The 47,190-nt window shown below is 60.2% G+C and carries 37 protein-coding genes and 2 pseudogenes; 24 read left to right on the top strand and 15 right to left on the bottom strand.

Features of this window, described 5'->3' with window-relative positions:
• Window positions 1–37 precede the first annotated feature (37 nt).
• On the bottom strand, window positions 38–721 hold the full coding sequence (locus FH08_RS0143785) for an HAD family hydrolase (RefSeq protein WP_031364430.1): 684 nt from the start codon (window positions 719–721) through the stop codon (window positions 38–40).
• Window positions 722–951: 230 nt separating this feature from the next.
• Here FH08_RS0143785 and FH08_RS0143790 point away from each other — a divergent pair, with 230 nt between their 5' ends.
• Window positions 952–2,625 carry a Na/Pi cotransporter family protein gene (locus tag FH08_RS0143790; RefSeq protein WP_031364431.1) on the top strand — a complete coding sequence of 558 codons (1,674 nt, stop codon included), beginning with the start codon at window positions 952–954 and terminating at the stop codon, window positions 2,623–2,625.
• 3 nt (window positions 2,626–2,628) lie between these two features.
• Here the strand turns inward: FH08_RS0143790 and FH08_RS0143795 are convergent, their stop codons facing one another.
• Window positions 2,629–3,399 (bottom strand): DeoR/GlpR family DNA-binding transcription regulator, encoded by a 771-nt coding sequence (locus FH08_RS0143795; RefSeq protein WP_031364432.1) that lies wholly within the window; start codon window positions 3,397–3,399, stop codon window positions 2,629–2,631.
• 524 nt (window positions 3,400–3,923) lie between these two features.
• On the opposite strand from FH08_RS0143795, the gene FH08_RS0143800 reads away from it, so the two are divergent.
• The 5 genes from FH08_RS0143800 (at window position 3,924) to FH08_RS0143820 (ending at window position 8,836) form a co-directional block, all read left to right on the top strand.
• On the top strand, window positions 3,924–5,063 hold the full coding sequence (locus FH08_RS0143800; protein ID WP_035568830.1) for an ABC transporter substrate-binding protein: 1,140 nt from the start codon (window positions 3,924–3,926) through the stop codon (window positions 5,061–5,063).
• 221 nt (window positions 5,064–5,284) lie between these two features.
• Window positions 5,285–6,148 carry an ABC transporter permease gene (locus tag FH08_RS0143805; RefSeq protein WP_235210692.1) on the top strand — a complete coding sequence of 288 codons (864 nt, stop codon included), beginning with the start codon at window positions 5,285–5,287 and terminating at the stop codon, window positions 6,146–6,148.
• Window positions 6,145–6,984, top strand: a complete 840-nt coding sequence (locus FH08_RS0143810) for an ABC transporter permease (protein WP_051888984.1) — start codon at window positions 6,145–6,147, stop codon at window positions 6,982–6,984. Before FH08_RS0143805 ends, FH08_RS0143810 begins: the two co-directional genes overlap by 4 nt.
• Window positions 6,985–6,998: 14 nt before the next feature.
• Complete coding sequence (locus FH08_RS0143815) at window positions 6,999–8,066, top strand: ABC transporter ATP-binding protein (RefSeq protein WP_031364436.1); 1,068 nt, start codon at window positions 6,999–7,001, stop codon at window positions 8,064–8,066.
• Between the two features lie 224 nt (window positions 8,067–8,290).
• Complete coding sequence (locus tag FH08_RS0143820; RefSeq protein WP_031364437.1) at window positions 8,291–8,836, top strand: hypothetical protein; 546 nt, start codon at window positions 8,291–8,293, stop codon at window positions 8,834–8,836.
• 16 nt (window positions 8,837–8,852) lie between these two features.
• Here the strand turns inward: FH08_RS0143820 and FH08_RS0143825 are convergent, their stop codons facing one another.
• Window positions 8,853–9,215 (bottom strand): hypothetical protein, encoded by a 363-nt coding sequence (locus tag FH08_RS0143825; RefSeq protein ID WP_152603071.1) that lies wholly within the window; start codon window positions 9,213–9,215, stop codon window positions 8,853–8,855.
• 346 nt (window positions 9,216–9,561) lie between these two features.
• Between FH08_RS0143825 and mprF the strand changes: the two genes are divergently transcribed.
• Window positions 9,562–12,156, top strand: coding sequence for a bifunctional lysylphosphatidylglycerol flippase/synthetase MprF (gene mprF, locus FH08_RS0143830; RefSeq protein ID WP_051888985.1), 2,595 nt, complete (start codon window positions 9,562–9,564; stop codon window positions 12,154–12,156).
• Complete coding sequence (locus FH08_RS0143835) at window positions 12,144–13,415, top strand: virulence factor family protein (protein ID WP_419178057.1); 1,272 nt, start codon at window positions 12,144–12,146, stop codon at window positions 13,413–13,415. Before mprF ends, FH08_RS0143835 begins: the two co-directional genes overlap by 13 nt.
• A gap of 41 nt (window positions 13,416–13,456) precedes the next feature.
• Here FH08_RS0143835 and FH08_RS0143840 read toward each other — a convergent pair whose 3' ends face one another.
• Complete coding sequence (locus FH08_RS0143840) at window positions 13,457–13,972, bottom strand: DUF1993 domain-containing protein (RefSeq protein WP_031364441.1); 516 nt, start codon at window positions 13,970–13,972, stop codon at window positions 13,457–13,459.
• Between the two features lie 247 nt (window positions 13,973–14,219).
• Here FH08_RS0143840 and FH08_RS0143845 point away from each other — a divergent pair, with 247 nt between their 5' ends.
• Both FH08_RS0143845 and FH08_RS0143850 read left to right on the top strand, forming a co-directional pair.
• Window positions 14,220–15,683 (top strand): M20 family metallopeptidase, encoded by a 1,464-nt coding sequence (locus FH08_RS0143845; protein WP_031364442.1) that lies wholly within the window; start codon window positions 14,220–14,222, stop codon window positions 15,681–15,683.
• Window positions 15,684–15,818: 135 nt separating this feature from the next.
• Window positions 15,819–16,913 carry a malate/lactate/ureidoglycolate dehydrogenase gene (locus FH08_RS0143850; protein ID WP_031364443.1) on the top strand — a complete coding sequence of 365 codons (1,095 nt, stop codon included), beginning with the start codon at window positions 15,819–15,821 and terminating at the stop codon, window positions 16,911–16,913.
• 108 nt (window positions 16,914–17,021) lie between these two features.
• Here FH08_RS0143850 and FH08_RS0143855 read toward each other — a convergent pair whose 3' ends face one another.
• On the bottom strand, window positions 17,022–17,924 hold the full coding sequence (locus FH08_RS0143855; RefSeq protein WP_031364444.1) for an NAD-dependent epimerase/dehydratase family protein: 903 nt from the start codon (window positions 17,922–17,924) through the stop codon (window positions 17,022–17,024).
• 118 nt (window positions 17,925–18,042) lie between these two features.
• Here FH08_RS0143855 and FH08_RS0143860 point away from each other — a divergent pair, with 118 nt between their 5' ends.
• The 3 genes from FH08_RS0143860 (at window position 18,043) to FH08_RS0143870 (ending at window position 20,957) form a co-directional block, all read left to right on the top strand.
• A complete protein-coding gene (locus FH08_RS0143860; protein ID WP_031364445.1) occupies window positions 18,043–18,930 on the top strand; it encodes a LysR family transcriptional regulator in 888 nt (295 codons plus the stop codon).
• Between the two features lie 44 nt (window positions 18,931–18,974).
• Window positions 18,975–19,364: a RidA family protein gene (locus FH08_RS0143865; RefSeq protein WP_031364446.1), complete on the top strand. Its 390-nt coding sequence runs from the start codon at window positions 18,975–18,977 to the stop codon at window positions 19,362–19,364.
• Between the two features lie 129 nt (window positions 19,365–19,493).
• Entirely contained in the window at window positions 19,494–20,957 is a 1,464-nt protein-coding gene (locus tag FH08_RS0143870; protein ID WP_031364447.1) for an HdeD family acid-resistance protein, read from the top strand.
• Between the two features lie 236 nt (window positions 20,958–21,193).
• On the opposite strand, the gene FH08_RS0143880 is transcribed toward FH08_RS0143870, so the two are convergent.
• Window positions 21,194–22,882 (bottom strand): acid phosphatase, encoded by a 1,689-nt coding sequence (locus tag FH08_RS0143880; RefSeq protein WP_031364448.1) that lies wholly within the window; start codon window positions 22,880–22,882, stop codon window positions 21,194–21,196.
• Between the two features lie 725 nt (window positions 22,883–23,607).
• Between FH08_RS0143880 and FH08_RS0143890 the strand changes: the two genes are divergently transcribed.
• Window positions 23,608–24,483: an SDR family oxidoreductase gene (locus FH08_RS0143890; protein ID WP_031364450.1), complete on the top strand. Its 876-nt coding sequence runs from the start codon at window positions 23,608–23,610 to the stop codon at window positions 24,481–24,483.
• 237 nt (window positions 24,484–24,720) lie between these two features.
• Here the strand turns inward: FH08_RS0143890 and FH08_RS0143895 are convergent, their stop codons facing one another.
• Window positions 24,721–25,266: a Uma2 family endonuclease gene (locus FH08_RS0143895; protein WP_031364451.1), complete on the bottom strand. Its 546-nt coding sequence runs from the start codon at window positions 25,264–25,266 to the stop codon at window positions 24,721–24,723.
• A gap of 600 nt (window positions 25,267–25,866) precedes the next feature.
• On the opposite strand from FH08_RS0143895, the gene FH08_RS0143900 reads away from it, so the two are divergent.
• Together FH08_RS0143900 and FH08_RS0143905 are read left to right on the top strand one after the other, a co-directional pair.
• The gene (locus tag FH08_RS0143900; protein ID WP_031364452.1) at window positions 25,867–26,076 is read left to right on the top strand and encodes a hypothetical protein; all 210 of its coding nucleotides are present in this window, start codon (window positions 25,867–25,869) and stop codon (window positions 26,074–26,076) included.
• 349 nt (window positions 26,077–26,425) lie between these two features.
• Window positions 26,426–27,121: a GntR family transcriptional regulator gene (locus tag FH08_RS0143905; RefSeq protein WP_035568818.1), complete on the top strand. Its 696-nt coding sequence runs from the start codon at window positions 26,426–26,428 to the stop codon at window positions 27,119–27,121.
• Between the two features lie 256 nt (window positions 27,122–27,377).
• On the opposite strand, the gene FH08_RS0143910 is transcribed toward FH08_RS0143905, so the two are convergent.
• The 4 genes from FH08_RS0143910 to FH08_RS0143925 all read right to left on the bottom strand — a co-directional run bounded on the left by FH08_RS0143910 (window position 27,378) and on the right by FH08_RS0143925 (window position 32,617).
• Entirely contained in the window at window positions 27,378–28,676 is a 1,299-nt protein-coding gene (locus FH08_RS0143910) for an MFS transporter (RefSeq protein WP_031364454.1), read from the bottom strand.
• Window positions 28,677–28,898: 222 nt separating this feature from the next.
• Entirely contained in the window at window positions 28,899–30,500 is a 1,602-nt protein-coding gene (locus tag FH08_RS0143915; RefSeq protein ID WP_035568821.1) for a CoA-transferase, read from the bottom strand.
• Window positions 30,497–31,252 carry an enoyl-CoA hydratase/isomerase family protein gene (locus FH08_RS0143920; RefSeq protein ID WP_031364456.1) on the bottom strand — a complete coding sequence of 252 codons (756 nt, stop codon included), beginning with the start codon at window positions 31,250–31,252 and terminating at the stop codon, window positions 30,497–30,499. The genes FH08_RS0143915 and FH08_RS0143920 overlap by 4 nt, the downstream gene beginning before the upstream one ends.
• 24 nt (window positions 31,253–31,276) lie before the next feature.
• Window positions 31,277–32,617 carry an FAD-dependent oxidoreductase gene (locus FH08_RS0143925; RefSeq protein ID WP_035568824.1) on the bottom strand — a complete coding sequence of 447 codons (1,341 nt, stop codon included), beginning with the start codon at window positions 32,615–32,617 and terminating at the stop codon, window positions 31,277–31,279.
• Window positions 32,618–33,133: 516 nt separating this feature from the next.
• Here FH08_RS0143925 and FH08_RS54565 point away from each other — a divergent pair.
• Together FH08_RS54565 and FH08_RS0143930 are read left to right on the top strand one after the other, a co-directional pair.
• Window positions 33,134–33,550, top strand: a pseudogene (locus tag FH08_RS54565) (hypothetical protein); the annotation flags it as partial.
• Window positions 33,551–33,582: 32 nt separating this feature from the next.
• The gene (locus FH08_RS0143930; protein ID WP_326929014.1) at window positions 33,583–34,515 is read left to right on the top strand and encodes an APC family permease; all 933 of its coding nucleotides are present in this window, start codon (window positions 33,583–33,585) and stop codon (window positions 34,513–34,515) included.
• Window positions 34,516–35,154: 639 nt separating this feature from the next.
• Here FH08_RS0143930 and FH08_RS0143940 read toward each other — a convergent pair.
• Window positions 35,155–37,311, bottom strand: a complete 2,157-nt coding sequence (locus tag FH08_RS0143940; RefSeq protein WP_235210693.1) for a LamG-like jellyroll fold domain-containing protein — start codon at window positions 37,309–37,311, stop codon at window positions 35,155–35,157.
• Window positions 37,312–37,558: 247 nt separating this feature from the next.
• Here FH08_RS0143940 and FH08_RS53840 point away from each other — a divergent pair.
• From FH08_RS53840 to FH08_RS54570, 3 genes and pseudogenes are all read left to right on the top strand, one after another.
• Window positions 37,559–37,744, top strand: a pseudogene (locus FH08_RS53840) (IS6 family transposase); the annotation flags it as partial.
• A 247-nt stretch (window positions 37,745–37,991) separates the two neighbouring features.
• Entirely contained in the window at window positions 37,992–39,230 is a 1,239-nt protein-coding gene (locus tag FH08_RS0143945; protein WP_035568827.1) for an EAL and HDOD domain-containing protein, read from the top strand.
• A 69-nt stretch (window positions 39,231–39,299) separates the two neighbouring features.
• The gene (locus FH08_RS54570; protein WP_075583457.1) at window positions 39,300–39,578 is read left to right on the top strand and encodes an EAL domain-containing protein; all 279 of its coding nucleotides are present in this window, start codon (window positions 39,300–39,302) and stop codon (window positions 39,576–39,578) included.
• 472 nt (window positions 39,579–40,050) lie between these two features.
• Here the strand turns inward: FH08_RS54570 and FH08_RS52315 are convergent, their stop codons facing one another.
• Complete coding sequence (locus tag FH08_RS52315) at window positions 40,051–40,401, bottom strand: hypothetical protein (RefSeq protein ID WP_152603072.1); 351 nt, start codon at window positions 40,399–40,401, stop codon at window positions 40,051–40,053.
• 703 nt (window positions 40,402–41,104) lie between these two features.
• Here FH08_RS52315 and FH08_RS0143960 point away from each other — a divergent pair.
• Together FH08_RS0143960 and FH08_RS49865 are read left to right on the top strand one after the other, a co-directional pair.
• Window positions 41,105–42,145, top strand: a complete 1,041-nt coding sequence (locus tag FH08_RS0143960; RefSeq protein ID WP_031364463.1) for a rod shape-determining protein — start codon at window positions 41,105–41,107, stop codon at window positions 42,143–42,145.
• A 78-nt stretch (window positions 42,146–42,223) separates the two neighbouring features.
• Window positions 42,224–43,003, top strand: coding sequence for a DUF2968 domain-containing protein (locus FH08_RS49865; RefSeq protein WP_081889793.1), 780 nt, complete (start codon window positions 42,224–42,226; stop codon window positions 43,001–43,003).
• A gap of 129 nt (window positions 43,004–43,132) precedes the next feature.
• Here the strand turns inward: FH08_RS49865 and FH08_RS49870 are convergent, their stop codons facing one another.
• Entirely contained in the window at window positions 43,133–43,768 is a 636-nt protein-coding gene (locus tag FH08_RS49870) for a chemotaxis protein CheW (RefSeq protein WP_160172562.1), read from the bottom strand.
• A gap of 112 nt (window positions 43,769–43,880) precedes the next feature.
• A complete protein-coding gene (locus FH08_RS0143975; protein ID WP_031364466.1) occupies window positions 43,881–44,699 on the bottom strand; it encodes a sulfite exporter TauE/SafE family protein in 819 nt (272 codons plus the stop codon).
• A 153-nt stretch (window positions 44,700–44,852) separates the two neighbouring features.
• Here FH08_RS0143975 and FH08_RS0143980 point away from each other — a divergent pair, with 153 nt between their 5' ends.
• Window positions 44,853–47,177, top strand: a complete 2,325-nt coding sequence (locus FH08_RS0143980; RefSeq protein WP_031364467.1) for an amylo-alpha-1,6-glucosidase — start codon at window positions 44,853–44,855, stop codon at window positions 47,175–47,177.
• Window positions 47,178–47,190 lie beyond the last annotated feature (13 nt).

Consider the following 47,190-nt stretch of genomic DNA (forward strand, 5'->3'; position numbering starts at 1 on the left):
CCCAGTCCAACCCCAAGTGCGAACGACCCCCGCCCCCTTATGCGAACAACTCAACGACCGGCCACTTGCGCTCGGCTGCAATCACCCGCAATTTCGCATCGGGGTTCGTTGCAACCGGATGAGTAACACGCTCCATCAACGGTACATCATTGATGGAATCGCTATAGAAATAGCTCGCTTCGAAATCCGCCAGTTTCAATCCCCGTGAAGCCAACCATTGCTCGGTGCGAACAATCTTGCCTTCACGGAAAGTCACCACCCCCACCGAGCGACCCGTGTAACGCCCAAACGGATCATCGCCTTCAGTGCCCAGGTCGATCGCCAGCAAATGCTCAACGCCAAGCGCCTTCGCAATCGGCGCGGTGATGAACACATTGGTCGCGGTAACGATGCAGCACAAATGCCCCGCGTCAAGATGACGGCGCAGCAGCGCAAGCGCTTCAGGGCGGATGGCCGGTTCGATCACCGTCCTCATGAAGCTCGCATGCCACGCATCAAGTTGTGCTCGCGGATGACGGGCGAGCGGCGCGAGTGTCAGGCCCAGATACTCGTCCATGTCGAGCGTACCGGCGACGTATTGCTGATAGTAGGCGTCGATCTCCTCCGCATGGCCGGCACTGCCCTCAAAACCCAGCGTGGCGTAGAAGCGTGCCCACGACTGATCGCTATCCAGCGGCAGCAAGGTGTGATCCAGATCGAACAGCGCAAGAGTACGACTCATCCGTATAGCCCTTGAATAACGGTAAAAAACGGGTAAAAAGTAGATAAAAAGCAGACAAAAAAACGCGCCAGACCGCCGTCCGGCGCAGCTCGCCCGACACGATTCGATCGTAGCGTTAAATACCCAAAACTACAACAAAGCAAAATTGTACAACTCATTTGCGTGGCATCATTGCGCGTATCGAAGTACATTCAGGCAGTACAGTCGGAACGAACAACGGACGCAGCCTCATGTTGATTCTCTTGAATATTTTGTCGGGCGTGGCGCTGCTGGTGTGGGGCACGCATATTGTCCGGACCGGCATCCTGCGGGTCTTCGGCGCGGAGTTGCGGCGCGTGCTCGGACGCAGTGCGAACAGCCGTTTCCGGGCGTTCGGCGCGGGCCTATGCGTAACGAGCCTGGTCCAGAGCAGCAACGCGACGGCGGTGCTGGCTTCGTCTTTCGCGGCGCAAGGCCTGCTGCCGCTCGCGCCGGGACTGGCCATCATGCTCGGCGCCGACGTTGGCACGGCGCTGATGTCACGCGTGCTCACGCTCGATCTCTCGTGGCTGTCGCCCATCCTGTTGCTTGGCGGCGTGATCGCGTTCCTGTCATTCAAGCAGACCCGCACGGGCCAGGTGGGGCGCACGGTCATCGGGCTGGGGCTGATCCTGCTGGCGCTGCATCTGATTGTGGAAGCTGCTCAGCCCGTGATGCAGGGCGAAGGCGTGAAAGTCATGTTCGGCGCGCTGACGGGCGATTCCATGCTCGACACGCTGGTAGGCGCGGGCTTCGCCATGATTTCCTACTCCAGTCTTGCTGCAGTCCTGCTGACTGCGACGCTGGCGTCATCGGGCGTGATTTCGCTGAAGGTGGCCGTGTGCCTCGTGATTGGTGCAAACCTGGGCAGCGGGCTGCTTGCGGTGATCGGCACGCTGGGACAAAACCCCGCTGGCCGGCGTCTTGCGCTCGGCAATGTGCTGTTCAAGCTGGCCGGCGCGTTGATCGTGCTGCCGTTCGCCCCATGGATCGCGCAGGGAATCGGCGCATTGATCCCGTATCCGCGCGAGGCAGTGATCACATTCCATCTCGTCTACAACATGGTGCGCTGTGTCGCATGCATGCCGCTGATCGATCCGGTTTCGCGCCTGTGTTACCGGCTGCTGCCGGACCGGCCCGAAGCAAACCCGGAACTGCGGCCGCTGTATCTTGACCCGGTCGCGCTCTCCACACCCACGCTCGCGCTGGCGAATGCCGCGCGCGAAGCGCTGCGGATCGGCGACATCATCCGCACGATGCTCGACAACCTGCTCGACCTGATGCGGGCCAACGACCCGGTCAAGGCACGCTCGACCATCCGCATGGACGACGATGTCGATCAGCTCTATGCAGCTGTAAAAACCTATCTGGCGCGCATCTCCCGCGAGCAACTTGACGAGGCGGACAGCCGTCGCTGGACCGACATCATTACGTTGACGATCAACCTGGAGCACGCGGGGGACATCATCGAGCGCGTGGTGACCAATATTCTGGAGAAAAAGATTACGCACCGGCTGGCGTTTTCGCCCGAGGGTCTGGGCGAGCTGGAGGACCTGCATTCACGCGTGATCCTGACCTTGCAACTCGGCCTGAGCGTATTTCTCAACAGCGACTTGCGCAGCGCCGAGCGCTTGCTGGCAGAGAAGGAGCGGTTCCGCGATCTCGAGCGCAGTTATTCATACGCGCACCTGGACCGGCTGGCGGGGCAAAGCGCGCGCAGCATCGAGACCAGTGCGTTGCATCTGGACATCATCAGCGACCTCAAGCGCCTCAACTCGCTGTTCTGCTCGACGGCCTACCCGGTGCTCGACGCAGCCGGCGCACTGCGCGACACACGGCTGCGCCGCCGTGTGCTCGATGCGACCTACGGTAACGACAGCGTTTAAACGCTAGGCGAGAATCACTTGCGGCAGCTTCTTGCGCAATGACAGCAGCGCCGGACCTTCGGCGCCTTTCTTGTTGGTGATCAGCGTATCCACGCGATTGATCGGGCAGAACGCAATCCTGCTGCACTGCCCGATCTTGCTGTAGTCGGCGAGGATCACCACCCGGTCGGCGTGCGCGACCATCGCGCGGGCCACCTCGGTTTCAGCGTGATCGAAGTTCGTCGCACCATGCCGGTGGTCGATGGCGACCGGCGAGAGCAAGGCCACGTCGGCGCGGTACCTGAGAATCTCGGCGACGGTCGTGCCGCCCACCGTGGCGAATGCACGGTCGCTGATCGAGCCGCCGAGCAGGATGATCTCGTTGCTCGAATCGGTCTTTTCGCCGCTCGAGCGCATCTTCTGGGCGACGTCGATGGAGTTCGTGATGATGGTCAGGTTGGCCAGCTTGGCGAGTTCTTCGGCCAGGATGGCGGTGGTCGTGCCGGCATCGATGAACAAGGTTTGTCCACTGCTGACGAGCGCCGTAGCGGCCCGCGCAATGGCGTTCTTCGACTTGACGTGCGTATGGCTGCGCTCGGCGATCGGCGCTTCGTCAGCCGGGCGCGTCACGCCGCCATGCACCCGCCGCAATTCACCCAGTGCTTCCAGATCCACCAGATCGCGCCGGACCGTCTCACGCGACACGCCGAGCTCGGCCATGATGCGTTCGGTCGACACGCGTTCAAGCGTGGCGAGCAGCGCGCGAATTCTCTGATGACGATCTTCCTGCCACATGCTGTATTCCTGAGCGTTGAAGTCGAGTGAGTATTAGTGAAAACGAGTAGACGCCGAGTAGACGGCGAAGCAAAGCCGCGTGGCTGCCGATCCAGTTCGGCAGCCTCAAGTCTTGTGAACGGACTATGTGTCGTCCGTGTGTCGCCAATATTAATAGGCTGCCAATCGAAGCTTCCAAGCGAAGCTGCCAAGCGCCACGTGTTACCGGAAATTCCAGCTGAAAGATTAACAAGAACCGGCGCCGCTGATGTTGCATTTTTTTGGATACTTGCGAATTTGGGTATTTGAACTTAGTCTCTCCGTCACACTCGCAGATAGTTCCCTTGGACCGTCCGCAGTGCCTGAAAGTAGTCCTGGATTGCTGTCTTTTTCACCGTCGTCATCGTTCTTAAACATTTGGCCGCCAGAGTCGCGTGCGCGCCGAATGTGAGTGCGCATTAAAAAACAAGTTCCGGACAATGCAGCAAGTACGCAGCACGCAACTTTCCAAAAACGTAAGCACGCAGGCAGAGGATGGAATCACCATGAATCAAGACGGGTTGCGAGTGAATTCGACATTTCGCCGCTTGGGCGGCCGTGCGTCCATTACAGCAGCGATCGCTGCGCTGACCGCGGTGGCGGGGCAGGCTGTGGCGGCGCCGCCGGCGTCCCTTATCGATGCTGCGAAGAAGGAAGGCCAGCTGACCACGATCGCCTTGCCGCACGACTGGTGCGGTTATGGCGCGCTGATCGAAGGCTTCAAGGCGAAGTACGGTATCACGGTGAACGAACTGAATCCGGACGCTGGTTCGGGTGACGAAGTCGAAGCCATCAAGGCAAACAAGGGCAACACCGGACCGCAGGCGCCGGACGTGATCGACGTCGGTTTGTCGTTTGGACCGACGGCACAGGCCGCCGGCTTGCTGCAGCCTTACAAGGTGTCGACGTGGTCGTCGATTCCCGACTCGGCCAAGGAGAAGGACGGCTATTGGTACGGTGATTACTACGGCGTGCTGTCGTTTGAAGTGAACACCGACATGATCGACAAGGTCCCGGCCGACTGGCCCGACCTGCTCAAGTCCGACTATAAGAATGCCGTTGCACTCGCGGGCGACCCGCGCTCGGCTAACCAGGCCATCCAGGCTGTGTACGCGGCCGGGTTGTCGCAAAGCAAGGGCGATGCGTCGAAGGCCGGCGCTGCGGGCCTGAGCTATTTCGGCACGCTGAACAAGAACGGCAACTTCGTGCCGGTGATCGGGAAGGCAGCGTCACTGGCGCAAGGCACCACGCCGATCGTCGTGCGCTGGGACTACAACGCGCTGGCGGATCGCGATACGCTGAAGGGCAATCCGAAGGTGGCGGTGGTCGTGCCGAAGACGGGCGTGGTGGCCGGCGTCTACGTACAGGGCATCAGTGCTTACGCTCCGCATCCGAACGCGGCCAAGCTGTGGATGGAATACCTGTATTCGGACGAAGGCCAGATTGGCTGGCTCACGGGCTACTGCCATCCGATCCGCTTCAAGGACCTCGAAGCGAACAAGAAGATCCCGGCAGCGCTGCTCGCCAAGTTGCCGCCGCCGTCGGCCTACAAGAACGTGGTGTTCCCGACGCTCGACGAGCAAAACGCTTCGAAGGCGCTCATCACGAAGCAGTGGGATCAGGTAGTCGGCGCCAACGTGAAGTAACTGCTTGAAACGCGCCGTATGCAGTAGTCGCATGCAGTAACGTAGTGCACGGGTAGCCGGACTCGATGTCCGGCTACTCTTCCGGCTCGCGCTTTGTGCCTGGTCCCCAGCGCGGCCTGTCAGTCAAGAGCGACATCATGAGCACTTCATCGAAGATCGCCACGCCCATGTCCGGACATGAGGAGCGCGAGGGGAAGTCGAACCCTTCGCTCGGCCCCGGCATGAAGGCGGCGCGACGCGTGTCGCCCGCGTGGAATTATCTCGGCGTCTTACCGTTTTTCGCGTTTGCGGTCTTGTTCCTGCTGCTGCCCACCGCATGGCTGATGGTCGGCGCGTTCCAGGACGCGCAGGGCAATTTCACGCTTGAAAATTTCCGCCAGTTGCTGCAGCCCAGCGTGCTCGACGCGTACTGGATCAGCTTCAAGGTCAGCGCGGCATCGGCACTGGGCGGCGGCGTGCTCGGACTGCTGCTGGCCTGGGCCGCCGTGCAGGGCAAGCTGCCTGTGTGGATTCGCCCGACCCTGATGACGTTCTCCGGCGTCGCGTCGAACTTCGCGGGCGTGCCGCTCGCGTTCGCGTTCATCTGCACGCTCGGGCGCGTCGGCCTCGTCACGGTGCTGCTGAAGAAGTATGTCGGCATCAACCTGTATTCCACGGGCTTCAGCGTGCTGAGCTTCACGGGGCTGACGCTGACCTACCTGTACTTCCAGATTCCGCTGATGGTTCTCATCATCACGCCGGCGCTCGACGGTCTCAAGCGCGAATGGCGTGAGGCGTGCGATTGTCTGGGCGGAAGCGCTTACCACTACTGGATGTTCGTCGCGCTGCCTGTTCTCTGGCCGAGCGTGCTCGGCGCCACGCTGCTGCTGTTCGCCAATGCGTTCGGCGCTGTGGCAACGGCCTATGCGCTCACGGGCAGTTCGCTCAACATCGTCCCGATCGTGCTGTACGCGCAGATTCGCGGCGATGTGCTGCACAACGAAAATCTTGGTTATGCGCTCGCGCTCGGCATGGTGCTCGTCACCGGCTTGTCCAACGGCGGTTATATCTGGTTGCGCTCACGCGCTGAAAGGGGCCGTCGATGAGCACCGTCACCACAGTCACTCCAACTCCGGTTCCTGATAACAAGGTCCGGGCCCAGACGCGCGCGGGCGCGTGGATCGCGATGGTCATCGGCGCGCTGTACTTCCTGCTGCCGCTGGCGGCAACCGTGGATTTCAGCCTGAAGATGCGTCGCGGCGAATACAGCTTCGACGCCTACCGTGTCGTGCTCGCCGATCCGCATTTCCAGGCGTCGTTCGGCTACTCCATCATGATGGGCGTGTTCGCCATCGTGCTTGGGGTGCTGCTGGTTGTGCCGACCGCCTACTGGGTGCAGTTGCGCTTGCCGAAGCTGCGTCCGCTGATCGAGTTCATCACGCTGCTGCCGCTGGTGATCCCGGCCATCGTGATCGTGTTCGGCTATCTGCATATCTACAACAGCAGTTCGTTCCTGCCGCTCACCGGCAACGAGCGCGCGACTGACTTCCTGTTGATCTGTGGCTATGTCACGTTGTGTTTGCCCTATATGTACCGCTCGGTGGATGCGGGCTTGCGCGCCGTCGATGTCCGCTCGCTCACCGAAGCCGCCGAGTGCCTGGGGGCGAACTGGCCGACCATTCTCTTCAAGATCATCTTTCCGAACGTGCGTTCCGGGATCTTGTCGGGCGCGTTCCTGACGTTCGCGGTGGTGATCGGCGAATTCACGCTGGCCAGCCTGCTCAACCGTCCGGCGTTCGGGCCGTATCTGCAGTTGATCGGCGCGAACCGGGCGTATGAACCTTCGGCGCTCGCGATCATCGCGTTCGCCATTACGTGGGCCTCGATGGGGCTTATTCAGGTCTTCGGCTCGGCGCGCGCTCTCGCCGGACAAAAAATTTAAAGGGCAGGCTTGTCATGGCACTTCTCGAGATCGAAAACCTCTCCAAGACGTTCGGCACGAACACCGTGCTGCATCAGTTCGATATGCAAATCGAGCGTGGCGAATTCATCACCTTCCTCGGGCCGTCGGGTTGCGGCAAGACGACGGTGCTGCGAATGATCGCCGGCTTCGAAACGCCTACGCGCGGCACGATCAAGCTCGGCGGGCGCGACGTCACCCACGTGCGCACGCGCCAACGCAAGGTCGGCATGGTGTTCCAGTCGTATGCGCTGTTTCCGAACATGACGGTGGCGGACAACATCGGCTTCGGGCTGAAGGTGATGGGGCGCCCGCAGACGGAGATCAAGGCGCGGGTGAAGGAAATGCTCGAGCTGATCAAGCTGCCTCACCTGGCCGACCGGTACCCGTGGCAGATGTCAGGTGGTCAGCAGCAACGGGTGGCGCTTGCGCGGGCGCTTGCCAACAAACCGCAGGTGCTGCTGCTCGACGAACCGCTCTCCGCTCTCGATGCGAAGATTCGCGTCTCCCTGCGCGAGGACATTCGCAACTTGCAGCGTGAGCTCGGCATTACCTCGATTTTCGTGACGCACGACCAGGAAGAAGCGCTGTCGATTTCCGACCGGATCGTGGTGATGAACGAAGGGCGCGTAGAGCAGATCGGCACGCCCTCGGAGATCTATAACTTTCCGCGTACGCGCTTCGTGGCGTCGTTTGTCGGAACGTTGAATCTGCTGTCGGGACAGGTGGTGGATCCGGCGAGCGGAAAGATCGTGGTCGGGGGCCAGGAATTGCGGACCTCGCACGCGCTCAGTTCCGCCGATACCGGCAAACAGCGGATGCTCGCGGTCAGGCCCGAGGCCATCGTGCTGGAAGCGCCGGCCAACGGGCGTAATACACTTGCGGCGACGGTCGAGGAGGTCAATTTCCTCGGTGCCGTAGTGCGGATCAGGACACGCGTGGATCAGTCCGTGATTTCCCTCGATATATTCAACGACCCGAATCGGCGCTTGCCGGAGCGCGGGCAACCCGTGGCGCTCGGGTTCTCGCATGAGAATTTGCTGGTGCTGGAGGAGGGGGCTTGATCGTCGGAGTTGGGTAGCGATGACCGGGTTGTTTCAAAGAAGGCCGCTTTGCATTGCGCAAGCGGCCTTTTTCTTGTGCGAAACCGTGGCCGCGACGTATTTCAGCGCCGGCACGCCCCCGTTTTTTCCGTCCGAGTCCCGTTTCCAAAAAGCGGCACAATCTACACGTCCGTCTCAAAATGTTAAGGTAGTGCTCGGTTTATTTTGAGACGGACAGCAAAAGCGTGATTTTCAGCACCCATTTGAAGGTTTTAGGCGTTTCCCTCGCCGCATCGATTCTAGTTCTTGGCGCCTGCGCGCCGCTGCCTACTGACGGCAGCGCCGGCAGCGCGCTGCCAGCGTCGAGCGCCGTTCCGGTGGCCGTCGCCAAACCGCAACTTCCCACGAGACGTTCCGCGCAGGTCGATTCCACCGGCGCTCCCGCCCCACAACGCATTGAAGTCGGCGGTCCCAGTGGCTACCGGACCGAAGTCTCCATTACGCCGCCCAAGCAGGTGTGCGATCTCGACGCCTTCGCCGACGGTGTCCAGTACGGTTATGCCTACACCTGGAATCGCCTCGAGATGGAACAGGCACGTGAAGGCGGCAAGACCGCCGGGGCGCCGCAACCCCAGTTCGATCCGTCAGCTATCCGTTTGCAGGACGAGCAGTACAAAATCGTGTGGAACGGCGCCCAGCGTGTGAATGCGTGTGCGTCGGATGGTTATCTGATCGGGCGCATCGTGGGTACGCACCGGGCTTACACCGATCTCAAGGGCGGCGCGAGCTGATCGTGTGCCGCGTCGTTTAGTCGCATTTGTGGGCGTCAGCCACGTAGGTCGCCGCCCTGATGGTATCGCCGTAAATCGTATATCCCGTGCCGTTCGCCGACGGTTCCGCGTCAATCAGCAAGATGGTTTGCCCGTTCGCGCCGTGTACGGTGATCACGGCGCCGTCCGCGTTCGGCGAGTATTCGCCGATCTTCAGAGGCCGCGTGGCCCATTTTGCCTTTACGCAGGCCACAAACGGCAGCGTCTTGAATTGCGACGTTCCCGAGCCGACCGGCACCGTCTTGATCAACTGATCGTACTGAGTCACGCAAGCGCTCAAGGCGAAGACGGCGACGGAGAGCGAGACGGTCAGAGCGGCGGCGAGGCGTGGCGTTTTCATACGGTAGAACCTTTTATCGATGATGAATGCGGCACCCGAATGCGGGCATCCGAGCCAAGATGCTAACCGCTCGCCCGATCAGGTGTGAAGAAAACGGCCGGAACGGGCTCAAAACCGCTCCCGGACTCGTCCGAACGGCATAGACTCCCACACTTTTCTTAAGTCCCGTCAACCTAGGCCGTTATACAGCCGTTGCTAACCGTAACGTTCTATTCAGCTTTTTGAAATCTGAATGAGCGCCGGATAGACACGCAACGGTCCGGCATTTGGCCGCCAGAACCAAAAACCAACAAAACGCCAACAAGCCGCAAGGCTGAAAGGCGTTGGAGCAAGTCCGGTAATCCGCATGTCTCGCAGAAATAGTGTCAGTTCAGTCTTTTCGTTGGAATCGCTGCTTCGCCTGCCGAAAGCGTGGCGGTTGCAGCGTTTTACCGCGCCAGTTCTCGCGCTGATTGTGTGCGCGTTGCTGTTGATGGTGTTCGAGCATCTGTCGCACGCTGTCGACTATAAAACGGTCGTTCATCAATTACGCGCGCTTCGCTTCGAGGCGTGGGCCGGGGCGCTTGCCGCCACCGTGCTGAGCTACGCGGCGCTGGTTGGGCGTGACGCCGTCGGCCTGCGCTACCTCGACACCAAAGTGCCCCGTTCCGTGCTGTGGGTCGGGGCAACGGTCGCCTCCGCGCTCGGCAACGCGACCGGTTTCGGCGCGCTGACCGGCGGCGCCGTGCGCTGCCGCGTGTATGGCGTCGCGGGCGTCACGCCCGCGCAGGTGGGCCGCCTGACGGTGTTCACGAGCGTGACGCTCGCGCTCGCGCTGGCGTTGATGACGGCGATCGGCATGGTCTGCGCCGCCGACACCCTGGCCGTCATGCTGCACGCATCGCCGGATATCCTGCGCGTCAGCGGCGGCGCGGTCCTGATCGGGTTCGCGGTGATGATCGTGCTGTGCCGCGCCGTCCCCCGAACCCTGCAAACGCGCTGGCGCTGGCTCGCCGTCACCATTCCGGCGCGGCGCGACCTGGTTGGGCAACTCCTGCTTGCCGCGCTCGACGTATCGGCTGCCGCGCTTGCGCTGTGGGCCGTGCTGCCGCACGCCCAGGTGGGCTTCGGCGAATTCTTGACGGTGTTTTCTGCCGCGATGCTGCTCGGCATGATCGGCCACACGCCGGGGGGCGTCGGCGTATTCGAGGCTGCGATGGTATTCGCGCTCGGCGGCAGCGTGAAAACGCCCGAGATGCTGGCGGCGCTGCTGGCGTATCGCGCGATCTATTTCGGCCTGCCGCTGATCGCGGCCGCGTTCGTGCTGGCGGCGTTCGAAGGCCGGGCGCTCAAGGGGCGCTTCGCGTTTCTGAATCCATCGAATGTGTCGCAGCTCGCGCCCGTCTTCCTGAGCGTGGTGACCTTCGTGGTCGGCGGCATGCTCGTGATCTCAGGCGCCACGCCCGCGTTCGGCAAACGCATCGCGGTGCTGCAAGCCGTGCTGCCGCTGTGGGTGCTCGAAAGCTCGCAACTGCTCGGAAGCGTGCTGGGCGTAGTTCTGCTGTTCGTTGCGCGCGGTTTGCTGCGCCGACTCGACGCCGCATGGTGGCTCGCCATCACGCTCGCGGTGGCCAACCTGGCGCTGTCGATGGCGAAGGGGCTGGCGTTTGTCGAAACGGGTGTGCTCGCACTGCTGATCGTGTTGTTGCTCGCCACCCGCGACCGCTTTAGCCGGCGCTCGTCGCTGCTGGCTGAACGGTTCACGGCGAGCTGGCTGGTGTCGGTCGCGATCGTGATCGGGCTGGCGGTCTGGATCATGATGTTCGCTTTTCGCGATGTCAATTACAGCCGCGATCTCTGGTGGCAATTCGCCTTCGACGAACGCGCGCCGCGCGCGTTGCGCGCGACGCTTGCGGCCGGCTTGTCCGCTGCGCTGTTCGCCGTGTGGCAGTTGCTGCGTCCGGCCGCCGGCCGGTTCGAGAAACCCGCGCCTCAGGATCTGCTCGATGCCGCGCGCATCTTCCGCGCGCAGGAGCGCAGCGACGCCGGCCTCGCCATGATGGGCGACAAGAGTTTCCTGTTCTCGACCTCGCGCGAGGCGTTCCTGATGTACGCGAAACACGGGCGCACCTGGGCGGCGTTGCATGACCCGGTCGGGCCGCGCCGTGAATGGGCGGAACTGATCCGCCGGTTCGTGGAAATGGCGCACGCGCACAGCGGCCGCGCCGCGTTCTACCAGGTTCGCGCCGACGCGCTGCCGCTTTACCTCGATGCCGGTCTCACGCTGATGAAACTCGGCGAAGAGGCGCACATCGTGCTGGACGATTTCGACCTCAAGGGCTCGCACCGCGCCCATTTGCGCTATGCGCTCAAGCGCGGCGAACGCGACGGTTTCGACGTGGAAGTCATCGATTCCCCGCGTGTTCCCGAATGCATGCCAGTCCTGCGCGAGATTTCCGACGCATGGCTTGGAAGCCGCGAGGCGCGCGAAAAGAGTTTTTCGGTCGCGGCCTTCACCGACGATTACCTCGCCGCGCAGTCCGTGTTGCTGGTGCGCCAGGCTGGCCAGCCGGTGGCGTTCGTCACATTCATGACGACCGACCTGAACACCGAAGCCACGGTCGGCGTGATGCGGCATCAGCCGGACGCGTCGCCGTACGCAATGGAATACCTGTTCACCAAGCTCGCGCTGCATTTGAAGCAGGCCGGGTTCCAGACCTTGAGCCTGGGCATCGCGCCTTTGTCCGGCATGCAGCCGACACCGCTTGCTTCGCCGTGGCATCGGCTGGCTGGATTGGTCTGGCGATTTGGCGGACGTTTCTATAATTTCCGGGGCTTGCGCGGTTTCAAGAGCAAGTTCCAGCCGCGTTGGGAACCGCGTTATCTGGCGGCATCCGGCTCGGTCGGCGTGTTTTTCACGCTCGCAGATCTCTCGTTGCTGGCGGGAGGCTGGCGTTCATGACATTTTTCAGGAAGTTCGCAGTTGTTGCTCTGTTGTCTGTGTTGTCGATTTCGATGGCCCGTGCGGGCACTTTGCCCGGCGGTCGCTATGGTGACGTGACGTTCACGAAACCCGCCGGCCCGATGCGCGGCTTCGTTGTGCTTTTCTCCGATAAAAACTGGACCCCTGCCGACACCCAGACCGCCGATACGTTGGCCAAACACGGCGCAATGGTAGTTGGCGTGGACACGGCGCGCTACGCGGCGAAATTGCCCTTGCTGAATGAAACGTGCCACAAACTCGTCGGCGATGCCGAGTCAGTGAGCCATCAACTTGAACGCGAAGTGCAATCAAGCCGTTATTTCGCGCCCATCCTGATCGGCACGGGCCAGGGCGGCGTGCTGGCCACGAAAATCCTTGCCCAGGCGCCGGACAATACGGTCGCGGGCGCACTCGCACTGAATCCCGATGCCGAACTGGACGCGCGTTTCAACCTGTGCCCGCCCGATCCGACCATCACGCACGCGAAGGGCCTGCCTGGTTTCTTCGATAAAACCACGCAGCCCGCCAGTGGCTCCCAAGCCGATGCGCTGCTCGCGCTCGCCGCGCCGCACCTGAAGGCAGAGCAACTCCGCGACGAAGACGTATCGGATTTGCCGCTCATAGAACTGCCCGCCTCGCGCCCGACGAACTTGCTTGCGATCGTTATTTCCGGCGATGGCGGCTGGCGCGATCTCGACAAAACCGTCGGGGAGTCGTTGCAGAAGGATGGGGTGTCGGTGATCGGTATCGACAGCTTGCGTTATTTCTGGAGCGCGAAGACGCCCGAGCAGACAAGCCACGATCTTGCTCGCGTGATCCAGGCTTACAGTGCGCGCTGGCACTCGGAGCACGTTGCGCTGATCGGTTATTCGTTCGGCGCGGACGTGATGCCGTTCGCCTATAACCGCCTGCCGGAATCGGTGCGCGCGAAGGTATCGTTTGTATCGTTGATGGGCTTTGCGCCCGACGCCGATTTCCAGATTCGCGTCACGGGCTGGCTTGGCATGCCGGCGAGCAAGGATGCGTTGCAAGTGCGGCCCGAACTCGCGAAACTGCCGCCGTCGATGGTGCAGTGCATCTACGGCACGGCCGAGAAAGATACGCTGTGTCCCGCGCTGACGCAGACTGGGATAGAAGTGGTGAAAACCACCGGGGATCACCACTTCGGCGGCGATTACAACGAACTCGCTCGACGCATCCTGACTAGCTGGCAGAAGCAGATCGCCGCGCGGACCTGAAAGCTGGCGGCGGTTGTCTTTCAGCGTCCGTCGCGAGAGGATTACGCCTGCTGGAGCGGCCCGATGAAGTCCATCTTTCCCACCGGCACGCCGAGGTGCCGGAGGATGTCGTAAGCCGTGACAATATGGAAATAGAAGTTCGGAAGCCCGAACTGGAACAAATACTCTGCGCCGCTGAATTTTAGCTCGAAGTCCTTCTGCTTGATGGTCACCACACGCGTATCTGCGCCTTCGAACGTCCCGGCATCGATACCTTTCAGATAAGCCGTCGTCTTCACGATGCGCTCCCGCAGTTCAGCGAAGGTCGTTTCCGTATCCTCGAAACTGGGCGCGGCGACGCCGGACAGACGTTGCGCCGATGCCTTCGATGTATCGCTCGCGCGCTGAATTTGAGCCGCGAATGGCAGCATGTCGTCGGCCAGCCGTGCGCTCGTTACATCGGTGTCGCTCAAGCCCTTTTCTTTCGCGTGTGCGGCGGCTTTATCGAGCAGGGAAGCGAGCACGTCGAGGCTGCGGATGAAAACTGGAACGGTCGCGCGATACATTGAAACGGACATATTGAGGCTCCTGATTTTGATCGGGCCACAAGCATACCGGGACGTTGCAGATAGCGCTTTTTCCGCCGTTCAAGCGCCGCGTACGTTCCGCACCTGCATGACGTATTTCGAGCTTGCGAAATGGCTTAAGCACTTGCTGCCAAAGGCGAAAAGATGCACGCCCGACGCGTCACAAATGAGACGCTGTGTATTCGAGTTGCCGCTAAACACGGCTATCATGGACATTTTTACGGCCGGGACGCCCGTCATGATCTCAGACGATCTTACTCAAGAAATACAGCGCATCGACCGTGATGCATTGCGCCAATTCATCGACCGCAAATGGGATGACGAAATTCTCCCCGCGCTTACCGATTACATCGCGGTGCCCGCCAAAAGCCCGATGTTCGACCTCGACTGGGCGCGCAACGGATTCATCGAACGTGTCATTACGGACGCTGCGCAATGGGCCGAACGGCAACCCGTTCGCGGCCTGAAAGTGGAGATCATCCGCTTGCCCAATCGCACGCCCGTCATCTTTTTCGAAGCACCGGCTACGCGCTCGAACAGCAGCGACACCATCGTCCTCTATGGCCATCTCGACAAACAGCCCGAGTTCGACGGCTGGCGTCGTGATCTCGGACCCTGGTCGCCCAAATACGAAGACGGCAAGCTCTACGGACGCGGCGGCGCGGACGACGGTTACGCCACGTACTCATCGATCAGCGCGATTGCCGCGCTCGATGCGCAAGGCATCGAACGGCCGCGCTGTGTCGGCATCATCGAAACGTGTGAAGAATCGGGCAGTTATGACTTGCTGCCGTACATTGATGCGCTGCGTGACCGGCTCGGCAACGTGAGCCTCGTGATCTGCCTCGACTCCGGTGCGGGTAACTACGATCAGCTCTGGCTGACAACGTCGCTGCGCGGTCTGGTGGCGGGCGACCTGGAAGTCCAGGTGCTCGACGAAGGCATTCACTCGGGCACGAACGGCGGCATTGCGCCGTCCACGTTCCGGATCATGCGCCAGCTGCTGGAGCGGCTGGAAGATTCGAGCACGGGGAACCTGCTGCCGAAGGGTTTTCATTGCGATATCCCGTCGCGCCGCTTAAGCGAAGCGGAAGCAACGGCACGCATTCTCGGCGAAGACGTGTGGAAAAAGCTCCCGTGGACCTGCGGCCAGAATGGCGGCACGGTACTGCCTGTCACAACGGACCCGCGTGAAGCGCTGCTCGACTCCACTTGGCGGCCGTCGCTGGCGGTGACGGGGGCGGAAGGGTTGCCGTCGCTGATCAATGCAGGCAACGTGCTGCGCCCGCGCACCGCGTTCAAGTTGTCGCTGCGCCTGCCGCCGCTGGTCGAAGCCACGAAGGCGCTTGCGGAGCTCAAGTTGATGCTCGAAGCCGATCCGCCCTATAACGCGAAGGTCACGTTCAAGCCCGAGCGGGGTGAGGCGACCGGCTGGAGCGCGCCCGAACTATCGACATGGCTGGGTGATGCGCTGAACGACGCCTCGCGCCGGCACTTCGGCGCGGATGTCGCGTTCTTGGGTCAAGGCGGTACCATTCCGTTGATGAACACGTTGCAGGAAGGTTTTCCGCGTTCGCAGTTCATGGTATGCGGCGTGTTGGGACCGAGGTCCAACGCGCACGGACCGAATGAATTCCTGCATGTGCCGTTCGCGAAGAAACTCACGGCGACGGTTGCAGAGGTGATCGCGGCGACGCCTTGATGGCGTAGGACCGGCCTTGACTTTCAGACGGCGCGCAGCTTTTGCGCGCCGTTTTGATTTGAACGGTATGGTGATGAATCGACGCGCCGGCTAACTCGGAGCGCGGTTGTTCTTATATTCAGGAGACGCAGTCGCATGAGCACTGAAACCACGCGCGAATCGCGCATCGCCCCGGACACCTTGCACGCTTTTGTCAGCGCGATATGGACCCACGCCGGCAGTACGCCGCGTGAAGCGCTACTTGTCGCCGATCATCTGGTGATGGCAAATCTCTCGGGTCACGATTCGCACGGCGTCGGCATGATTCCGCGTTATATGGCGTCGCTCGCGGACAACGAGTTGCAGCTCAACACGCACGCTGAAGTTGTACGCGATGTCGGCGCGGTGCTGACTATCGACGGTCGCAAGGGGTTCGGCCAGGTCGTGGCGTATGAAGCGATGGAGCATGGCATCGAGCGCGCGAAAAAGCTCGGCGTGTGCGCGGTCGGCTTGCGCAATGCGCATCACATTGGACGGATCGGGCATTGGGCCGAGCAGTGCGCGGCCGCCGGTCTGGTGTCGTTTCACTTCGTCAATGTGGCGGGGGACCCGCTGGTTGCGCCGTTTGGCGGTATCGACCGGCGCTTCGGCACGAACCCGTTCTGCGCCGCGTTTCCGCGCGAAGGCGACACGCCGCTCGTGCTCGACTTTGCGACGGCGGGGATTGCCTACGGCAAGACGCGCGTGGCCTATAACAAGGGCGTGAAGGTCGCCCCGGGTTACCTGATCGACCACGCGGGCGTGCCGACCATCGAACCGAAGGTCATGCACGAAGCACCGTTCGGTTCGCTGACGGCGATGGGCGCGCACAAAGGCTATGGCCTCGCCGCCATGTGCGAGATTTTCGGCGGCGCGCTGTCGGGCGGTTTCACCACGCATGCGGACACGCTGGGCACGACCAACGCGATCATCAATTGCATGACGTCGGTGATCGTGGACCCGAATGCCTTCGACGCCCCCAACGCGCAGGCCGAAGCCGATGCGTTCGTCGAGTGGGTGAAGGCGTCGCCGCTCGCGGCCGGTACCGACAAGATCATGGTGCCGGGCGAGCCGGAGCAGGCGCGCCGTGCCGATCTGAACGCGAACGGCATTCCCATCGATCCCACCACGTGGCAGCAGATCCGTCACGCCGCTGTGCAGTCGGGCATGCCGGCGGGCGCGATCGAGGAGTTTGTGCTTGCGTTGAAGTGAGGCTGGTTTTTGCACGGGTTGCTTTAGAGCCGCTGCGCGGGGAGGGTTAAGCCCCGTCCGCGCGGCGTGAACATGTCGGCTAGCCTGCTAGCCGACAGAGCATCCGGGTCAGCTCGTCTGCATCATCTCGTTGCTGATCCAGTCGGTCACCGATGTCCGCTTCGGTTCCCAGCCCAGCAGTTCCCGCGCGTGCTTGCCACGCACCCGGCTATTCGATCCCAGCCCGTACGACGCCATTTCGTAGCCCCATTCCTTCTTGGCTTCCTCGAGCGGCCAGTCTTGCGGCGCGCCGAGACCGAGGACTTTAGCCATCGCCGTTGTCATATCGCGGAAAACGGCTTCGCCGCTTTCGACGAAATAGAACGTACCGGCCGGCGACTTTTCAAGCGCACGAGCGTAGAGGTCGGCGACATCGTCGATATGCACGTTCGACCAGATATTGCGGCCCGGGCCCACGTGCCGGACGATGCCGCTCTTTTTCGCCTGAGCCAGCAAACGCGGCAACTGCACGCTTTTCGCGTTCGTCATGGCGCCGTGGCCGTAGATCAGCGTGTTGCACAGCACGGACGCACGCACGCCGCGTTTGGCGGAGTCGAGCACGAGGTTATCGATGGCCACGCGCGCGGCTTTATCGGCCGTCGGTTCGGGCAGCTTGTCCTCGTAGTAGATCGTGTCCGTTCCTTCGCCGCCGGACGCATCGCCGACAATGCTCGAACCGCTCGTATGCAACAGCGGTTTGTTCGAGCCCTCGAGCCCTTCGATCAACGCTTCGACCGCGCCGCGATGGTCGCTGCTGGCCGCGTTGATGACGCCATCGGCTGCTTTCGCCTGCGCGATCAGCAACGCCCGGTCGTCCAGGCTGCCGATCACGGGTTCAATTCCTAATGCCTTGAGTTCGTCCGCCTGTTCCGGGCGGCGGATGAGGCCGTTGACCTGATGGCCGTCGCGAACCAGCCGCGCCGCAATCGAACCGCCGATAAAACCGCCCGCGCCAGTGATAAAAATCTTCATGTCCGTTCTCCTGTGAGTTCTTTGGGTTGAGTCGATGCATGCAGTATCCCCGCCTTCGACTTTCGCAAAAACAGTGTTAGTCTCAAATCAATCTTGATTCAAGATCAACAATGGATCGATGAAAACGACGACTGAGGAACTGCTGGCGTTCGTGACCGTGATCGACAGCGGCTCGATCACGGCGGCGGCCGAAGCCTTGCAGCAAACCGTTTCCGGCGTAAGCCGGGCATTGACGCGGCTGGAGCACAAGCTCGACGCCACGCTGGTGCGGCGGACTACCCGCCGCTTGCAACTCACCGACGAAGGCGAGCTTTTCCTCGTGCGCGCGCGTGCGATCCTCGCTGCAATGGAGGACGCCGAGGAGTCGATCGCCCGCCAACGTCAGCGGCCGGCGGGGCGGTTGCGGGTGGATGCTGCGTCGCCGTTCATGCTGCATTGCATCGTGCCGCACGTTCAGGCGTTCGCCGCGGCGTATCCGGAGATCATGCTGGAACTGAGCAGCAATGAGCGGATTGTCGACTTGATGGAGCAGCGTGTGGATATCGCGATCCGTATCGGCGCGCTGCAGGATTCCACGCTGCACGCGCGCTCGCTCGGCAGCAGCCGGCTGCGCGTCCTGGCGAGCCCCGCGTATCTCGCGGAACGGGGAGAGCCGCGCACGGTGGCTGAATTGCGGCGGCATCGGCTGATCGGCTTTACAGCGCCCGAGAGTTTGAACGACTGGCCATTGACCGATGACGACGGCGCGCGCTTTCGGATCGCGCCGGATGTTGCGGCATCGAGTGGCGAAACCATGCGGCAACTTGCGCTGGCGGGAGGCGGGATCGTGTCTCTCGCCGCGTACATGACCAGCGCCGACGTAGCCAGTGGACGCCTGCAAACCGTGATGGACCCCGTTTTGCTCGACGTCCGCCAACCGATCAGCGCGGTGTTTTACCAGAGCGCATCGATGGCGGGACGGGCGAAAGCTTTCCTCGATTTTCTCGCCGGAAGGTTGGTGCTCTAGTGCGCCAGACGTATGCTTCCGTTTTCTACTTTTTTAACATTTATATGTCCATTGAACTCATCAACGCACCGGGTCTTCCGGTTCCCGCCGGCCACTACAGCCACGCGACTCGTGCGGGTAATCTCGTTTGCGTGTCTGGACAATTGCCGATGCGCCCCGACGGCACGCATACAGGCGACTTGCCGTTCGAACAGCAGGCCCAGCAAGCGCTGAAAAACGTCAGCACCGTGCTGGCCGCGGCCGGAGCGGGCTTGAAGGACGTGATCGAAGTGACGGTTTACCTGGTTGGCGTGGATCACTGGAAAACCTTCAACGAAATCTATGCGCGTCATTTCGGTGACTGGAAACCCGCACGGGCAGTCGTTCCCGTGGGCGCGCTGCACTATGGTTACCTGCTGGAAATCGCGGCGCGGGCCTGGGTGGAACCGGCTTGAGTTGTTGTTTGTTTGCGTGGCGGTTCGGTACCGACAGGAATCGGGCCGAGCGTACAACCGTTCGATTCACGTTGGCGTGACGCGGCAGCGCTTTTATCATGGCGAGGTTGCGTCCTTACCGGTGACGTCATGATCCAACTCGTGCTGTTTCTGCTGGGCGTGGACTATCTGCGCCGCCGTTCGCTTACGTTGGCGGTGGTGGGCGGCATCTGGCTGGTGATCGGGGTGTCGGTGTTTATCGATGCCCTCGACGGCGTCCTGTATTTCCCCATCCATGTATTCGCCTGGCTGCTGCTCATCGAAGGTATTGCGACCCTCGCCATAGCGCGTATTGGCGTGGGCGGCCAGCGCACGCTACGTTACGTGAAAGGCGGCGCGTTCATGCTCGCCGCGCTGCTGATCATGTTGGGCAATCATCACGGCAACTTCGTCCTGTCGATGATCTTCGGCACGCTTTTTCTCGCCGATGGCTTGCTGCAGAGCGTGTCGGCCGTTGTGGTGCGTTATAGCCGATGGAGGATCGTGCTGGCGTTGGCTATCGTTGAAATCCTGCTCGCTGTATTTTTCTTTGAACCGTATCCCACGCATTACGTTGGCACGGCGCCTTACGCGATAGGGCTTGGACTCGCGTTTGGCGGCTGGAACATGCTGTGGATCGCGTTTCGCGTACGCCGCATGGAAAGTTTGCCGCCTGAAAACGAAAAGGCGCTGACGCTTTCCGATGACGTCATTGCCGATCCCACGCTCGCTGAAAAGTCCGCTGCAACGAAGGCCGCTGCGGCCGCGGCGCTCACCTCGTTGACCGAGGCCGACAGCCCGTTCGAATGGGACGGCCCTCCCGCCGCCGATGAAAAAGCGCTCACGGTGCATGTGTGGACGCCGGTCGGGTCCGCGCGGGCGCAGGCCAACCGGCGCCTGATCGTGGACCGCTACATTGCCGCCGTCGATGCCAACGGCGTCATCTCGACGGGCCATGCGGCGCTTGAATCACCCGAGGGTATTTACATCAGCCTGTATCCGGGGGTGGAAATCGATCGTGCGCCGGATGAGTTCGGACGCATCTTGCGCGCGACCCGCGAGAACAACGTGCCGGGCACGTTCCAGCCGGACTACGCGACGGAATCGAAGGCTTGGTGCGAATCCACGACCCGCGTGCGTATTCGCAATTACCGGCCGGATCGGTTGAAGGTGTTTTGGGACAAATATCAACAGGATCAGACCTATAACCTGACCTACCGGAATTGTTCCAGCACGGTTTCCAAGGCGCTGGAAGCAGCGCTCGAAGGGACGGTGGGCACCTTTCACGGCCGCGATACCGGTTGGCGCGCGTTCCTGCGCCTGATCGTCACGCCGGAGCTGTGGGTCGCCGCGCAGATCCGCAAGCGCGCGGCCACGATGGCCTGGACCCCGGGCCTGACGCTCGACTATGCGCGTGCGCTTAGCATGCTGGCCGATCCTCGGCCGTTTGGCTATCTCAAGATGGCACGGCTCGCGGTGCGCAAGATGCTGCGCTCGCGGCGCGAATGGCGGCAGGAAGCATCCGATGCCGCCGACGCCCGTGCAGGCCGGATGGACGGCTCGGGCGCTTCGTAGGTTGTGTGCGACGTCGTGGTGCAGCGTTCGGTGGAGTGGCTGCGGCGCGTGTTCGCTAGCCATTCGCTGCTTGCGATTGACGATTTGCGGCTTGAGACTCGACACCTTCAACCCCGACCTGCACTAGCGACCTTCGACCTTCGACCTTCGACCGGCGACCTTCGACCGGCGACCGGTGACCTTCGACCTTCGATGGGAGAATCGCGGCGTGCGACATGCCGCTTGCCATGCGTGGCTCACCCAAGATCGAGCGTAGCCGTCATGTCCCCCAGCGGCGCTTCACCATTTGCCGCGAATGCCCGGTCCCGCGCGACGACGCCATCAAGCGGCACCAGATCGTGGACGCGCGTGATGAAGCGCAGGATGGAGTTCGTGTCGTAGACCGTATGGTCGACGACGCCCTTCTTTGCGAACGGCGCGATCATCAGGGCCGGAATGCGCGACCCCGGCCCCCATCGATCCCCTTTGGGCGGCGGCACGTGATCCCACCAGCCGCCGTTCTCGTCGTGCGTGATGATGACGACCGTGCTTTCCCATTGCGGTCCGCGCTGGATCCGCTCGACGATGTTGGCGAGATGGCGGTCACCCGATTCGACATCGGCGTAACCCGCATGCATGTTCAGATTGCCTTGCGGCTTGTAGAACGTCACAGCCGGCAGCCGCCCAGCGTCAATATCCGCAATGAATTTGTTCGTCGACGGATCGTCGCCCAGACCGGCGTCGCGCAGGTGTTGCGTGCGAGCCTGCGTGCCGGGAGCAAAGCTGCGGAAGTAATTGAATGGCTGATGGTGATACTGGAAATCGGGAACCATGCCGGTGTCGAGGTGCGTGAGCGCATAGTTCCAGCCGCCGCTATACCACGCCCAGTCCACGCCTTTATCCGATAACCGGTCGCCAATGGTTGCGTAACTCTGCGGCGGCAGCACCCGATAATTCGATGGGTCCGCCAGCGCCGGATCACCGCCTTCCGCCGGTCGGACATTGCTTGGCTGATAGGGTGGCGCCATGGTGTTGACGGCGTAGCCGTCGGCTGTGAGTGCGCCGTCGTTGACGAAGGACGGGGGGCCATCGAGTGCCGATGCCGGAGAGTCGGCCGCGAGTTTCAGGCGCGTGCCCAGCGGATCGTCCCCGTCCACGACAGACAAGAGCTTTTTCGCGGGACCGTTATGCGCATCCGGATAAAACGGGGCCTGTGCCGAAATCAGATAAATATGATTGAGCCAGGAGCCGCCGAATGCAGCCATGAAGAAGTTGTCGCACAGCACGTTTTGCCGGGCGATGTTCCAGAGCTTCAGCGAGTCGGCCGAATTGCGGTAATGCCCCATGACCAGGCCGCCGGAATCGCCCCATGCAGCGAACTGGTTGTTGCGGCCCGCGTTGATCTGCATCTGGTTCTGATAGAAACGGTGCACGAGGTCGCGCGTGATGACGCCGTTCGGCAGCGGTTGCCCTTGTGCGTCGACGAGATGGAAGGGTCCGTTCGGCACGCCGTCGATCTGTTTTTCTGAAATCATGTAGCGCTTGCCGTCCACTTCCTGCGCTTGCGGCACGAGGCCGCCCCAGATTTTCGGCAGGACAGGCATGGGCGTGCGCCCGTCGCGATCCAGCTGGACGTAGCGCGACGCGGGCACGGCTTCCAGCGGATATTGCACGCCGGGATAGTTAGCCCATAGATTGCTGAAGCTGCGATTTTCCGCGTAGATCACGACAATATGACGGACCCGCGCTTGCAGCGTTCGGTCGAGCGCGATGTCAGCGGCCGTCTTCGGGGTAGCCGGGCGCGAGTCAAACAGATTACAGCCGCTCAGCGACAAGCCGGTCAAACCAGCCAGACCCACACCAGCCGCAAGCAGGCGGCGGCGCACGGGATCGAGGGGCAGGTCGGATGCGGGTGGTTCGTCGCGGGGATCGTCAGTGTGGCTCATCGCAGCTCCTGAATGTCTGGCGGCTCATCAATGTGCTTATTGATGGTGATACATGATGTAGCTAAATAATGTGACTCAACAGTGACTCAATCTTGCGGCTAACTATTTTGAATCAAAGCGGGGAATCAAAGCAAAGCTGGGGTTGCCGCGCTTTTCATGGCAGTAACGGCTGCGGCGGGCGCACAAGATTTGCCGATTGATTGTAAGCGCGAATTTGTCCCCACCTATCTGCCGAGTTTGAGAAGGTTCATCAAAATCAAAAAAGAAGCCACGCGACCTCCGTCAGTTGCATCGCTCATCATTGTGTTCCAGCCATGGCAATCGCCATGACACGTCACAATTTCAAGGTTCGAAAATCCCGCTGCTCGCGCTTCCAGGTTCGCCGCAATTGAACCAGGCATTTCACGCATTTCTTCGTCGATTGCCTTAAGCGCAAGACGGCGTCAGCGCCGGCAATCGAAAACCTCGTCCGGTCTTTGGCTGCAGCTAGCCACGCAGGCGCCGGAGCACGTCCGCTCCCGGTCGCTCCGGTCTTGGGGTCAAGATATTTCGCGGCCTGCGGTCTCTTGCGCTGTCCATTGTGTCCGGGTTAGATTGGCGACAAACCCACGCGTTGCTTCCCGCATGGTTGATTTGCATCCCAGCCTGCAGGCCGAACGTTTTGACTGGTAGCACCGCCGCGCGTCCCTGGTAAGCGTATTCTGGCAAGTATTCAGGAGACGACCATGAGCCTTGCTGGCAAGACACTATTCATTTCCGGTGGTAGTCGCGGCATCGGACTTGCGATTGCACTCAGAGCCGCACGCGACGGCGCGAACGTCGTCATTGCCGCAAAGACGGCCGATCCGGACCCGCGTCTCGAGGGTACGATTTATACGGCGGCTGCCGCTATTGAAGCGGCTGGCGGCAGGGCACTCCCGCTGGTTGTGGACATTCGCGACGAGGAACGCGTAAAAGCCGCAGTTGCCGAGACCGTTGGGCTGTTCGGTGGCGTCGATATACTCGTGAACAATGCCAGCGCCATTCGACTCACTGGCACACTTGACACACCTGTTAAACGATATGACCTGATGCATGGAGTCAATGGCAGAGGGACGTTTGTGTGTGCACAGGCCTGCCTGCCTCACCTTCTCAATTCATCGAACCCGCACATCCTCACACTGTCACCGCCATTGGTCAGCGACGCGAAATGGTTTAAAGATTTTCCGGCGTACACCATCGCAAAATACACGATGAGCCTGTTCACGCTGGCGCTTGCCGGTGAGTTCAAGGACCGTGGTGTCGCAGTCAATTCACTATGGCCCAGAACTGCCATCGCGACTGCTGCTGTGCGAAACGAGATTGGCGGCGCGGGCATGGTTGCGGCATGTCGCAAGCCGGAAATAGTCGCTGACGCGGCCCACTTTATCCTGACGCGCCCCGCTAAGGAGTGCTCGGGAAATTTTTTCCTCGACGACGAGGTTCTGCTCGGTGCGGGTGTCCGGGACTTCGCTCAGTATGACGTGCAGGCCGGGGCCGCATTACAAGCTGATTTATTTGTAGAGGCTTTGCCCGGAATGCTGCCGGCGGACAATATGCTAAAGCTTGCGAAGCGCTCGTGAGATTCGCTGGTGGCACTGCTGCCGCCTTCTAACCAATCAGGCCTAAACGATAAGCCTGTTCCGGGCGCGACGACGCTAGCCGGCACACCGTGTCCTTCGCCTTGCGTCCGCTCCACCATGCATGTCGCACAGCCAATGCTTCGTCGCGGCTCGCTCTTCGTCACGTAGGGTGCTATGCCGACGCCAGATGTTGAAGACGTGGATACGGCAAGATATATAAATGAAGCCGTGACAGGGCTATCGCAATCTGGACACGCCCGCTTCCTCGAAATACATGCGGTCAAGCGATAGAGCCATGCCGAATTCTGAAGCTTGCCGCTGGCCCTTGGTTCCCCAATACTCAACCTGTCCGCACTGGCCGACGACAATGACTTCGCGGGCGCCACCTTCCAGATAGCTCTCGACCCTGCGGTCAATGTCCTTCGCCCTGTCGCTATCGAGAAGCACCTCAACACAAAGGTCGGGCACGAACGGCACAGGGTCGTCGCGGTCGAAAGCTTCCCACTTATCGCACGACATCCAGACTACGTCTGGGACCCTAATGCCAAATGACGGGGTCGTAACGGCCACCGACATGGCGCAAAGGTGACCAATGTGTTCGGTTAGGTCACAGTAGACATCTGTGAGCACTATCTGGCGCCTGGCTGACGGAGAGGGATTCAGTATCGCTTCGCCAAGTTCGTCAAGTTCATACTGGTAGCGCCCAGCCAGCTCCGCCTTCGGAATGAGGTGATGCCACGCGGCGAGCAGTTCGCAGCGGTCCAGAAGAGCAGGTGTGCCCATAGTCGTCTCACGAGGAAGTAGGACCAGCGTAAACCCTCGGCTAGCGGCTGACAATCCTTATGTATTTGTGCATTGCACAAATTGCGACTATGCTAGCTATCATCCGGCAAGCACTGTTTTGCATCGGCCGCATCGTCCGATGTGGTCCAGCCCATACGTTGCGGGCAATCGCAGTCGAATGCTCACGTGGTTTCACAGATTTATTGTGCATTGCAGTGACTGTACTGACACGCGGACCGAAATTCAGACTCACATCTGATGCTTTATGATGTCCAGCAACCATTTTGCGCGTCCGAGCCGCACCACAAATGCCATGCGCCCGCCAAAGAAATGCGTTGGGCCCGAACATATAGGCCCAGGGGCGCCCAGTTGGGTATTCCGTCCCCATTTTGGCGTGCGAGCAGCGAACTTTGGAATGCGAGCGCTGGATCTACCTAGACCTGCCCGGATGTTATGCATCCCTCATAGGCAGAGAAATCAAAAAGTTACTTGCGGCCCGGCCAGCGGGCTTGACTGGCGAAACAAGTCGGGCGTAGCAAAAGCCGTTGGGGGCAGGGCCTTTCAGCATGCGCTCTATCGGCCGACGACAGGAGGTCCAACATGAAACTTGACGACGCCACTTTCCGGCAATTGCGCCGTCTCGCTCCGATTCTCGATGACGTACTCAACGCAGGAGAGGTCGAGCACGCAGACCAGGCGGTGAACCTCGCTTCACTTGCTCAGTTATGCTCACAGTTGTTCGACGCGTATCGCGACCAACACCCGGGCGAGATTGCGCAAGCGCAACTCGACGCCATCGAGTCGCAATAACACACTTCCTCTGGACTGGCTGGCCGCTTCAAGTGTCGCCGGTACAATCGAAGAACCTATCGCATTGACATCGGACTCGGCGCAGGTATTGTCAACTTGTTGCCCGCTGTTCGGCGGAATATGCAATACGTCAGGATAACTTACCTAAACTGCAAGACACTCCAGCATCGGAACGCGCGTGGCGCTTTGCCAGGCCTCGAACGCCTGGGTGCGGAGCGCCATGGAAGGCTCATCAAGACAGAAAGCGTGTCGCTCGCCGGCCGCGTGTATCCTGACGATAATAGGCGGCGCCTCTGTGTAGGTCACCACGCTCCTTGTACACTCGAGTCCACCGTTTCTAATAGCTCCAATGAGAAAAAGCAATTCCAACAAAAATACTCCCAAACGCGAAGTCGCAAGTCCGCCCGAGCAGTTGCTGGCTGATGTCGCATTCGCGCAGATCGAAGAAATGATCATCACGCGTCGCCTGCCACCCGGCTTTATGATCTCCGAGGTGCAGCTTGCAGCTGAGTTAGAAATGGGAAGAACGCCGGTCCGCGAGGCTCTCCAGCGGTTACGCCAGGTCGGATTCGTCGAAATGCTCCCACGCCGCGGTACGCTGGTTGCTGGTGTCGATATTCGCCAGCAACTCGAACTGCTGGAGGTAAGACGCCCGCTAGAGGAACTCGTCGTCCGGATGGCCGCACTGCGTGCGACACCGGAGGAGCGAAGCAATCTCCGAAAGCTCTCCAAGGTGATGGCCGCGGCAGCCGAACGTGGGAATATGGAGGACTGGATTCGAGCCGGTGGGGTGATTCACGACGCAGAAGTCCGCGCGACCCACAACAGCATGCTGATTACCAGTATGCAGCCAATTCACGCTCAGTCGCGAAGATTCTGGTACTTGCACATCGGGCAAAATCGCGCGTATGTGGAGGGTGCGCAGCTGCACGCCAAAGTGCTGAATGCCATCGCTCAGGGCGATGGCGATCAGGCGGCCGCCGCCGCAAACGGGTTGATGCAGTTCATCGAGCGGTTTACTCGCTCTGCGCTCGATACTTTCTAGCGGTTACGTTATGCAGGGATGCGGTTCTCGAACCGCATCCCTGCATTTTATCCGGCCCAGACAGCACCGCACACTTCAACTGTCCTGCCGTCGGCCAGGGATTCGTCGGGGGTGAGTATGCATTGCGGCTAATTGGGCGGTACCAATCATGTTGGCCGGTCGAATACATCCCGCTAGACCAGCCAGTATGTTGTCGGTCGACCGCACGTGCTGCTCGACGCAGTCCAACCCATCCGTCAACCCGGTGCGAACTGGGTCAGTCTGTCAGCGGATGAGGACCCTGCGCGCGCAGGTTGCCGTGAGTTTCGGGAATGTTTCGTGGCGCACGCACGAACACGGCCACTGCGATGGCACCCGCTAACGCAACGCCTCCACTCAGCACAAACGCGCTTGTGAACACCTTGGTCCATTGCACGAGGAAACCCGTCAGGATCGGCGCGAGAATCCCGGCCGTGTTCGCCAGCAGGTGCATGAACCCGCCCACGCCGCCCATCCTCGCGGGTTCAACCGTATCAAGGATGATGGCCCAGTACACGCTGAGTGTAAGGTTCATGAAGAACACGGTAATTCCCATCAGCGCGACTGCTGCACCGACGCTATTCGCGGTCCCCGCACACGCTACACAGACAGCTGCAACCAGCAGACCACCCACGATTACGATTTTGCGCGACTTCAGCGCATTCCCTGTCAGCCGGAAAATTCTATCGGAAATAAAACCGCCCAAAGCGATCCCCATAAATCCGAGAACCCATGGGATGACGTTGACGATGCTCATCGAAGACAGGCTCAGATGTCGTTCCATCATCAGGTAGCTGGGGAACCACGATAGGAAGAAATAGAGGATGTAGGCGTAGCCAAAATAGGCAAGCGAGGTTGCCCAGATGGTTGGACTTTTCAGATAGAAGCTCAACGGCGTGTGTGCAACGGGCTCACCTGCCGGAAGCTCTGCGCCTGCGTCCGATCCGGGTGGCATAGCGCCGCGAACCCAGCGGTTCCCTTCTGGTCGATCGGTAGAGAATATCGACCACATCAGCACCCACAGTACCCCGAGCATGCCGATCAAGATAAAGGGAATTCGCCAGCCCCAGTGGACCGCCATCAAGCCGACGACCGGCCCCGCAAGCGCCGCGCCTAACTGCAGGCCGGAATTCGCGAATCCCACCGCTGTCGTCTGCTCCTTTCGCTCGAACCAGCCGCTTATTATCTTGTTCGTACAGGTGGCTAGCGGTCCCTCTCCGGCACCGAAGATAACCCTGATGACCAGCAGCATTGCGAGACTCGAAGCAACCGCGGTCAAGCCGCAAAAAATTGACCAGAGGCCGATCGCGACGACAAGCACTCGTTTGGCGCCAAAGCGGTCAGCTGCATAGCCGCCAATGAAGCAGAACAACGAGTACCCCACAAAAAAGGCGCTGAAGACGATGCCGAGATGGGCCGGATCCAGATGCAGATCTTTAGCAATCAACGGGGCTGCGACCGAGAGCGCCGCCCGGTCAAGGTAGCTGATCGCGCAGGCGAGAAACAGCATGAAAACGATAAACCAACGATACTTCATTGTTGTCTCCTCCATAGTCGCCGTAGCGACCAAGATGGTCAGGCTGGCCGGGACAGGTCCACGCAGTGAACCTGTCCCCTGCAACGGGAGCGAACGGGCGTACGGTATTCTGGAACGTGAAACTCGCCCATCGCTGATGGAGCGATCGCGTCTCGCGATGCATACTGGCGACATCGGGACAGGACTTCACACTGCAGAAAAATACGCCGTCGCGATAAATTTCTAGTTTTCGACAGCCGTTTCAACGCAAAGACCAGAAGTGGCCGAGAACAGTGACGCGTCCATGAGCGGTAACGGATCGAGGATATGAGCCGGAGCGAACGCCATATGCGCCAGAACATCCCGACGTACATCAACGCCCGGAGCGACTTCAGTCAGCACGAGGCCTTGAGCGGTCTGCTCGAAAACGGCACGTTCCGTAACGATCAACGCGCTTTGCCCCGTTGACACCCCCTTCGCCACCGAATAGGTAATGCTCTGCGCTGTATCGACAAACTTGCTGACCTTGCCTTCCTTAAGGATCTTCATGCGACCCGCGTCATACCCGATGTCGAGTCCGCCTGTAGTAAACGACCCCGTGAACACCAACCGTTGGGCATTCATTGCGATGTCGATAAAGCCTCCCGCGCCTGGGTTGACCTTGCCGAACTTGCTGACATTGACCGTTCCGTGCGAATCGTATTCAGCGAATGCCAGCGCAGCAAAGCGACACAGTCCACCATCGATCACGTCGAACTGCGTGACGCCATCCAGCAGGGCCTGCGGATACAGGTTCGCCGAGAACTGCCAGCCGTTCATCACGATCCCGCCGTAGGAACCGTGTTCCGTCGTGAACCAGTAGTCATCCGATCCGGTTTCGGGGTCGATAAGACCCTGTTCTGCCATCACCAAGGGTACATCGGCTGCGGCGCCAAAACCGAAAATCGACAGTTCATGCTTGCGTACTTCCATTGCCGCGCGCCGGGCGATCACCTTGTCGGGACCAAAGGGAATCGCGGGCAACGCTGTACTTGTGCCGACCGAGCGCAGATACGCTTCGTTATACGGAGTATCGGTGCTCATCATCATGTTGGGTTCGACCACGAGCGCGTCGACCAGCATGCCTGGCAGTCGAACTGACGTAGCCGGCCGCTGGCCGCGCGGTACGATTCGCCGAACCTGGGCGATGACGCGGCCGCCACTTGCCTTGGCCGCCAGAGCGAGGGCCAGACCGGCCGAAACCAACGGTTCGTCTTCGAACGAAAGATTCCCGAATTCGTCGGCGCTGCTTGCGCGAATGATCGCTACGTCAATGGGCCAGGTCGGGTAGAACAGCACCTCCTCCTGGTTCAGCCGGATCTTCTGGATCAGATCATCCTGGCAGCGCTCGGAGAACTTTCCGCCGCCGAAATCCGGATCCGCGTAGGTTCCCACCCCCACACGCGTCACATAGCCCGGGCTCTTGCGCGCGACTTCGCGCAACCAGTGCATTGAGGCACCGATTGGCCACGAATACGCTTCGATCCGGTTCTCCTGGATCAGTTTCATCAGAGCCGGGCGCTGACCAGTACGCGGGTCGACCGGGTTGATGTAAGACCCGGAGACAATGCGTTTCATCAGACCTTCCTGCGCCACGTGGTCCATACCGCGGATGTTGACCGCGTCTCCCGTACCGCAAGGAAAGTAAAACGTGAGGTTGCGCGGCGAGCCAGTTTCGCGAAAGCGCTTGCCAAGCGCTTCAAGCGTGGCCTCAGGCACCACCCATCCGATGACCCCCACCGACGCTACAGTTTGTCCGTCCTGAATCGATGCGACGGCCGCCGCTGCAGAGATAATCTTTGTCATGACTTCACCTTGAATTTCGAAAAAATAGCCTGCGCCACGCCGCCTTGACAGTTGCTTGCAAAATGACGGGAGGCCAGATTGTCGAGTCGCTCGCCGTCGAGCGTGACGAAGGGTTCGAAAAAACGTTTTGTCGACGCGATCGCATCGGCCGGCAGCCCGGCAAGCCGCTTAGCGAGCGCCAGCGCCTCCTGGTCGGCAAATCCGGGTTGGCTCACATAGTCCGCGACGCCGAGGCGGTGCGCTTCAGTGCCATCGATAGGGTCAGCGGCCCAGGTCAAAAGTCGCGCGCGAACGGGACTCATACGGGCAAGCAGAGCCTGAAGTCCCCAGGGCGGTAGCCAGCCGTTTGGTACTTCAGGAAGATGCCAGCGTGTGTTTGACGCGGTCACCACGACATCACACGAGATTGCGAGAACGAAGCCACCGCCGAGTGCAAACCCTTCGACTGCGGCGATCACAGGTTTGGACAGCCCCGCAATAGATCGCGCAACTCGAGCGGTCTCCGACTCGGAGTCGCACATCTCCTGGATCGACATGGTGCTGAGTTCCTTCAGATCACTACCGGAACAGAAAGCAGGGGAGGCACCGGACACGACAATCGCACGCACGGTCGGATCTCGATCTGCCTGCTGCAGCGCCTGCCCCAGTTGCTCGATTGAGGTGCCGTCGAGCGCGTTGCGACGTTCGGGTCTATTCAGGGTTAACTGACGAACATGACCGATATTTTCAATAATCATCAATACATTCTCCATTTATGCTTCATTGATTAAGCCCCTTCATTGCAGGCATGCGCCGTCTCGCTCCAGCGCGTCACGTATCGCCTGTGGTTCCAGTGCGCGCGGCTCGATTCCTTCACGGACGGCGAGCACCGCGGCATGACCGATCGCGTGACCATATGAAAAGCACTGAGCCGTGACCCGCGCGGAGGCAACCGCCTCATGTTCCGCAGACAGACATCGCCCGGCAACGAGCAGCCCTTCGCCACGGGATGGCACGAAGCAGCCATAGGGCACCTCGTAGTAGTCGTCCAGCACCCACTCCACTTTGGGTTTCGCGCCGGCGTGCAGCTCAATCGGCCAGGGCGAGCGTGCGATACCGGCTGAAAACTTCCGGGCACTCACGACGTCAGCGTTCATCAGCTTCGACACGCCTTCGACCTGACGTGTCTGACGCACGCCCACCTGTACGCCGGTATCGTTTATGAAAGCGTTTTCGCACCCGGCCACAAACTCTCTAAGGAAGCGGGCGTATGCGTGCACCTGACGCCGGCCGTTCATTTCGGCCTCCGTGAAATCTTCATGGAAAAGCGGATTGAGTTCGCGCCCATCGGTGCCGGTAATTCGGGTGCAATTGCACAGCAGCTCCCCTGGTCTGGTCGTCGGAAAAAGCCAGATTTTTGATCGGGGGAGATTGTCGCCAGCGAGGTGACGTTCATGTAGGAGTGCTGAGATCGCTGCGCCCATGATGGTGTCTTCGCCGTAAGCCGCGGTGAAGCGTGCGACATCCACGCCTAGCAGCCGGAAAATCATGGTCGGATTCTGTACACGACCCTCGTCACCTATGAAGCTATCCAACCCGGCCATCGCAACCAGATCGGCGTCCCCGCTTGCGTCGACGGTAACGTGTGCGCGAATCGTCAACGGTCCCTGCTTGGTCCACGCGGTGACGCCTTCGGTGCGCTCGTTGCCATCAAGCAGGACGCCGGTCGCGACGGCGTGATAGATGACCTGGACGCCAGATTCGCTCAGCAGCGCGTCGGCCGCGTCCCGCCACACCAGAGGGTCGTGGACGCGCGTCCACGTCTTGCCGTAGCGCAGCGGCGGGCCAAGGCCTCCATGCTCTTCCAGTAGTTTGCAAAACTCCTGTGCAAAGCCGAAAACGACTGGCTCAGGCTTTGCGGCTACGCGGTCTGTCGCCAGATACATGCCGCATACGGTCCCTGAAAGTCCGGCTACCGCCCCCCCGCCACAAAAGCCGTAACGTTCCAGCAGCACTACCGTGAGCCCCTGACGCCGCGCGGTGACCGCAGTGGCAACGCCGGCAGCACCTCCGCCGATCACAAGGACATCACACTGGATATCATCAACTATACGAACGTCGATTCCTGCTTTTTTCATATGTCGCCTCATTGTCGTCAACTGACATATCAGTTGACGACATTTTTAACGAAAAAAGAACAGGCTGTCAACGACGGATAAATGGAACAAACCTTGGTGACGGGCCACACATGGCGCGAGAGGCAGGCTGGGCGGTCCCTGGGGCGTGCAAAGACGCGCATATCTAGTGTTTTCCCTATGTTTATCTAGACCGAGAATGGAGCCGATCGGCAGTTGATGAAGTCCTGATCAACCCACAGCAGAGCGACTGTCCTTGTGGCTCAAGGCCGCACAGCAGCGCCGACCATGGGTCTGGCCCGAGAGCCACCACTCCACCCGTTTCGAAACCAGCTCGGCCCGCCCTCGGAGCCTCCCCAACTTTTGCACGCTCTCCCTCGTTTGTTACCTACACGCTGGACGTCGGACCCCTCCCTCCAAGGTGGTACTCCCTCAAGAGAATTGAGGATCGAATTCCGACGGGCGATAGTGGTTCCAAGCGCCGCAGCAGGTGCGGACACCTAACGTCGGAACCGAATGATGCAGATCGAAGCCATTCCGAGCACCCCAGTCTACTGTTCGGTACAAATTGCGGCGGCCCACCAGCATCTGTTGATAGTCGAAAGGGCTGAATGGTTGGCGCCGGAGAAGTTGAGCCCACCAAGCGATTCAGCGAGTGCATTGTTCGTCTACGTGCTCGGAAACACGATCGTCCGCTCATCGACGCCAGCGCAATACGAATGTCGCAGCTTCAACGATACCCAAAGCCTGTGGGCTATGGTGGAAGCCTTCCTGTCGCAAGCGCGCATGGGCCTGCGTCTTTATGTGATCGGATCGGAACCGTTCCTGTGGCAGGCGAGCGCAATCGCGACCCGGCATGGAGTGACGAACGACGCGATACAGCTCGAACTCGCCGGCAAGCCGTCGCGCAATGTCTACTGCATCCACTGCCGCCACACGATCCGTGACACGGGCACCAATCTCGTTACCTGCCCGTCATGCGGTCGACCTACGGTTTCGAAACCGCGGTTTGCTACACGCGGGAGTTTCGCGATCCGCGACGCGATACGGTCAAGGCGATCATCTATTCCGGCTTGCTGTGCATTGTGTTCTTTACACTCGTGCCGCTGGCATTTCAAGGCGCCCTGGGGCTGGGTCAACTCGTGACGCCCGAGGTCAAGGACGCTTCCGGCGCAGTCACGCAAGCTGCTGTCTACGACGGGATCCTTTCGCCTGGCATCTATAGCGGCATGGGCGTGGCGCAGGCAATGGGAAGTATCGTGCATGGCGGTGCGCTCGTTGAACACGTTCTCATGGCCATGCTTGTGCTCGCGCTCGTGCTGGCGATCATGACGTCGATGGCGGGTTCTTCGCGCACCCTCTATCAGGCTTCCGTGGATGGCTGGCTGCCCAAGTATCTCGGGCAGGTGAATGCCAATGGCGCACCTACCCGCGCCATGTGGACCGACCTTGGATTCAACCTGATCCTCTTGTTGATGTCCGACTATGTGTTCGTGCTCGCCATGTCGAACGTCGGTTACATCATCTTCAATTTCCTCAATCTGAACGCGACGTGGATTCATCGCTTCGATCGGGCAAGCTGGTCGAGACCGTTCCGCGCTTCCACATGGCTGCTCGTGGCCGGCACGATCCTGTCTTTCGTCAATCTCGCGCTTATGGGGCTGGGCGCCGATACGTGGGGAAAAGGCACGCTGGCCTCAGGGATCGTGTTCGCTGCGTTGATCGTCCCGGTATTTGTCTGGCGGCACTACGTCACCGATAAGGGGCAATTTCCCTCCGCCATGACAGACGATATGGGGCTTGGCGATACGGATGTGCAGAAAAGGGCGGGCGTCTGGCCGTACGTGACGCTCATTGCCGGCGTGGTCGTTGTAGCCGGTGCGCACTTTCTCGCTGGCTGACTGACAACTGGTTGCAGGTTTCAGAAGAACGGGTTTCGCATTAAATTAGGATTTCTTATCAAAGTGACGGCTGGTCCGCGTGAAGCGCGCTGATCAGGCAAGAGAAAGGCTCATTGGGCGACTTTTCGCCATACAACGGACGTGTCAGATCACGGCGTGCCGCAACTGATCATCGTGTAGGCGAGGGTTTTGAAGGCGGTGCAACACGGCGTTCTGTGTGAGGGCGGAGTCGAGCGACGGTTGAAAGCTCCAGCCGTGGTCCTTATTGCGCGCAATGAAACCGTCCTCGGACAAGCGCGACAGCGCACGCGTCATCGCGACCCGATCAACGCCATAACGCTGAGCGATGCGCGACTTGGATCGTTTTGCACGGCCTCGCATCTACAGCCGCCAGAGGCAATAGAGATTGCCGGTATTGGTTTTGATACCCCATAGAAATTGGCAGGCTGCAGATGGCTTGATTTTGCCGGATCGATTTTTCGAAATTACGCTGAGCGGTATCCTTGCTCCGCCTCGCAAGCGGGCGTTGCTCCATGTCGCGCATTGCCTGACAGGGAACAACGCCTAAAGCATTTACGGCCTTAACGCCGGAGGTGCTCGTCGAGCCACTTTGCCAAAACGCACCGCACCCGTTGAGAATTACATCAATGCCGCAATCTGAGCCGTGCTGAGCGCATTGTGATAGATGCGGAACTCATCGATCAACCCGTTGAAATAAGGATCGGAGTACTGGGAACGACCGATCCAGTTCTGACCGGTGTTCCCCAGTTGGAACGGCGCGAACGTCATTGCCGTATTGGTGCCGGCCGGGCTGCCGTTCACATATAACGTGCCGACATTCCCCGACAGGGTCACGGCGACATGCGTCCATTGTCCGGTCGGCAGCGCCGACGCGGCGTTGATGACCTGTTCGCCGCCGCCGGAGGTGAGCGTGATCGCAAAACGCGCGGTTCCGCTGCCGGAGCAAGGCGTCAGCATCATGTACTGGTCGACCCCCGTACCGAAGTCGAATACGCGCTGCCAGTTGCTCGCGGCATTCCAGTACACCCATGCTGCGATGGTGAAATCGGAGAGCCCGGCGACGAGGCCCGTGGGGAGGCTCACGTATCCACTCGATCCGTCGAGCGACACCGCTTTGCCCACCTTGCCCGTTACCCAGGTCACGCCGCCCACCAGCGTGCTGGCATTCCCGTTGCCGCTCGAATCGGCTGCACTCGTGCTGCTGCCGTCGTCGAATGCGAGATAGGTCTGCAATTGCGGGGCCGTGATCGCCACCGCTTCGTTCGACGCAGCCGTTGTGCCGGATGGAGTCTCCGCGGTCACGACGTAATAGTAGATCCCTGCCGCAAGACCGCTATCCGTATAGGTCAGCAGATCGGTCACGCCGCTTTGGGCGATCTCGTACCCGGTTCCCGAGGTCATGCTGCGCATCACGGTATAGCTGGTCGCCTGCGCAACGCCCCACCACGACAGCACGACTTGTCCGGCGCTGACGGAAGCGGTAAGGCCGCTCGGCGCAGCGACGGTGGTCGGCGCATCGCGCGTGAAGGTCAGCGTGCCGTAGCCCAACTGATCGAATGAGCCGCTGTTTTGCCCGTTTGTACCGCCGCCTTCGGGCTGCATCAGCAAGGCGAACGCCTGACTATAGGGTGCCGCCAGTCCCTTGCGGTTGACGTAGTGGTTATAGATCATCGCCCATTCCGGCCGCTGATTGCCCTGCGCCCAGGTCGAGAATACGGTGTCGTTGATGTTTCCCGAGCCGTAAACCGAGATGTTGTAAGGCTCGAACGGCACCGTGTAGTAGGTCGACCCGGACTGGATCAGGTTGCCCTTGGCGACGTATTCGGCGGCGGCCAGAACCCGGTTGTTGTCTAACCCGTACAGATCGACGCCCTGATTCCAGGCCATCTCGCACAGGGTCGCCAGTAGCGAAATGCTGAGCGTGTTGTGCCCCTGGTCGCGGCCGGACTCCTGCGTTTGTCCCAGATACCCTGGGTGAATGTAGTAGACCGTTTGAGCAAGGCCGCCGTTGCCGAGGCCGCCCTTGAAATAGTTGACGGCTTCATCGAACAGGTCCTGTCTGTCGCACAGCACGCCGATGGCCATCATCGACGCCATGCAGCACAGTTGCCAGCTGGAATAAACAGTAAGCGGAGCCAGGCTCTGGCTTAAGCCCTGATGGTTCTGCGGGTAGAAGATGGTGAGCATCATTGTCTGGAAGGCGGCGACGTCCGCTGCTTTCCAGCCCGAATAGGTGCGCATGATCTCGCCGACGTTGGCGAACTGATAGCCCTGAAGGCCCGACACCAGGAACCCGCTGATATCGCCGCCAATGCCTTGCAACGTAGATGACCAGGCGTTCATGATCTGCACCGCCTTGTCTGCACAGGCGGTGTCGTTCGACACCTGCCAGTGCAGCGCGCACATATACGCGACCGCAATGTCGTCCATCAACGTCGAGTAGTTTTCGGCATGTACGCCATCGCTGCCTCGATAAACCCACTGCTGCGCATTCGGTTGCCACGAAAGATTGTTGTATGTGTTGAGGCAACTCAGCATCATTTTCCAGCCATCGACCCACGGCGACGCTTGAAGTCTCACCACCTTCTGCTGCATCCGGGCGAAGTCGTCCGCCGTGTGCAGCAGACCAGGATGGACAAACCCGGTGCTGGTGATAGCGTCGTGTGTGCTTGTTGCGGCGCTCGACGACGAATTGCTGGATGCGGCGTTGACCGATGTTCCAGCCTGAGTGTCGCTCTCGCCACCCCCGCACGCTGAAAGCGCAAGTGCGCCCATACTGAAGAGGAAGGTCCTTCGCGATATTCCTTCGACGGTGTCCGCAGGGATCCCGCGCAAGTGTGTCGCCGCAACGCTTGCGTCGTTGATGCAGGAGGTATGTTCTTGGCCAGGTGTACGGGTCTTTCTCGATTCAGACTTCGGCTTGGTCATGTTTGTTTTATCTTTCAGGTCATTGGCACACGCGAAAACAATCATCAACCCACGCATGAACCGCGCGCCGCATCCCCAAGGGGGACTTCCTCCAAGGCGTGCGGGTTTCCGCGATGATGAACGCACGCAAGTGTTGTTGTTGAGTTCGAGACCGATCCGGCAGCACTTGGCACTGAAGCGACACCTGCTGCGTGCATCGCTCCACCGCAAACAACTCGGCGAGCGCTTTGCCGGATGGCATCGTTTCACCGGGCTTAGCCAAAATCCTTCCGGATCTTAGGGGACGCTCAGTCCGTCGCACTACTGCGACCCGAATAATTTAATGTGATAACAGCCTCAGCGTCTCGCCAAATTAATTGAAGAAGGATTTTCCTACACAAATTTCAGGGAATTCCCACTGTAAAGGTTGAGGCAAATCACCGTTTAGCGATGTAGCTTTCAGGTTTAGTGGTCCTCCACCTTTAACTTTATGCCTCCAATGAAAAATCCTATCGTCCTAAGTGACTTCGTGGCAGAGGTATAGGAAGATGGCTACGAATCTCGAGATAGAAAAGGGTGCTGACTATCGCGATGTTTTCGTTGCGCGTCAGCCCATTGTCGATAGGCGTGGGCGAGCCATAGCTTACGAATTGCTGTTCAGAGATCCAAGCTTTGGGAACGCGCGAATTCAAGACGATTTCCTTTGTACCTCAGCTGTCGTAGAGCGCACCGTGGGGTCGATCGGTATCGAACGGCTGCTCGATGGGAAGGATGCATTTCTGAACTGCTCTGCTGATTTCCTCTACTCGCATTTCGTGGATGTCTTACCCGCAAAACGATTTGTTCTGGAAGTCCTCGAATCGTGTGCACTCACGCCCAGGCTCGCCGATAGATGCATTGCCCTTGGCCAAGCCGGGTTTCGGGTTGCGCTCGACGACGTGCGTGAGATCACACCTGAAATACGTGGGGTTTTGCCTGTCGTCGACATCGTGAAGCTTGATTGGCCTTTCATCGATATCAATCGCATTGGTGAAATTGTTGCAGAGATCAAGGCCGCGGGAAAAATGATTCTTGCTGAGAAAATAGAGCATCGGTCGGAGCGCGATGTCGCGCTGGAATTGGGATGCGATCTGCTGCAGGGATATTATTTCGCGACACCGCAGATCATGTCGGCGCGAAAATCAATGCCGCCCATTGCTGCGGTGCTCAAAGTATTCGACTTGATAACTCACGAAGCTCCGCAAGCACGTATCGCGCTAGCGCTCAACGATATGCCGTTGCTGGTCGCACAACTTCTGCGGCTCGCGAATAGCAGCAGCCAGCCGCACGCTCAGGCTGCAAAGGTTTCATCCGTGAGCCAGGCTCTGGCGATGGCAGGCAGCACGAAGCTCTTGCAATGGTGCTGCCTGTTGCTCTACGCGAACCCCGATGGGCTACCGGTTGACGAAGACCCCCTTGCACTGCTTGCTGAGCGCCGGGCCATGTTCATGGGCAAGGCGGTCTCGGGATTGAGTGGAGCTGACCGTTCAATGGAGGACAGGGCATTCTTAACCGGTATGTTGTCCCTGCTTCCACTCGCTTGCGGTATGAATGAGCGGTCGTTTTTCGATGAGCTCGCTGTGGCAGATGAAATCAAAATGGCTATCCTTGATCGCAGAGGCATGCTTGGCCAGCTTCTTCTTGCTTCGGAGCAAGTTGAGCGCGGAGAGCCGCAAAACGCCCGGAATTTAATATCGGCGCAAAGCTCTTCAGGTGAGGGTTTGCGCGAAATGCCTGGGTACTACTGACGAACTGACGTTTTGAGCTGCGTGTCGTTCGGCTAGTCGAACACGACAACGAGCCGTCCCTATTGTGGCGTGCGGTCGCCGAAGCTCGATCGATCATTTACGCAGAGCGCCATCTGTTCAGCGAGAAACTTGGTGCTGTTAGAGTCTATCGTGGCCCTGGCCCACGGAGTGGGGCTCAAGGTGGTGGCAGAGGGCATCGAAAATCAAGAACTGGCGGACTGGCTTACAAGTGTGGGATGCGATATGGGGCAGGGTTATCTATGGGAGAAAGCGATTCCTGCTCGTGCGCTTCCAGGTTTGCGTACGCGAAGTGGAACGAATGGCATTAATGTGGCTCTGTCGCAATAAGGATGTCTGGGCGAACAAAGTTTGAATGATAGGGATAACTTATTTGACCGGTGAATAAGACGGCTCGGGGGACGTCTCGCCTCTTCTGCTGTCTTTCAGCTTGCCCTTCTTGATCGTATGCATCTGTCGGGTAGCCGCAGCATTACTGCGCGGCGGCCCCTCAGAACCGTGCATGCTTTGTGCGAAGCGCAGAAAGCCAAAAGCCCGCTTGCGCGGGCTTTCGACTACTGCCTTTCGGAGGAAGTGTTTGTCCCAATGCACTGAAATTCAATTCACCGGGACAATGCAATTAGAGCGCAGGGCTAATTTGTTGGCAAGAGCGATTGCCTCGATTTCCGCTGGCGTCGCCTTATCCATTCTTACTTCAACCAGATCGACGCTGCATAGAGTACACGCTTGTCGCCGGCTTGACGGACCAAGAGTCAGCCGCCGTGTATCGCTTCATCCAGGCAAGGATTGCGCCGTCGAATGATCATCCCGACATACGTTGCTGCACGGCTTTGGAGGCGAGATGGCGGCCAGACCATCGCGTCGCCCGATGGGCCGGACGCGGTGGTCTGGGAACGTTGTAGATCCTGAAGTCGCGCGCTTCATTGAGCTGGAGCGCGGCACGCCTGAGCAGTTCCGCGGCCTTTACTTCGTGACCACCGAATCCATGCGGATCCTGGTGGTGGGCGTCTCTGACTAGCTGGCGGCTCTGCCCGACCAATCGCCGCGCCTGGGCGAGATCAGCAGGATTGGACTGACGGGCATATACGTCGGTCGTGACGGCAAGCAATGCGAGGCTGATGGTGAGTAGGCTGCGGCAGGTAGTGCGGACCATTCGAGTTCTTGTTGGTGGTAGATCGAAACGCTTCCCGCACACTGTACCCGATCAATTCGGGGCAGTGGCAGGCTGCAACGCAAAAAACTGCGACGAGGCTCGTGCGGAAACCGCTGGTTCGCACCGCCGAGGTTCGCACGGAAAGCGGCGGTTACCAGGATGCTTGCCAAGCGCTAGTGCCCGTTGACAATCAGCAGGTCCAGATAAAGGCAGCGGACGGCGCAACGAATGAGGAGAATCGTTCGGAGAGCTTGTCTTAGTGAGTAGGACCTAACAGCCGCTTTGGCCTCTCAGTCGGGACGAGGCCTAACGCGGCAGTTCAATTAAGTTACGCATGCGGAACTTGCCTCGCCCCCACACCGCACGGCTGATGGCGGCACGTGTCGCACTCAGACCCTGACTCTAGCTCCGCGCCTCTCGCCGCGACGTCGTGGCCGGCTACTTGCCTATCAATGCCCTTGCGAGTTGACGAATGCTTACCGTCTCTTCCAAACCCTAAAGAATTAGGAATCCCGGTCGTTAAGTCGTTGCGCTTGCGGCGCGAGACCGACTTGAGACCGCGCCCGTCCGCGAACCGATGCCAATTCGTGATGCCACCGTGGCCGATGAACGTTCGTTAAGCAAGCTGATTCTGCGCAAACTTGAAAAGTCGAATTCCACCCTCCCAGAGGGCGTGCTCATTTCAATCGGCTTCGGTGCCTTAATGTCAAACATCGCTCGTTTGTTTCGTCTCTTCCCCGCAGAGCTTGCGCTCGACGCGGGTACTGCGAATACACGCATTTATGTACGAGGTACAGGTCTGGTCCTGGATGAGGCATCCGTCATTTGCATTCACCAACCTGATCCGCTAGTCGCCGGAGCGAGACCCACGCAATCGGTGGGAGCCAAGGCAAGAGAGATGCTTGAGCGTTTACCGCGGCATATCGAGGCCATCTGTCCCATCCGGGGCGGCGTCATTTCGCACTTTGGGGCGAGTCAGGAAATGATTCGGCATTTCTTCGGTCTTGCGCATCAAGGTCGGCGCCTTTCGGCGGCACCTCGAATCACGATCACTGTCCCAAGCGGCGCTACTGCGGTCGAGCGCCGCGCATTTAAAGAGGCGGTGCATGGCGCCGGTGCATCGCGCGTCTCGCTTCTAGCTCGGCCCATCGCTGCGGCGCTGGGGGCCGGGCTCACGATTTCCGATGCGATTGGCTGCATGGTCGTCGATGTCGGCGCTGGAACGACGGAAATCGGTGTCATCGCGCTAGGTAACGTGGTGAATTGCGTGTCTGCACGTGTGGGAGGCAATACCTTCGATGAGGCAATCGTCAACTATGTCCGACGTTCACATGGACTGCTTATTGGGGAGCACACAGCACAAAAAGTGAAGATGGCGATCGGAGGCGCAATGCCCAGGAAGACGGAGTGTCACGTGAAAATCACCGGCCGTAACTTGTCGGAAGGGGTGCCGCGGACCTCACTTCTATCCAGCCGCGAGGTGCTGGAGGCGCTGACCGATCCACTAGCGAAGATCGTCTCCTTGCTAAAAAGTGCGCTGGAGAGCACGCCTCCCGAGTTGGCTTCCGACATCGCCGACCGGGGCCTCATCCTGACGGGAGGGGGCGCCCTCTTGCATGACCTTGATCGCAGGCTTCACGAGGAAACGGGTTTACCGGTGGTCGTGGCGGATGCTCCGATGACCTGTGTTGTGCGCGGCACGGGCATGGCAATGGATACGCTTGCCAGCCATTTCTTTGAGTGAGAGAAGCGCGTTGGGAAGCGCGGCAGGGTGGGTAGATGATTTGCATCAGAAGCTGAACATACACATAGAGGCTTGTCCATGAATATGAGAATGTTTAAAACAATAATAATCTTTTCTAGTTTGGTTGCATCCGGCGCTCACGCGCAGAACACGCTTCCTGGCGCGTCCGACGGTGGAGAAAAGGAGCAAACGATGGCCACGGTGCCGTCATCGTTGGCCGCAACTGTGCGAGCGATAGGAGATGCGCCAGTTGAACCTGTTGCGGGAACGGCCTCCATCCTTAAAGATCTTGAAGCGCATGGAAGTATCACTGAACTTCGTTCGTCAAGCTCAGGAGACTATCGCGCCGATCTGTCATTCTTCAATGAAGGCCTGACTTACTATGTCGCACTTGCCCAGAATAATGTCTACTGGCGCGTGATCGCGACGCCGAGTAAACAACGCGCCGAAGCGGTGTACGCGAGGTTCGTCGCTCTCACTGTGCAGCTTTCGAGCGAACAACGCCGACAGATTGAACTGGAAGCGACAAACGCCGCGACCGCGCGCTCAATGTTGCAAGCGCAGCGGCAAATTCAGCAATTGCAGGCGGATTCCGATATCGCAAAAGCTCAGCAAGACGAAGTCACCACGCGACTCGCAGAAGTGGCTGGCCAGGTGAACGCGCTTGAATCCCAAAATCGGGATGCGCAAAGTCAACTCATTCAAGCGAAGCGTCGGGTTGCAGCACTTCAGGCCTTGTCTGAAGTGGACCTGGCCGGAAAGCGACTACCGCGGCCGGGCAAGAAACGAAGCGTCCTCAAGGTGAAAGGCGCTGCCCGCATGCACGCTATGTCCGGGACGAGTCCGGCTCCCAGTTAGGCTGCGACCGACTCAAGGCTGATGATTAAATGCGAAGCCAACCAAGGGCTTTAGGATTGTAGAAACCGACGATCCTCCGGGCGATGCGCAGGATCAGCCAATTGCTTCGCGCCCGGTATCTGTTGCGGATTAGAGCAGATTCGCCGTTGCAACCAAATCCAGCTGCCGGGCATCCTCATCTGAGAGCACCCCCTCGATATCGAGCAAAATCAGCATGTGCTCGTCCCGTGAAGCGATGCCGACGATGTACCCTGTCAACGCTGCTGCACCAAACTGCGGCGGCGGCATGATGTCTTCAGCGGAGATGTTCACGACATCCGACACGGCGTCGACCACCATCCCCATCACGCGATCCAGTGCAGTCAAAATGATGACGATTGTCTGGTCGTTATAGGTCGGGCTGCGGTTGCCAAAGCGGATTCGGAGATCGAGAATCGGCACGGCCACGCCACGCTCCCCATGGACGACTAGGAGCCGCAGCTCGTCGCGGTACGGCAAGGCCTGGGTATCAATCGTGATGTTGGCTTGCCAGCCCGTTGAACCGCCGAGGATGAATATCCAGACCGCCGATGCGCCCGCGCCGATCACGGCGAAGCACGACAGGATTTTCAGCGTCAGGTCAGCTACTTCGATAGATTTTTCGAGCGTAACCCCGGCGGCGTTTCCGCTCGCGACTGAACGACGACGTTCCGCCGGGTCGTCTTTTGCGGACAGTGTTGCCTTGTGACAACGCCCCCGCCCCGCTGATTTCGGGCACGATTTCAATCTCGGACACGCGCCGGACCCGGACATGACGGTGCCGCAAAAAGGTGATAGCGTTACGCCCTAATGCATTGTTCCACAACGAGTTTTTAAGTTTTTTCTACACGCGAAAGAACTAGCTGAGTACCAGTTTCACGCCAACAATTACCAGCGTGGCGGCCAGCACGTTGCGCAGCAGCACCTCCGGCGCCCGTGTGGAAAGCATGCTGCCCAGTACGATCCCTGGCAGCGAACCCACGAGCAGGGACGCCAGCAGGTCCCAGTTGACGGAACCGAGCAGCCAGTGGCCGGTCCCAGCAATCAGCGTGAGCGGAACCGCGTGCGCAATATCCGACCCAACGATCCGCGCTGTCGGCAAACGCGGATAAAGCAGCAACAGCACGGTAACGCCAATGGCGCCCGCGCCGACTGAGGTGATCGACACCAGCACGCCCAGGATTGCGCCGGTTAGCACGGTCCAGGCCACTGTGCGGGTTTCACGGCTCGCCGACCCTGGTTTGCCGCTTGCTTCACGGGCCATCCCGGTCTTGTAGGCCAGACGTGCGAGCTGTGGCCGGAACACGAGCGAGACGGCGGTAACCAGCAGCGCGGAGCCCAGCACGAGCTGGATCACCCGGGCGGCGGCGGGTGTGTTCAAACCGTACCGGCTGAGCAGGACCAGGGTGATGGCCGCCGCAGGAATGCTGCCCGCCGCGAGCCGGCCGGTGATACGCCAGTCCACGGAACCCTTGATCCCGTGAACCAGCGTGCCGGTTGCCTTGGTCGCGGCCGCATAGAGCAAGTCCGTACCGACCGCGGTGGCCGGGTGGATGCCGAACAGAAGCACGAGCAGCGGCGTCATCAAGGAGCCGCCGCCCACGCCGGTCAGGCCCACGAGGAAGCCGACGCCCAGGCCGGATGCTGAATAAAGTAAGTCGATGTGTGGAAAAGACATGCGGCGAGGAGAACCGGTTGGATGAGCTTCGGTCGAAAAACGGTCGATGATAGCGGGTCCGTGGTGTGCATGCCTCCGGTCCCCAAAAATTGATTCGCAGGCGCCAGTCGTACAATCGGCCGGGTGTCCAGGCAACTCTTTCAGGAAGGTGTAATGGAAACGAAGGAACAACAGCAAGCAAAGCAGGCGCTCAGCGACCGACAGGCCCGTGATATCGCTCATGACGACGTGCCCGAGCCGATCCGCAGTACGGCCGGCGTTCGCGAGGTTCCTCCGTCGACGCCCGAAGCCAACACGGACGGCGCATTTGTCGCGACCGAACATACGAACTACGCGACCGAGCGCCAGTTTGTGCTCAAGGCCGGCAATACCTTCGTGGTCAACGACGCGAATGGCGACATCCGCGGCAATGACGACGGTCTTTTCGTGAACGACACCCGCGTGTTGTCCCAGTTGCGTCTGACCTTCGGCGGACGCTCGCCGTCGCTCCTGTCCGGCAGCGTGTCGAGCGACAACGCTGTTTTTACCGCGCATATGACCAACCGGCCGCTGCCGATCATCGGCGGGGCGAGCACGCCCGAGGGCGTCATCCATGTCGAGCGTCGCCGGGTGTTGTCGAGGCACGTGCTGCACGAAGCCATCGTGTTGACCAACTACGGCACGGAACCGGCTACCGTGCCGCTTTCGATCAACTTCGCCGCCGACTTCCACGACATGTTCGAAGTGCGCGGGTCCACGCGCCCGAAACGCGGGTCAATGCGCGAGCCGTGCATTGAAGACGGCGTAGTCGTGTTGCGCTATACGGGTCTGGATGAAGTCGAGCGGACTGCGCGGATCCAGTTTTCGCCTGCGCCCCATTCGCTCTCGGTCAGTCGCGCGGATTACGTGCTGCGGATCCAGTCGGAAACGGCCATGTCGATCTACTTGTCGATCACGGCCGTCACGCACGCGTTGAGCGACGCCAGCGCGGAGAGCAAGAAGATTGCCGAGGAAGGCGCCGAATGCGCGCCGGAGTCGGGGCGGCCGGCTATTCGCGAGGCACTTGTCGATGCCCATCGGCGCATGCGTGAACGTCGGCGTTCGGTGGCGCGCGTGCGCTCGAGCAACCCTTTGTTCAGCGAATGGATCGATCGTTCGCTCGCCGACCTCGGTTTGTTGACGACAGATCTCGAAACGGGACCGTATCCGTACGCGGGAATTCCGTGGTTTTCCACGGCTTTCGGCCGCGACGCCATCATTACTTCGCTGCAGATGTTATGGATCGATCCGTCGCTTGCTCGCGGCGTGCTGCGGTTTCTGGCGGCGCATCAGGCACGCGAAGACTCGGCGTTCCGCGATGCCGAAGTGGGCAAGATCATGCACGAGACCCGCAACAGCGAAATGGCTGCAACGGGCGAAGTGCCGTTTGCGATGTACTACGGCGGGGTCGACAGCACGCCGCTGTTCGTGGCGCTGGCCGGTGCATACGCCGAGCGAACCGGCGACACCGCGCTGATCGACGAATTGTGGCCCGCGCTGCAACTGGCCTCGCAATGGATCGCGGGTCATTGCGACAAGAACGAATTCGGCTTGCTGAGTTACCAGCGCGCAACGGAAGCGGGGCTTGCCAACCAGGGCTGGAAAGACAGTGGCGACTCTGTGTTTCACGCCGACGGCAGTTTTCCGATAGGACCGATCTCGCTGGTCGAAGTCCAGGCGTATGCATCCACCGCGTTTGCCACCATGGCCCGCTTCGCGCGGCAGCGCAACGCACCGGAGCAAGCGTCGGACTTCGAAAAGCGCGCGCAGAACATCCGCGAACGCGTGGAAACCATGTTCTGGATGCCCGAGTCGGAGTTCTACGGTATCGCGCTCGACGGCCGAGGCAAGTTGTGCGAGGTGCTGGCGTCGAATGCCGGACACTTGCTGGCCTTCGACCTGGTCGAGCGCAGCCGCGGTGAAGCAGTCGCGCGCCAGCTTGAATCGACCCTTTTCAATACCGGCTGGGGCGTCCGAACGCTGGCGGCAGGCCAGCCGCGTTTCAACCCCATGTCGTACCACAACGGCTCGGTGTGGCCGCACGACAGCGCCATGTGCGCTCGCGGACTCGCACGCTACGGTGACCGCAGCGGTGCAGTGCGTTTGTTGCAGGCACTGTTCGAAGCGGCCGTCACGTTCGATATGCGCCTGCCCGAGTTGTTCTGCGGCTTCACCCGGCAACGCGGTGAGCGGCCGATTGGTTATCCGGTCGCGTGTTTGCCGCAAGCCTGGGCAGCCGGATCGCCGTTCATGATCCTGGAAGCCTGTCTCGGCGTCACGATCGACGCCGAGCGGCAGGAAGTGCGTATCGACCGGCCGCAGTTGCCCGATGGTATCGACTGGCTGGAGATCGGTGACCTGCGGGTTGGGGACAAGACCGTATCGATCACCTTTCGGCGTGTGGGCGGGCAGGTCGTGCCGTCTATCGAAGGCGATATCCGCGTGGTGGCGGTGCTTTAAACGCATCACGGCT

It is taken from the genome of Caballeronia sordidicola, assembly GCF_000729995.1.
GTDB lineage: Bacteria > Pseudomonadota > Gammaproteobacteria > Burkholderiales > Burkholderiaceae > Caballeronia > Caballeronia sordidicola_A.

Excerpts from the sequence above, each read along its gene's own strand:
- FH08_RS0143785 (WP_031364430.1), bottom strand. The coding sequence starts at position 721 with ATGAGTCGTACTCTTGCGCTGTTCGATCTGGATCACACCTTGCTGCCG.
- FH08_RS0143790 (WP_031364431.1), top strand. The coding sequence starts at position 952 with ATGTTGATTCTCTTGAATATTTTGTCGGGCGTGGCGCTGCTGGTGTGG.
- FH08_RS0143795 (WP_031364432.1), bottom strand. The coding sequence starts at position 3,399 with ATGTGGCAGGAAGATCGTCATCAGAGAATTCGCGCGCTGCTCGCCACG.
- FH08_RS0143800 (WP_035568830.1), top strand. The coding sequence starts at position 3,924 with ATGAATCAAGACGGGTTGCGAGTGAATTCGACATTTCGCCGCTTGGGC.
- FH08_RS0143805 (WP_235210692.1), top strand. The coding sequence starts at position 5,285 with ATGAAGGCGGCGCGACGCGTGTCGCCCGCGTGGAATTATCTCGGCGTC.
- FH08_RS0143810 (WP_051888984.1), top strand. The coding sequence starts at position 6,145 with ATGAGCACCGTCACCACAGTCACTCCAACTCCGGTTCCTGATAACAAG.
- FH08_RS0143815 (WP_031364436.1), top strand. The coding sequence starts at position 6,999 with ATGGCACTTCTCGAGATCGAAAACCTCTCCAAGACGTTCGGCACGAAC.
- FH08_RS0143825 (WP_152603071.1), bottom strand. The coding sequence starts at position 9,215 with ATGAAAACGCCACGCCTCGCCGCCGCTCTGACCGTCTCGCTCTCCGTC.
- mprF (WP_051888985.1), top strand. The coding sequence starts at position 9,562 with ATGTCTCGCAGAAATAGTGTCAGTTCAGTCTTTTCGTTGGAATCGCTG.
- FH08_RS0143840 (WP_031364441.1), bottom strand. The coding sequence starts at position 13,972 with ATGTCCGTTTCAATGTATCGCGCGACCGTTCCAGTTTTCATCCGCAGC.
- FH08_RS0143845 (WP_031364442.1), top strand. The coding sequence starts at position 14,220 with ATGATCTCAGACGATCTTACTCAAGAAATACAGCGCATCGACCGTGAT.
- FH08_RS0143850 (WP_031364443.1), top strand. The coding sequence starts at position 15,819 with ATGAGCACTGAAACCACGCGCGAATCGCGCATCGCCCCGGACACCTTG.
- FH08_RS0143855 (WP_031364444.1), bottom strand. The coding sequence starts at position 17,924 with ATGAAGATTTTTATCACTGGCGCGGGCGGTTTTATCGGCGGTTCGATT.
- FH08_RS0143860 (WP_031364445.1), top strand. The coding sequence starts at position 18,043 with ATGAAAACGACGACTGAGGAACTGCTGGCGTTCGTGACCGTGATCGAC.
- FH08_RS0143865 (WP_031364446.1), top strand. The coding sequence starts at position 18,975 with ATGTCCATTGAACTCATCAACGCACCGGGTCTTCCGGTTCCCGCCGGC.
- FH08_RS0143870 (WP_031364447.1), top strand. The coding sequence starts at position 19,494 with ATGATCCAACTCGTGCTGTTTCTGCTGGGCGTGGACTATCTGCGCCGC.
- FH08_RS0143880 (WP_031364448.1), bottom strand. The coding sequence starts at position 22,882 with ATGAGCCACACTGACGATCCCCGCGACGAACCACCCGCATCCGACCTG.
- FH08_RS0143890 (WP_031364450.1), top strand. The coding sequence starts at position 23,608 with ATGAGCCTTGCTGGCAAGACACTATTCATTTCCGGTGGTAGTCGCGGC.
- FH08_RS0143895 (WP_031364451.1), bottom strand. The coding sequence starts at position 25,266 with ATGGGCACACCTGCTCTTCTGGACCGCTGCGAACTGCTCGCCGCGTGG.
- FH08_RS0143900 (WP_031364452.1), top strand. The coding sequence starts at position 25,867 with ATGAAACTTGACGACGCCACTTTCCGGCAATTGCGCCGTCTCGCTCCG.
- FH08_RS0143905 (WP_035568818.1), top strand. The coding sequence starts at position 26,426 with ATGAGAAAAAGCAATTCCAACAAAAATACTCCCAAACGCGAAGTCGCA.
- FH08_RS0143910 (WP_031364454.1), bottom strand. The coding sequence starts at position 28,676 with ATGAAGTATCGTTGGTTTATCGTTTTCATGCTGTTTCTCGCCTGCGCG.
- FH08_RS0143915 (WP_035568821.1), bottom strand. The coding sequence starts at position 30,500 with ATGACAAAGATTATCTCTGCAGCGGCGGCCGTCGCATCGATTCAGGAC.
- FH08_RS0143920 (WP_031364456.1), bottom strand. The coding sequence starts at position 31,252 with ATGGAGAATGTATTGATGATTATTGAAAATATCGGTCATGTTCGTCAG.
- FH08_RS0143925 (WP_035568824.1), bottom strand. The coding sequence starts at position 32,617 with ATGAAAAAAGCAGGAATCGACGTTCGTATAGTTGATGATATCCAGTGT.
- FH08_RS0143940 (WP_235210693.1), bottom strand. The coding sequence starts at position 37,311 with ATGGGCGCACTTGCGCTTTCAGCGTGCGGGGGTGGCGAGAGCGACACT.
- FH08_RS0143945 (WP_035568827.1), top strand. The coding sequence starts at position 37,992 with ATGGCTACGAATCTCGAGATAGAAAAGGGTGCTGACTATCGCGATGTT.
- FH08_RS52315 (WP_152603072.1), bottom strand. The coding sequence starts at position 40,401 with ATGGTCCGCACTACCTGCCGCAGCCTACTCACCATCAGCCTCGCATTG.
- FH08_RS0143960 (WP_031364463.1), top strand. The coding sequence starts at position 41,105 with ATGTCAAACATCGCTCGTTTGTTTCGTCTCTTCCCCGCAGAGCTTGCG.
- FH08_RS49865 (WP_081889793.1), top strand. The coding sequence starts at position 42,224 with ATGAATATGAGAATGTTTAAAACAATAATAATCTTTTCTAGTTTGGTT.
- FH08_RS0143975 (WP_031364466.1), bottom strand. The coding sequence starts at position 44,699 with ATGTCTTTTCCACACATCGACTTACTTTATTCAGCATCCGGCCTGGGC.
- FH08_RS0143980 (WP_031364467.1), top strand. The coding sequence starts at position 44,853 with ATGGAAACGAAGGAACAACAGCAAGCAAAGCAGGCGCTCAGCGACCGA.